The 57,671-nt window shown below is 51.9% G+C and carries 59 protein-coding genes and 2 pseudogenes (1 of these 61 running past the window's edge); 26 read left to right on the plus strand and 35 right to left on the minus strand.

What is annotated here, in order from left to right; translation table 11 throughout:
• Window positions 1-286: 286 nt before the first annotated feature.
• The 17 genes and pseudogenes from B9P82_RS24475 to cmoB all read left to right on the plus strand — a co-directional run bounded on the left by B9P82_RS24475 (window position 287) and on the right by cmoB (window position 9,813).
• Window positions 287-658, plus strand: coding sequence for a hypothetical protein (locus B9P82_RS24475; protein ID WP_001515608.1), 372 nt, complete (start codon window positions 287-289; stop codon window positions 656-658).
• Between the two features lie 56 nt (window positions 659-714).
• Window positions 715-1,542 carry a YfdQ family protein gene (locus B9P82_RS24480; RefSeq protein WP_101701130.1) on the plus strand — a complete coding sequence of 276 codons (828 nt, stop codon included), beginning with the start codon at window positions 715-717 and terminating at the stop codon, window positions 1,540-1,542.
• A 128-nt stretch (window positions 1,543-1,670) separates the two neighbouring features.
• A complete protein-coding gene (locus B9P82_RS24485) occupies window positions 1,671-2,210 on the plus strand; it encodes a hypothetical protein (RefSeq protein ID WP_061381733.1) in 540 nt (179 codons plus the stop codon).
• On the plus strand, window positions 2,198-2,374 hold the full coding sequence (locus B9P82_RS28575; protein WP_164742462.1) for a hypothetical protein: 177 nt from the start codon (window positions 2,198-2,200) through the stop codon (window positions 2,372-2,374). The genes B9P82_RS24485 and B9P82_RS28575 overlap by 13 nt, the downstream gene beginning before the upstream one ends.
• Entirely contained in the window at window positions 2,371-2,625 is a 255-nt protein-coding gene (locus tag B9P82_RS24490) for a hypothetical protein (RefSeq protein WP_049015418.1), read from the plus strand. Before B9P82_RS28575 ends, B9P82_RS24490 begins: the two co-directional genes overlap by 4 nt.
• A complete protein-coding gene (locus B9P82_RS24495) occupies window positions 2,622-2,966 on the plus strand; it encodes a hypothetical protein (RefSeq protein WP_101701131.1) in 345 nt (114 codons plus the stop codon). The genes B9P82_RS24490 and B9P82_RS24495 overlap by 4 nt, the downstream gene beginning before the upstream one ends.
• Entirely contained in the window at window positions 2,959-3,702 is a 744-nt protein-coding gene (locus B9P82_RS24500) for an ead/Ea22-like family protein (protein ID WP_246842163.1), read from the plus strand. Before B9P82_RS24495 ends, B9P82_RS24500 begins: the two co-directional genes overlap by 8 nt.
• Window positions 3,703-3,704: 2 nt before the next feature.
• Window positions 3,705-3,893 (plus strand): hypothetical protein, encoded by a 189-nt coding sequence (locus B9P82_RS24505; protein WP_101701132.1) that lies wholly within the window; start codon window positions 3,705-3,707, stop codon window positions 3,891-3,893.
• 162 nt (window positions 3,894-4,055) lie between these two features.
• Window positions 4,056-4,346: pseudogene (locus B9P82_RS29145) on the plus strand (DUF550 domain-containing protein); the annotation flags it as partial.
• 23 nt (window positions 4,347-4,369) lie between these two features.
• A complete protein-coding gene (locus tag B9P82_RS24515; RefSeq protein ID WP_053390038.1) occupies window positions 4,370-4,624 on the plus strand; it encodes a DUF4222 domain-containing protein in 255 nt (84 codons plus the stop codon).
• A 21-nt stretch (window positions 4,625-4,645) separates the two neighbouring features.
• The gene (locus B9P82_RS24520) at window positions 4,646-5,218 is read left to right on the plus strand and encodes a 3'-5' exonuclease (RefSeq protein WP_065944759.1); all 573 of its coding nucleotides are present in this window, start codon (window positions 4,646-4,648) and stop codon (window positions 5,216-5,218) included.
• Window positions 5,219-5,255: 37 nt separating this feature from the next.
• Window positions 5,256-5,492 carry an excisionase family protein gene (locus B9P82_RS24525; protein ID WP_065944758.1) on the plus strand — a complete coding sequence of 79 codons (237 nt, stop codon included), beginning with the start codon at window positions 5,256-5,258 and terminating at the stop codon, window positions 5,490-5,492.
• 58 nt (window positions 5,493-5,550) lie between these two features.
• Window positions 5,551-6,864, plus strand: coding sequence for a tyrosine-type recombinase/integrase (locus B9P82_RS24530; protein ID WP_065944757.1), 1,314 nt, complete (start codon window positions 5,551-5,553; stop codon window positions 6,862-6,864).
• Window positions 6,843-7,616: a DUF72 domain-containing protein gene (locus B9P82_RS24535; RefSeq protein ID WP_101701134.1), complete on the plus strand. Its 774-nt coding sequence runs from the start codon at window positions 6,843-6,845 to the stop codon at window positions 7,614-7,616. Before B9P82_RS24530 ends, B9P82_RS24535 begins: the two co-directional genes overlap by 22 nt.
• Before the next feature lie 52 nt (window positions 7,617-7,668).
• A complete protein-coding gene (locus B9P82_RS24540) occupies window positions 7,669-8,064 on the plus strand; it encodes an MAPEG family protein (RefSeq protein ID WP_016153418.1) in 396 nt (131 codons plus the stop codon).
• A 40-nt stretch (window positions 8,065-8,104) separates the two neighbouring features.
• Window positions 8,105-8,848: a carboxy-S-adenosyl-L-methionine synthase CmoA gene (gene cmoA, locus B9P82_RS24545; RefSeq protein ID WP_016153419.1), complete on the plus strand. Its 744-nt coding sequence runs from the start codon at window positions 8,105-8,107 to the stop codon at window positions 8,846-8,848.
• Window positions 8,845-9,813, plus strand: a complete 969-nt coding sequence (gene cmoB / locus B9P82_RS24550) for a tRNA 5-methoxyuridine(34)/uridine 5-oxyacetic acid(34) synthase CmoB (RefSeq protein WP_016153420.1) — start codon at window positions 8,845-8,847, stop codon at window positions 9,811-9,813. The genes cmoA and cmoB overlap by 4 nt, the downstream gene beginning before the upstream one ends.
• Window positions 9,814-9,979: 166 nt before the next feature.
• Here the strand turns inward: cmoB and cutC are convergent, their stop codons facing one another.
• Window positions 9,980-10,726 (minus strand): copper homeostasis protein CutC, encoded by a 747-nt coding sequence (cutC, locus tag B9P82_RS24555; protein WP_101701135.1) that lies wholly within the window; start codon window positions 10,724-10,726, stop codon window positions 9,980-9,982.
• 2 nt (window positions 10,727-10,728) lie between these two features.
• Window positions 10,729-11,295, minus strand: coding sequence for a VOC family protein (locus tag B9P82_RS24560; protein WP_101701136.1), 567 nt, complete (start codon window positions 11,293-11,295; stop codon window positions 10,729-10,731).
• A 238-nt stretch (window positions 11,296-11,533) separates the two neighbouring features.
• On the opposite strand from B9P82_RS24560, the gene argS reads away from it, so the two are divergent.
• Window positions 11,534-13,267 carry an arginine--tRNA ligase gene (gene argS, locus B9P82_RS24565; protein WP_016153423.1) on the plus strand — a complete coding sequence of 578 codons (1,734 nt, stop codon included), beginning with the start codon at window positions 11,534-11,536 and terminating at the stop codon, window positions 13,265-13,267.
• Between the two features lie 183 nt (window positions 13,268-13,450).
• Entirely contained in the window at window positions 13,451-15,370 is a 1,920-nt protein-coding gene (mrdA, locus tag B9P82_RS24570) for a penicillin-binding protein 2 (protein ID WP_080858821.1), read from the plus strand.
• Here mrdA and B9P82_RS24575 read toward each other — a convergent pair.
• The 14 genes and pseudogenes from B9P82_RS24575 to tar form a co-directional block, all read right to left on the minus strand.
• A complete protein-coding gene (locus tag B9P82_RS24575) occupies window positions 15,342-16,481 on the minus strand; it encodes a beta-galactosidase BglB (protein ID WP_049283059.1) in 1,140 nt (379 codons plus the stop codon). The genes mrdA and B9P82_RS24575 overlap by 29 nt on opposite strands.
• Complete coding sequence (locus B9P82_RS24580) at window positions 16,482-18,068, minus strand: MFS transporter (protein ID WP_016153426.1); 1,587 nt, start codon at window positions 18,066-18,068, stop codon at window positions 16,482-16,484. It lies immediately after the preceding gene.
• A gap of 262 nt (window positions 18,069-18,330) precedes the next feature.
• Window positions 18,331-18,723: a flagellar protein FlhE gene (flhe, locus tag B9P82_RS24585; RefSeq protein WP_016153427.1), complete on the minus strand. Its 393-nt coding sequence runs from the start codon at window positions 18,721-18,723 to the stop codon at window positions 18,331-18,333.
• Window positions 18,723-20,801, minus strand: coding sequence for a flagellar biosynthesis protein FlhA (gene flhA, locus B9P82_RS24590; RefSeq protein ID WP_016153428.1), 2,079 nt, complete (start codon window positions 20,799-20,801; stop codon window positions 18,723-18,725). Before flhA ends, flhe begins: the two co-directional genes overlap by 1 nt.
• Window positions 20,794-21,945 carry a flagellar biosynthesis protein FlhB gene (flhB, locus tag B9P82_RS24595; protein ID WP_016153429.1) on the minus strand — a complete coding sequence of 384 codons (1,152 nt, stop codon included), beginning with the start codon at window positions 21,943-21,945 and terminating at the stop codon, window positions 20,794-20,796. The genes flhA and flhB overlap by 8 nt, the downstream gene beginning before the upstream one ends.
• Window positions 21,946-22,085: 140 nt before the next feature.
• The gene (locus tag B9P82_RS24600) at window positions 22,086-24,752 is read right to left on the minus strand and encodes an alpha-L-rhamnosidase (protein WP_101701137.1); all 2,667 of its coding nucleotides are present in this window, start codon (window positions 24,750-24,752) and stop codon (window positions 22,086-22,088) included.
• A gap of 24 nt (window positions 24,753-24,776) precedes the next feature.
• Window positions 24,777-26,078, minus strand: a complete 1,302-nt coding sequence (locus tag B9P82_RS24605; protein ID WP_101701138.1) for an MFS transporter — start codon at window positions 26,076-26,078, stop codon at window positions 24,777-24,779.
• Between the two features lie 106 nt (window positions 26,079-26,184).
• Window positions 26,185-27,036: a helix-turn-helix domain-containing protein gene (locus B9P82_RS24610; protein ID WP_016153432.1), complete on the minus strand. Its 852-nt coding sequence runs from the start codon at window positions 27,034-27,036 to the stop codon at window positions 26,185-26,187.
• A 487-nt stretch (window positions 27,037-27,523) separates the two neighbouring features.
• Window positions 27,524-28,168: a protein phosphatase CheZ gene (gene cheZ, locus B9P82_RS24615; protein WP_029139578.1), complete on the minus strand. Its 645-nt coding sequence runs from the start codon at window positions 28,166-28,168 to the stop codon at window positions 27,524-27,526.
• Window positions 28,169-28,181: 13 nt separating this feature from the next.
• Complete coding sequence (gene cheY, locus B9P82_RS24620; protein WP_016153434.1) at window positions 28,182-28,571, minus strand: chemotaxis response regulator CheY; 390 nt, start codon at window positions 28,569-28,571, stop codon at window positions 28,182-28,184.
• A gap of 18 nt (window positions 28,572-28,589) precedes the next feature.
• The gene (locus B9P82_RS24625) at window positions 28,590-29,639 is read right to left on the minus strand and encodes a protein-glutamate methylesterase/protein-glutamine glutaminase (RefSeq protein WP_016153435.1); all 1,050 of its coding nucleotides are present in this window, start codon (window positions 29,637-29,639) and stop codon (window positions 28,590-28,592) included.
• The gene (gene cheR, locus B9P82_RS24630) at window positions 29,636-30,508 is read right to left on the minus strand and encodes a protein-glutamate O-methyltransferase CheR (RefSeq protein ID WP_016153436.1); all 873 of its coding nucleotides are present in this window, start codon (window positions 30,506-30,508) and stop codon (window positions 29,636-29,638) included. The genes B9P82_RS24625 and cheR overlap by 4 nt, the downstream gene beginning before the upstream one ends.
• 19 nt (window positions 30,509-30,527) lie before the next feature.
• Entirely contained in the window at window positions 30,528-32,129 is a 1,602-nt protein-coding gene (gene tap, locus B9P82_RS24635; RefSeq protein ID WP_101701139.1) for a methyl-accepting chemotaxis protein IV, read from the minus strand.
• Between the two features lie 43 nt (window positions 32,130-32,172).
• Window positions 32,173-33,827, minus strand: a pseudogene (gene tar / locus B9P82_RS24640) (methyl-accepting chemotaxis protein II).
• Between the two features lie 406 nt (window positions 33,828-34,233).
• Here tar and B9P82_RS24645 point away from each other — a divergent pair.
• Entirely contained in the window at window positions 34,234-35,493 is a 1,260-nt protein-coding gene (locus tag B9P82_RS24645) for a dicarboxylate/amino acid:cation symporter (protein ID WP_016153439.1), read from the plus strand.
• Between the two features lie 75 nt (window positions 35,494-35,568).
• Here the strand turns inward: B9P82_RS24645 and cheW are convergent, their stop codons facing one another.
• The 6 genes from cheW to flhD form a co-directional block, all read right to left on the minus strand.
• The gene (cheW, locus tag B9P82_RS24650; protein WP_003034638.1) at window positions 35,569-36,072 is read right to left on the minus strand and encodes a chemotaxis protein CheW; all 504 of its coding nucleotides are present in this window, start codon (window positions 36,070-36,072) and stop codon (window positions 35,569-35,571) included.
• Window positions 36,073-36,092: 20 nt separating this feature from the next.
• Window positions 36,093-38,153, minus strand: a complete 2,061-nt coding sequence (gene cheA / locus B9P82_RS24655; RefSeq protein ID WP_101701140.1) for a chemotaxis protein CheA — start codon at window positions 38,151-38,153, stop codon at window positions 36,093-36,095.
• Window positions 38,154-38,157: 4 nt separating this feature from the next.
• Entirely contained in the window at window positions 38,158-39,087 is a 930-nt protein-coding gene (gene motB / locus B9P82_RS24660) for a flagellar motor protein MotB (protein ID WP_016153441.1), read from the minus strand.
• Complete coding sequence (motA, locus tag B9P82_RS24665) at window positions 39,084-39,971, minus strand: flagellar motor stator protein MotA (protein WP_016153442.1); 888 nt, start codon at window positions 39,969-39,971, stop codon at window positions 39,084-39,086. Before motA ends, motB begins: the two co-directional genes overlap by 4 nt.
• Before the next feature lie 124 nt (window positions 39,972-40,095).
• Complete coding sequence (gene flhC / locus B9P82_RS24670; RefSeq protein ID WP_085951062.1) at window positions 40,096-40,680, minus strand: flagellar transcriptional regulator FlhC; 585 nt, start codon at window positions 40,678-40,680, stop codon at window positions 40,096-40,098.
• The gene (gene flhD / locus B9P82_RS24675) at window positions 40,677-41,018 is read right to left on the minus strand and encodes a flagellar transcriptional regulator FlhD (protein WP_016153444.1); all 342 of its coding nucleotides are present in this window, start codon (window positions 41,016-41,018) and stop codon (window positions 40,677-40,679) included. Before flhD ends, flhC begins: the two co-directional genes overlap by 4 nt.
• A gap of 792 nt (window positions 41,019-41,810) precedes the next feature.
• Between flhD and uspC the strand changes: the two genes are divergently transcribed.
• A complete protein-coding gene (uspC, locus tag B9P82_RS24685) occupies window positions 41,811-42,239 on the plus strand; it encodes a universal stress protein UspC (RefSeq protein ID WP_016153445.1) in 429 nt (142 codons plus the stop codon).
• Window positions 42,240-42,256: 17 nt separating this feature from the next.
• Here the strand turns inward: uspC and otsA are convergent, their stop codons facing one another.
• The 6 genes from otsA to B9P82_RS24720 all read right to left on the minus strand — a co-directional run bounded on the left by otsA (window position 42,257) and on the right by B9P82_RS24720 (window position 49,125).
• Entirely contained in the window at window positions 42,257-43,678 is a 1,422-nt protein-coding gene (otsA, locus tag B9P82_RS24690) for an alpha,alpha-trehalose-phosphate synthase (RefSeq protein ID WP_101701141.1), read from the minus strand.
• Window positions 43,653-44,456, minus strand: a complete 804-nt coding sequence (gene otsB, locus B9P82_RS24695) for a trehalose-phosphatase (protein ID WP_101701142.1) — start codon at window positions 44,454-44,456, stop codon at window positions 43,653-43,655. Before otsB ends, otsA begins: the two co-directional genes overlap by 26 nt.
• A gap of 175 nt (window positions 44,457-44,631) precedes the next feature.
• Complete coding sequence (araH, locus tag B9P82_RS24700) at window positions 44,632-45,618, minus strand: L-arabinose ABC transporter permease AraH (protein ID WP_016153448.1); 987 nt, start codon at window positions 45,616-45,618, stop codon at window positions 44,632-44,634.
• 14 nt (window positions 45,619-45,632) lie between these two features.
• Window positions 45,633-47,147, minus strand: a complete 1,515-nt coding sequence (gene araG / locus B9P82_RS24705) for an arabinose ABC transporter ATP-binding protein AraG (protein ID WP_016156817.1) — start codon at window positions 47,145-47,147, stop codon at window positions 45,633-45,635.
• A 115-nt stretch (window positions 47,148-47,262) separates the two neighbouring features.
• The gene (locus B9P82_RS24710) at window positions 47,263-48,252 is read right to left on the minus strand and encodes an arabinose ABC transporter substrate-binding protein (RefSeq protein WP_003034602.1); all 990 of its coding nucleotides are present in this window, start codon (window positions 48,250-48,252) and stop codon (window positions 47,263-47,265) included.
• Between the two features lie 315 nt (window positions 48,253-48,567).
• Entirely contained in the window at window positions 48,568-49,125 is a 558-nt protein-coding gene (locus B9P82_RS24720) for a DJ-1/PfpI family protein (protein WP_019077051.1), read from the minus strand.
• A 553-nt stretch (window positions 49,126-49,678) separates the two neighbouring features.
• On the opposite strand from B9P82_RS24720, the gene B9P82_RS24725 reads away from it, so the two are divergent.
• Window positions 49,679-50,182: a non-heme ferritin-like protein gene (locus B9P82_RS24725; protein ID WP_016153451.1), complete on the plus strand. Its 504-nt coding sequence runs from the start codon at window positions 49,679-49,681 to the stop codon at window positions 50,180-50,182.
• 138 nt (window positions 50,183-50,320) lie between these two features.
• Here B9P82_RS24725 and B9P82_RS24730 read toward each other — a convergent pair whose 3' ends face one another.
• A complete protein-coding gene (locus B9P82_RS24730; protein ID WP_016153452.1) occupies window positions 50,321-50,572 on the minus strand; it encodes a DUF2766 family protein in 252 nt (83 codons plus the stop codon).
• Between the two features lie 128 nt (window positions 50,573-50,700).
• Between B9P82_RS24730 and B9P82_RS24735 the strand changes: the two genes are divergently transcribed.
• Window positions 50,701-52,122 (plus strand): MFS transporter, encoded by a 1,422-nt coding sequence (locus B9P82_RS24735; protein WP_049269077.1) that lies wholly within the window; start codon window positions 50,701-50,703, stop codon window positions 52,120-52,122.
• A gap of 33 nt (window positions 52,123-52,155) precedes the next feature.
• On the opposite strand, the gene B9P82_RS24740 is transcribed toward B9P82_RS24735, so the two are convergent.
• The gene (locus B9P82_RS24740; RefSeq protein WP_016153454.1) at window positions 52,156-52,794 is read right to left on the minus strand and encodes an RpiB/LacA/LacB family sugar-phosphate isomerase; all 639 of its coding nucleotides are present in this window, start codon (window positions 52,792-52,794) and stop codon (window positions 52,156-52,158) included.
• Between the two features lie 269 nt (window positions 52,795-53,063).
• Here B9P82_RS24740 and B9P82_RS24745 point away from each other — a divergent pair, with 269 nt between their 5' ends.
• Window positions 53,064-53,399, plus strand: a complete 336-nt coding sequence (locus B9P82_RS24745) for a YecR-like family lipoprotein (protein ID WP_016153455.1) — start codon at window positions 53,064-53,066, stop codon at window positions 53,397-53,399.
• 194 nt (window positions 53,400-53,593) lie between these two features.
• Complete coding sequence (gene ftnA / locus B9P82_RS24750; protein WP_016153456.1) at window positions 53,594-54,091, plus strand: non-heme ferritin; 498 nt, start codon at window positions 53,594-53,596, stop codon at window positions 54,089-54,091.
• Between the two features lie 45 nt (window positions 54,092-54,136).
• Here the strand turns inward: ftnA and B9P82_RS24755 are convergent, their stop codons facing one another.
• The gene (locus B9P82_RS24755) at window positions 54,137-54,376 is read right to left on the minus strand and encodes a YecH family metal-binding protein (RefSeq protein ID WP_016153457.1); all 240 of its coding nucleotides are present in this window, start codon (window positions 54,374-54,376) and stop codon (window positions 54,137-54,139) included.
• 225 nt (window positions 54,377-54,601) lie between these two features.
• On the opposite strand from B9P82_RS24755, the gene tyrP reads away from it, so the two are divergent.
• A complete protein-coding gene (gene tyrP, locus B9P82_RS24760; protein ID WP_016153458.1) occupies window positions 54,602-55,813 on the plus strand; it encodes a tyrosine transporter TyrP in 1,212 nt (403 codons plus the stop codon).
• Window positions 55,814-55,841: 28 nt separating this feature from the next.
• On the opposite strand, the gene B9P82_RS24765 is transcribed toward tyrP, so the two are convergent.
• The 4 genes from B9P82_RS24765 to B9P82_RS24780 form a co-directional block, all read right to left on the minus strand.
• Complete coding sequence (locus tag B9P82_RS24765) at window positions 55,842-56,507, minus strand: YecA/YgfB family protein (RefSeq protein WP_019077057.1); 666 nt, start codon at window positions 56,505-56,507, stop codon at window positions 55,842-55,844.
• A 209-nt stretch (window positions 56,508-56,716) separates the two neighbouring features.
• Window positions 56,717-56,998, minus strand: coding sequence for a heavy-metal-associated domain-containing protein (locus tag B9P82_RS24770; RefSeq protein WP_016153460.1), 282 nt, complete (start codon window positions 56,996-56,998; stop codon window positions 56,717-56,719).
• Entirely contained in the window at window positions 56,995-57,351 is a 357-nt protein-coding gene (locus tag B9P82_RS24775) for a mercuric transporter MerT family protein (protein WP_047416569.1), read from the minus strand. Before B9P82_RS24775 ends, B9P82_RS24770 begins: the two co-directional genes overlap by 4 nt.
• Window positions 57,329-57,671, minus strand: the 3' end of a protein-coding gene (locus B9P82_RS24780; protein ID WP_029139580.1) for a transglutaminase-like domain-containing protein. The gene runs 800 nt beyond the window's last position; the window shows 343 of its 1,143 coding nt (coding positions 801-1,143); its start codon lies beyond the right edge, outside the window — the gene reads right to left on this strand; it ends in the stop codon at window positions 57,329-57,331. Before B9P82_RS24780 ends, B9P82_RS24775 begins: the two co-directional genes overlap by 23 nt.

The following is a 57,671-nucleotide window of genomic DNA, read 5'->3' on the forward strand; positions in this document are numbered from 1 at the left end:
AGCGACTTAGAAGGATACCACCGCGCCTGATGTGGTTAAAAGCAGGCCAAAGCAATAACAAGTAACTCCCTGTTCTGGCGGCCCGGTGTTTTCCCGTTTGTCCGGTAACCGCCAGCCTTTTTCAGGGCACAACAGAAAAGGGCATCACCGGGCGACGGGCTCATAACCCAATCCACCCGGGCAAAAAGAAAGCGGTCTCTGCAAACCGCCGACCAATGCAGGTGCCCTTCTCTGTTGTGTATGGAGAAAGTTCGGCGGTTGCAGCCGCCTTAACGAGGGTAAAACCATGAGTAATGACCGCATGACCGTAGTGCCAGATTTTCTTGGCGAACTGGATGCCGGCGTGTTCATGAACAAAATCGCGGCAGCACTTAATACCACCGCGCTTGGGGTTCTGAACAACGGCAACAAAGGCAAAGTAGTCCTCACATTTGATTTTGAGCGTATGGGTAATTCCGTTGAAGAGAAGCGCGTGAAGATCAAGCACAAGCTGAACTACAGCACCCCAACACCGCGTGGTAAAGCCTCCGAAGAGGACACAACCGAAACACCGATGTGGGTCAACAAAGGCGGGAAGCTCACCATCCTGCAGGAAGATCAGGGTCAGCTGTTCGGGATCACTGGCGCGGTGGATGGAAAGCTTAAAGCGGCTCAGTGATCCGCAACAACAAACTCACTGATACCACTTTGATCATCAGTTAATAAGGAATTTTTATGTCTCAGTTAGACAGCGGTACCTTCAAGCAGGTCAAAGACCTGGTTCTTTCCGGTTATCACCTGAATGATATTCATGGCCTGGCTTGCCCGACCGCATTACTGCCAGAGGGTACTGGCGTTGAAAGCCTCGAGCGCTTTTCTCTGGAGCGTTTCCGCTTTCGTGGCACCATGGCCACAACCAGTATTGACGACTTCGCACGTTATTCTAAAGGTTACGCTAGCGACAGTGAGCCAGCTCGTTGCTTTATTGACGCTGACAACATGACCGCCCGTTCAGTGTTCAACATCGGCACCCTGGATAATCCCGGTCACGCCGATAACGTTGCTTCAATCACCCTGAAGAAAACCGCCCCGTTCCGCGCGCTACTGCAAATCGACGGTCAACGTCTGAAGCAAAAGCAAATCGCCGAATGGCTGGAAGACTGGAGCGATTACCTTCTGGCGTTTGATGCTGATGGCAATACGATGCAGATTTCCCAGGCAGCTCAGGCTGTGCGTCGTATCACTATTCAGCAAGCAACACAGCAGGACCATGAAACTGGTGATTTCGCTGGTAAAAAATCGCTGATGCAAAGCGTTGAAGCAAGCAGCAAAGACGTAATGCCTGTGGCGTTCGAGTTCAAATGTGTGCCGTATGAAGGTCTGGGCGAACGCCGCTTTAACTTGCGTAACAGCCTGCTGACCAGCGATGAACCCTGCTTTGTTCTGCGCATCGTCCAACTTGAAGCCCAGGAAGAAGAGATCGCCAACGAATTCCGCGATTTGCTGATCAGCAAGTTCGAAGGTGAATCAGTGGAAACTTTCATCGGTAACTTTAAAGCCTAATTGCTCTGCATTAAATCCCCGGCGCCGCGGGGATTTATTGAAGCGTAATTCCATTAATTATCGCCACCCGGCGAGGGATTCGTGCAACCAAAATCTGCGCGGTGCAGCGCGCCAATATGGAGAAAACCATGAGCTACATTCAGACATTATCCGGCAAACACTTTAATTACCTCGATATCCAACAGGACGATATCGTGATCGAAGATATCGCTACCGCGTTGTCTCATATCTGCCGCTTTGCAGGGCATCTTCCTGAGTTTTACAGCGTCGGCCAACATAGCGTTTTAACCAGCCACCTCGTTCCGCAGGAGTTTGCATTAGAAGCCCTGCTTCATGATGCCGCCGAAGCCTACCTGCAGGATATACCCTCACCGCTTAAGCGCCTGTTACCTGATTACCAGGTGATCGAAGCTCGCGTAGACGCAGCTATTCGCCAGAAATTTGGCCTACCGACGGGGCAACACCCAACCGTGAAATATGCCGATCTGGTGATGCTTGCCAGCGAACGCCGCGATTTTGAGATTGACGAAGGTTCCGTGTGGCCTTGCCTCGAGGGAGTTGTCCCAACGGATCTATTCATCATCAACCCAGTTCGTCCAGGCCAGTCATATGGCATGTTCATTAATCGCTTCAACGAATTGATGGAGCAGCGCCAATGCGCCGCATGAAGGTAAAAGAACTCGTAGCGGAGGCTTTTGCCTCCGTTGCTGAGTTGCCACCAAAGCATGCACTGCTTATGCGCGAAGTCGCCACCAGACTGGACGCTACGTTCGCAGCATTAAAAGAGTCTCTGGTGCAACTGGAACAGGAACGTAAAGGTAAAACGCCATGACCGTATTTGAATATCTCCAGGCTCATCCGAATACCACCAGCGGTGAAATCGCCAAAGGTATGAACAAAAAGACACCCGCGGTCGCTGGCGCATTATCGCAACTCTATGGCACCGGCCGGATCGTGAAGTCTGGTGTTCGCAAGGGAATTCCTACTTACCGTGTTAACGATATGCCGTTTGGGTGCAGTAACAGCTTAACCATGATGTTTAACCAGCTATTAAACACAGCCAGAAAGGGAGCTGCACAATGAGTAAATCTCTGAACGCACGTTGCATCCGTCGCTGGACCGTCGAATTTAAAGGCCGCTGCGACTCGAAACACAGTCCGTACTGGCGTAAGCACTACCTTCGCAGTTACATCCGGGAATGTGCCCTGACTACCGCTGATTGCATGGTAGAGCGTATGGCAGAGGATAATGCGATGGTAGATTTTCAGGAGACTAATCGAGGGTGGTCGCCGGAGTTCTCTGCCTGGTACCACGAACGCCGTGAACAGTATCTCAAAGAAGCTCGTGACTATCTGAACGAAGACGCCACCAATGACGAGATCGACGAGGAAATCCAGAACGAGCTGGAGGCCTGGAATGACTAACAGCCCAATGACAGCACTCAACAAACAGGCGCTGCGTGAGCGCTATTCAGAAAAACCAGCGCCGAAATGCCATATCTGCGGGTCTGTCATGACAATCCAGCGTGCCGGTGGTGGAAGTGTCGTATACGGATGCACTGGCCGAATCGATAAGGATGGCGAAGGATACAAATTTGCTGAGGGTCGAGACTTCGCAGACGACCATTATGCTCGTTCTCGCGTAACCGATTATGGCCCTGGCGGCGATCCTGAGGTTCTGGCGCTGCTGGATGAGCTGGAAGCCGCAGAGAAGCGCATAGCAGAACTGTTAAGCGAGAACGCTGGGCTAAATAACAGCGTTGAAAATGCGGCAGGATGCATCAATGCCGCGTATGCAGAGGGGCTTATTGATGTGCTCAGTGAAAGCAATGACGAGCGCTTGGTTTACCTGGTTAAGCGTCGTTTGCTGTTTGCCTACCTTCCGGTAGAAACCCCGGCAACAAATGAAGAGCTTATTGCTATGGGTGATTGGGTTCTGCGTGAGCAACTGGAGGATGGTACCCGTGCCATCAAAACCCTTAACCGGCGCATAGCAGAACTGGAGGCGCGGGATGAGACTAAATTTGTGAAGTGCTGTTCATGCAAACATGACATCGAGGTATTGGCGATAGTTGATTGTGATGGATATTGCCCTCGCTGCGCTTCTCCAATTGACCTCGATGACGAACCATACGCTGGCATTGGCGTGAAGGGGGAGTGAGCATGGCTGACAAATCACCTTTAGAGCGTTTGCAGTCTGCAAACAAAGAGAATCAGAGAATGGTCATGGTGAGCGTCGGAACGCTCAAAGCAGCGCGAAGTGAAATTATGGCCCACGTCTCCGTAAACGGGAAAGGAGTGATGACAGATATCGTTCTTAATCAAATTAACGCAGTTATCGGGAAGGACTAACCCATGACAACTAACCACCAGGCGCACGGTCCTGTATCACTCGATCGCCTGCACCAGATACGCGAAATACTCAGCAAAGCAGCAGCACAAAGCGACGGCGGTAATCTAGGCTACGCAATGGCTGATGCTGTGAAGGTGATTGATATTGATGGGGCTATTGCCCGCGAGCTGGTACGCCGTGAGCATGCAGCGTGGTCACAGGCTACTTTCGGCGATGTCGGTCCAGTTGGTCCGCTGAAGCACCTTTCCAAAGAAGCGCTCGAGGCTGCTGCTGAACCAGGCGACCTTAGCGAATGGGCTGACATGCAATTCCTGTTATGGGATGCGCAACGTCGTGCCGGTATCAGTGATGAGCAGATTACCCAGGCAATGATAAAAAAGCTGGCTATAAATAAGGTTCGCCAATGGCCTGAGCCGAAAGACGGGGAACCTCGATTGCATATCAAAGAACAGTCAGAGCAGGAGAAAAAATAAGAATGTTTAGCCTGATTCGGCGCGGTCAAATCTACACGGACAGTAGCAACTGGCCCGTAATTATCCATAGCTGTAGTGATCACTCGGTCCGAATTAAACGCAATGATGGCGGGCTGAGAACGATTAGCATCAAACGCTTTAACGAAGATTTTGAACGAGTGGAGCATGATGAGTATCGCAAAATATGTGCCGAAATAGAGCAGGAAACAAACCTGAAAAACCTACGTGCGATGCGTCGCGGCAAGATTACTGAATAGCCAAACAGGAGAATATTTAACGTGAACAACTTAATGATCGACCTTGAGTCCATGGGCAAAAAACCGAATGCCCCTATCGTCTCCATTGGTGCCGTATTCTTCGATCCGCAAAGCGGTGAATTGGGTCAGGAGTTTTACACCGCCGTTAACCTTGAAAGCGCTATGGAGCAGGGAGCGGTGCCGGATGGTGACACTATTCTATGGTGGTTAAGACAAAGCTCAGAAGCGCGATCAGCAATCTGTGTTGATGATGCGATGCCGATATCGTCTGCCCTATCTGAACTGAGCCATTTCATTAATCGGCATTCTGATAACCCAAAATATTTAAAAGTTTGGGGCAATGGAGCTACTTTCGACAACGTTATATTGCGCGGCGCATATGAGCGCGCCGGCCAGGTTTGTCCGTGGCAATTTTGGAACGATCACGACGTCAGAACCATCGTCACATTAGGCAGAGTTGTGGGTTTCGATCCAAAGCGAGATATGCCATTCGATGGGGTTGCACATAACGCACTGGCCGATGCGCGACATCAGGCAAAATACGTGTCCGCGATCTGGAATAAGTTGATTCCGGCCACCAGCAGCGATCTGTAATTCCCCTGGGTGCAGCCAGGGTAATGGATAAATAACCATGAGCAATATTCTCCAGTTAGCCCCCAACGAGTGGGTCTGTGAAAGCGTTCTTATCGCGGTTACCGGGCTCAAACCCGGTACCATCCTCCGAGCCAGAAAAGAATGCTGGATGGTTGGGAGGGAGTATATCCACGTATCGCCTGACGGGAATCCTAAACCTTCCAGTGAGTGCATGTATAACAGAAAGGCTGTAGATGCCTGGGTCGCTTCAATGAAAAGCAAGCAGCCAGGGTGATTTGATGCCATGAAAAAGGTAAGCTCGTATCGCTCTTGGGCGTCTGGAGGTAACACCAATGGATAAAGTCACATATCCAACAGGCGTCGAAAACCACGGTGGCACTTTACGCATCTGGTTTAATTTTAAAGGTAAGCGTGTCAGGGAAAGTCTCGGTGTCCCTGACACCGCTAAGAACAGGAAGATAGCCGGGGAACTGCGGACATCAGTATGTTTTGCCATCCGCACAGGAACATTTGATTATGCAACCCAGTTTCCTGACTCCCCTAACCTCAAGGCTTTTGGTGTAAGTAAAAAAGACATTACAGTGAAAGAACTTGAAGAAAAATGGCTGGATCTGAAACGGATGGAAATCTGCGCGAACGCATTCAATCGCTATGAGTCTGTCGCAAGGAATATGGTGCCGAGGATCGGAGGTAATCGCCTGGCGTCAGCAGTAACCAAAGAGGAATTGCTGTATCTCAGGAAAGATTTGCTAACTGGTTACCAGAATCCGACGAAGAACAAATCCCCGGCAAAAGGGCGAAGCGTTGTTACTGTGAACTATTACATGACGACAATGGCCGGAATGTTTCAGTTTGCTGCGGATCACGGTTACTTAGAGGTGAACCCATTCGAGGGAATTAAGCCTCTGAAAAAAGCCAGGGCAGAACCAGATCCTCTTTCTCGTGATGAATTTATTCGCCTGATAGATGCATGCCGGCATCAGCAGACGAAAAACCTGTGGTCATTAGCAGTGTACACAGGAATGCGTCACGGGGAACTGGTCTCCCTGGCCTGGGAAGATATCGACCTGAAGGCGGGAACAATTACCGTCAGGCGTAATTATACGAAACTTGGTGAGTTCACTCTACCGAAAACCGAGGCAAGCACAGATCGAGTGGTGCATCTTATCCAGCCCGCAATCAGTATCCTGAAAAATCAGGCTGAAATGACAAGGCTGGGCAGGCAACATCACATTGAAGTTCAGTTACGTGAGTATGGCCGTGTGGTGAACCATGAGTGTACATTCGTCTTTAACCCGCATGTGGTAAGACGCAGTAAGCAGGTCGGATTTATCTACCGGGTCGATTCTGTAGGCGACTCATGGGAAGCGGCACTAAAGCGCGCAGGAATCAGACACAGAAAGGCGTACCAGTCACGACATACCTATGCGTGCTGGTCATTATCTGCTGGTGCAAACCCGAGTTTTATTGCCAGTCAGATGGGGCATGCGAGCGCCCAGATGGTGTTCAATGTGTATGGTGCATGGATGGCTGACAGCAGCGCAGAGCAGATCGCAATGCTGAATCAGAAGCTGGCAGATTTTGCCCCATTGATGCCCCATAGCCACGAGAACAGTGCGGGAGGATTATTAAAATCAGTAAGTTAACCTCTAACGCCCGTCATGTTAACTGCGTGGAGGGTAATACCACGCTGTACGCGCTGCCAAAAGCCGACATTGTGGCCCGCTGGCATGCGCAGACTACCGATGTGTTTCGATTTTGTTTTAAGTTTCCGGCCACCATTTCGCATCAGGCCGCGCTGCGTAATTGCGATGACCTGGTACACGAGTTTTTCACGCGCATGTCGCCACTTGAATCACGCATTGGGCAATACTGGCTGCAATTACCCGCAACTTTTGGCCCGCACGACCTGCCAGCCTTGTGGCAGTTTCTCGATGCGCTCCCCAAATCCTTTACCTACGGTGTGGAAGTTCGCCATCCGGACTTCTTTGCCAAAGGCGAAACAGAGCAACGATTCAATCGAGGCCTACATGAGCGCAGGGTAAATCGGGTGATTCTGGACAGTCGACCGGTACATGCCGCAATACCACATACTGAAGCGATACGCGACGCCCAGCGCAAGAAGCCAAAGGTTCCGGTGCATGCGGTGGTGACGGCAAACCATCCGATGGTACGCTTTATCGGCAGCGATAATATGGCACAAAACAGCGCGCTTTTTGCCGTCTGGCTGACCAAGCTGTCGCAATGGCAACAAACCACAACGCCGTATCTGTTTTTACATACCCCGGATATCGCGCAGGCCCCGGAGCTTGTCGATACGCTATGGGCAAATTTACGCAGCGCCCTGCCAGAGATCGGATCAGCTCCGTCTATTCCACAGCAATCTTCTCTTTTCTGAAAATGCCACCTATCATAGTCAATGCCATCAGCCATTTTAAAAGGGAGTTTGTATGGTAAGCGCGCTTTATGCCGTATTGGGTGCGTTATTGTTAATTAAGTTCTCCTTTGACGTCGTTCGCCTGCGCATGCAATACCGCGTTGCATATGGTGACGGAGGTTTTAGCGAACTACAAAGCGCTATCCGCATTCACGGTAATGCGGTGGAATATATTCCCGTCGCATTGGTGCTGCTGTTATTTATGGAAATGAACGGCGCAGAAACGTGGATGGTGCATATTTGCGGGCTGATTTTGATTGCCGGACGACTGATGCATTATTACGGATTCCATCACCGGCTTTTCCGCTGGCGCCGTTCAGGCATGAGTGCGACCTGGTGTTCGCTGTTGCTAATGGTGCTGGCGAATCTTTGGTATATGCCCTGGGAGTTGGTTTTCTCCCTGCATTAGCGCACAATACGCCACTTTATTTTTCCCGGATTTTTACGTTATGTCTCACCGCGACACGCTTTTTTCTGCGCCTATCGCCAGTCTGGGTGACTGGACCTTTGATGAACGGGTAGCTGAAGTCTTCCCGGATATGATCCAGCGATCCGTTCCTGGCTATTCCAATATCATTTCTATGATTGGGATGTTGGCCGAACGTTTCGTACAACCCAACACACAGGTCTACGATCTGGGCTGTTCTCTGGGCGCTGCGACGCTCTCGGTGCGTCGCAATATTCATCACGAGAATTGCAAAATTATTGCCGTTGATAACTCCCCGGCTATGGTTGAGCGTTGCCGCCGTCATATTGACGCCTATAAAGCGCCGACACCGGTTGACGTTGTCGAAGGCGATATTCGCAACATTACTATCGAAAACGCCTCGATGGTGGTGCTGAATTTTACCCTGCAATTCCTTGAGCCACCTGAGCGCCAGGCATTGTTGGATAAGATTTATCAGGGGCTGAACCCCGGCGGCGCGCTGGTGCTGTCTGAGAAATTCAGTTTCGAAGACGCTAACGTTGGCGAGCTGCTGTTCAACATGCACCACGATTTCAAACGAGCAAATGGCTATAGCGAGCTGGAAATCAGCCAAAAGCGCAGCATGCTGGAGAACGTGATGCTGACCGACTCGGTCGAAACGCACAAAGCGAGACTGCATCAGGCGGGCTTTGAACACAGCGAATTGTGGTTCCAGTGCTTTAACTTTGGTTCTCTGGTGGCACTGAAAGCTGAGGTTAGCGCATGATCGACTTTGGTAACTTTTATCAACTGATTGCCAAAAATCACCTTTCCCATTGGCTGGAAACGCTCCCGGCGCAAATCGCGACCTGGCAGCGCGATCAGCACGGCTTGTTTAAGCAGTGGTCAAATGCGGTCGAGTTTCTGCCCGAGCTGACGCCGCATCGCCTGGACTTACTGCATAGCGTTACCGCCGAAAGCGATGAGCCGCTCAGCGACGGTCAGCTCAAACGTATCGACACCCTGATGCGTAACCTGATGCCATGGCGTAAAGGGCCGTACTCGTTGTACGGCGTCAATATAGATACCGAGTGGCGCTCGGACTGGAAATGGGATCGCGTTCTGCCGCACTTGTCTGACCTCACCGGGCGCACCATTCTTGATGTCGGCTGCGGGAGTGGATATCACATGTGGCGCATGATTGGCGCGGGGGCGCATCTGGCGGTTGGCATCGATCCTACCCAGCTGTTTCTGTGCCAGTTTGAGGCAGTACGTAAACTGCTGGGCAATGACCAGCGCGCTCACCTGCTGCCGCTGGGTATTGAGCAGCTTCCGGCGCTCAACGCCTTTGATACCGTATTCTCCATGGGAGTGCTTTATCACCGCCGTTCACCGCTGGAACACCTGTGGCAGTTGAAGGATCAGTTGGTGAAAGATGGCGAACTGGTACTGGAAACGCTGGTCGTCGAAGGTGATGAAAATACCGTACTGGTACCGGGCGATCGCTACGCGCAGATGCGTAACGTTTACTTTATTCCTTCTGCGTTGGCGTTAAAAAACTGGCTGGAAAAATGTGGGTTTGTTGATGTGCGCATCGCTGATGTCTGCGTCACCACCACCGAAGAGCAGCGCCGCACCGAGTGGATGATAACCGAATCCCTGGCCGACTTCCTCGACCCGAACGATCACAGCAAAACGGTGGAAGGCTACCCGGCCCCATTACGCGCGGTATTGATTGCACGTAAGCCGTAGTTATTTTTGCCAGATAGCACTCTTTCTGCAAAATAGTTCAAGTTGCAGAAAGGCAGCCAACTCCGCTGCGGCTTGAAATATGCAGGATAAAAAAAGGCCCCTGTTGAAATTGCAGGGGCCTGGTACGAGCAAGCATCATATTGGGCGACATGATGCAACGGTAAAATCAGCTGGCCTGGTGGTGTGCAATGATTGCTTTCATTTCCGCAACCGCCGCCCCGTCTACCGCATAGCGTGAATACTCATCCGCCTGTGCATCCGAAGACATCGACAACCTCGAATTGCGATAACGCATGGGGGAAGCCAACCATACTCCGGCAGAACTGTGGACTTCCTGCACTCCAGCATCAAGGAACAGGGACAAATTCGAGGCGCGAACCCCCGCTCCGGCCATAATGATTGGAGCATCCCCCTGCGCAATAAGTTCCATAATTTTTGTTAAACCTTGCACCGCATCTGATTTTTGCCCGGAAGTCAGCACTCTGGCGACGCCCAAATCAGCTAATTTTTTTAGCGCATTGAGTGGGTTAGCGCACATGTCAAAGGCCCGATGAAAAGTGACGTGCAGCGTTCCCGCCGCAATCATTATTTTCTCCATGCGCGGCATATCGACATCACCCTCTGCATCTAAAATGCCGGTTACCAACCCTGAGAACCCCAGTTCTCTTACTATCGCAATATCATCCAGCATTGCAGCGAATTCACCGTCGGTGTAACAAAAGTCGCCCCCGCGCGGGCGAATAATGGGATTGACCGGAATCGAGATATGCTGGCGAACCGAACGCAAGACGCCCAGGGACGGCGTTAAGCCCCCCTCTTTGGGCGCCGAGCAAAGCTCAATGCGATCCGCGCCGTTTTGCTGCGCCGTGCGCGCGCACTCCATGCTGTAACAGCAGATTTCCAGTAATGCCATACTCACTCCTGACGTTCGCTTGCCACAATGGCTTCAATCGACCACGGATGGAATTTTATCGTCACGCTGCCATCGCTGACCGCCAGCGTTGGATTCGGTAAACGTTCGCGCTCGCCTTTTGGCGAACTGGTTTTTACAAATATACCCGGCTGGCTCAGCCCGTGATCTGAAAGCAGCGCCAGCGCTCGTGCATTCAGCGTCTCCACCTCACCCGGCAGAACAATTTCAACATGCTCCCAGCCTTCATGCGGATAACGCTTTTCGCCCGGCCACGGCAGTTCTACGATAGAAAATTGCCAGTGTTGCACACAAACTGGCTCATCGAGTTTGAACAAGCAAATCGGTCGGCCATTGATGATATTTTCTGACATCAATTCGCCGCACTGTTCAAACCCACGACGCCAGCGCTCTGCGGTGGTATTTTGATGACAACGCAGAGAAATGTGATCGGCTTCAAGCGATGAGATATCCAGCCCAAGGCGAGTGGAAAGATCCGTTAACGCCTGAATGAAATGCGGTAAATCTGCGGAAATATCATGCAGTTCTGCAACTGTTTGCCAGTTCGCCATAATGAAAGCTCATATCCATATTCAAAGCCGCTAATTTACCCTGTTGCGCAGCCCCAACCAACTGCTGATTTTCTTAAGCGCAATATGAATAATTATACGTAATGACAATGTTTATATTTCAGGCTGCTGGCGATACTCGCAATGCTGACGGCAACGGGCATTTGCAGTATACTCCCGCCCTTAATTCTTAAACTGGTGCGGTGCATTTTAAGCCGCTTCATAAATGTAAGGTATTCCGGTGAATATTCAGGCTCTTCTCTCAGAAAAAGTCAGTCAGGCCATGATTGCTGCAGGCGCGCCTGCAGATTGCGAACCGCAGGTTCGTCAGTCAGCAAAAGTACAGTTCGGCGACTATCAGGCTAACGGCATGATGGCTGTCGCTAAAAAACTGGGTATGGCGCCGCGACAACTGGCTGAGCAGGTGCTGACTCATTTGGATCTCAACGGGATCGCCAGCAAAGTTGAAATTGCAGGCCCGGGCTTTATCAATATTTTTCTCGATCCGGCATTTCTGGCGCAGCACGTTCAGCAGGCGCTGGCTTCCGATCGTCTGGGCGTCACCCAACCGGCTAAACAAACCGTTGTGGTTGATTACTCCGCACCTAACGTAGCGAAAGAGATGCACGTTGGTCACCTGCGTTCCACCATCATCGGTGACGCTGCGGTGCGTACGCTGGAGTTCCTCGGTCACAATGTTATCCGCGCCAACCACGTCGGCGACTGGGGTACTCAGTTCGGTATGCTCATCGCATGGCTGGAAAAACAGCAGCAGGAAAATGCTGGCGAGATGGCGCTGGCTGACCTTGAAGGTTTCTACCGTGATGCGAAAAAACATTACGACGAAGATGAAGCCTTCGCGGAACGTGCCCGGAGTTATGTCGTGAAGCTGCAAGGCGGCGACGAGTACTTCCGTGAGATGTGGCGCAAACTGGTCGACATCACCATGTCGCAAAACCAGTTAACCTACGATCGCCTGAACGTCACCCTGACCCGTGACGACGTCATGGGTGAAAGCCTGTACAACCCGATGCTGCCTGGCATCGTGGCCGATCTCAAAGCTAAAGGCCTGGCTGTTGAAAGCGAAGGCGCTACCGTCGTATTCCTTGATGAGTATAAGAACAAGGAAGGTGAACCGATGGGCGTAATCATTCAGAAGAAAGATGGCGGCTATCTCTACACCACGACCGACATCGCCTGCGCCAAGTACCGTTATGAAACGCTGCATGCCGACCGCGTACTTTATTACATCGACTCCCGTCAGCATCAGCACTTAATGCAGGCCTGGACCATCGTGCGTAAAGCCGGTTATGTGCCGGACTCTGTGCCGCTGGAACACCACATGTTCGGTATGATGCTGGGTAAAGACGGCAAGCCGTTCAAAACCCGTGCGGGTGGCACGGTTAAACTGGCCGATCTGCTGGATGAAGCGCTGGAACGCGCACGCCGTCTGGTAGCGGAGAAGAACCCGGACATGCCTGCCGACGAGCTGGAAAAACTGGCGAATGCGGTCGGTATCGGCGCGGTGAAATATGCCGATCTGTCCAAAAACCGTACCACCGACTACATCTTCGACTGGGACAATATGCTGGCGTTCGAAGGGAACACTGCGCCGTATATGCAGTACGCCTACACCCGCGTACTGTCCGTGTTCCGTAAAGCGGATATCGACGAAAGCGCGCTGGCAAATGCGCAGGTGATTATCAGTGAAGATCGCGAGGCTCAGTTGGCTGCGCGTCTGCTGCAGTTTGAAGAAACGTTGACCGTTGTTGCACGTGAAGGTACGCCGCACGTGATGTGTGCTTACCTGTACGACGTTGCCGGTCTGTTCTCCGGCTTCTACGAGCACTGCCCTATCCTCAGCGCTGAAAACGAAGAGATTCGTAACAGCCGCCTGAAACTGGCACAGTTGACGGCGAAAACCCTGAAGCTGGGTCTGGATACGCTGGGTATCGAAACCGTAGAACGTATGTAAATCAGCTTACCTATCAGGCCTGACTCCGAAATTCGGACTCAGGCCTTTTTTATTTCTGTAACAGGCCATCTGTAACAACTCACAAGGAATGACACATTTCCGTAGAGATATGGAACATTTTTTGCCTGTCATCCCGTTTAAGCCTCCGTATCATGAGGCGGCGAATTAATCGGGTACGGGTCAATGACATTCAGAGATTTTGAGGCGGAGGAAAAACTCTTCCAGCGGCGTGTATTGGTGGCCTTTGGCCTGGTGGTCATCTGCTTTGGCATCCTGATTTACAATCTCTACAACTTACAAATCTGTCAGCACCAGTATTACACCACCCGCTCAAATGCAAACGACATCAAAATGCTGCCCGTGGCCCCGACGCGTGGCATGATTTACGATCGCAACGGCATCCCGCTGGTGCGCAACGTAACCTGGTACGACATTTCCGTTACGCCTTATAAAATCAGTGATATGAATGCCCTGATCAGGCAGCTCACGCCTATCATTGACCTCACTCCTGATGACATTGACCAGTTTCGCCATGCGCTGAAAGCCAGCAGCCGCTATCGCCCGGTCGTGCTAAAAAATGCGCTGACCGATGTGGAAATCGCCCGCTTCTCGGTTAACCAGTTTCATTTCAGCGGCGTCAATATCAATAGCTATGAAGACCGCCAGTACCCTTATGGCGCAGCGCTGGCGCATGTCCTTGGCTATGTGTCAAAAATCAATGACAACGACCTGAAAGCGCTGGATCAAAAAGGCCTGACAGAGAACTACGCCGCCGATCACAACATCGGTAAGCAGGGTATTGAGCACTACTATGAAAATGAACTGCATGGGAAAACCGGTTATCAGGAGGTCGAAGTTGATAACCACGGACGCATCGTACGTCTGATCAAAGATGTGCCGCCCGTTGCCGGAAAAGATATCCACCTGACGCTGGACCTCCATTTACAGCAATATATTGAGAGTCTGTTGGTGGGCCAGCGGGCCGCCGTTTTGGTTGAGGATCCGCATGACGGTTCCGTGCTGGCAATGGTTTCGAACCCCAGCTATGACCCCAACCCGTTTGTTAAAGGTATCAGCTATCAGGACTATAACAAGCTGCTTCAGGATAAGGACCTGCCGTTAATCAACCGCGTCACGCAGGGGTTGTATCCTCCCGCCTCCACGGTCAAACCGTATATGGCGATGTCAGCATTACTGGACGGCGTGATCACGCCGCAGACCCGTTTCTTCGGCGCCCCCACCTGGACGCTCCCCGGCACTGAGCGACATTACCGTGACTGGAAAAAAACGGGCCACGGTATGCTGGATGTCACCAAAGCAATTGAAGAATCTGCCGACACGTTCTTTTATCAGGTGGCATATATGATGGGGATTGACCGTATTAACAGCATGCTCAGCCAGTTTGGCTATGGCAAGCCGACCGGCATCGATCTTGGTGAGGAGTATAACGGCCTGCTCCCGAGCCGCGAATGGAAGCAGAAAGTGCATAAAAAAGCCTGGTATCAGGGAGATACCATTTCGGTTGGCATCGGCCAGGGCTACTGGATTGCCACGCCGATCCAGATGGTTAAAGCCATGGTCGCGCTGATTAACAACGGCAAGGTTATCGCCCCTCACCTGCTACGTGATGAAGAGAGCGGAAAAGTCATCACGCCGTACCAGGCTCCCGAAGCACCGTCACAAATTGCCTCTGCTTCGTCCCCCTACTGGGGGCTGGTGCGTCAAGCGATGTTCGGCATGGCGAATGAGCCAAACGGTACCGGTTATAAGTTCTTTCACACCGCGCCTTACGGCATTGCAGCGAAAAGTGGCACATCACAGGTCTTTAGCCTGAAAGAAAATCAGACCTACGATGCGAAAATGATCCCCGTGCGTCTGCGCGACCACGTGTTCTATACCGCATTTGCGCCATATAAGAACCCGAAAGTCGCCATAGCGTTAATTCTGGAAAACGGCGGCAGCGATGGCGTCACCGCCGCACCAGTCATGCGTCAAATCATGGATCATCTGTTTGCTGCGCAGGGCGACGATGCTCAAGCGGGTCCGATAGCCGCAACGCCATCGGACACCGATATCAAAAATACTTACGCAAGTATTCGGTAAGGCACAGCATCGCCATCGCCTGACCGTAAGGCATGGAGGTCCGGGGGATGTTGCGGTAGAAATCGAGATTGTGGCCCATCCCGGTACCAAACGAGGTATGCAGCAATTCACCTTCCGGCGAAATATGTTGCACAATGCCTCTGATGGCTTTTTCGGCTACAGCCGCATAGTCTTGTCCGACATAGCGTTTACGTACCGCTTTGAGGATCCCATAGGCAAATCCGGCGGTTGCCGAGGCTTCAAGATACGACTGCGGGTCGTCCAGCAAGGTGTGCCACAGTCCGCTTTCATCCTGGCACTTCGCCAGCGCCGCGATTTGCGCGTTCAAAACCTGCACCAGATAGCGGTGCACTGCATTGTTTTCCGGCAAATCAAGTAATTCGAGGAAATCCGGGATGACTATAGTTAACCAGCTGTTGCCACGCGCCCAGCGAGCGTTGGCGAAGTTATGCTGTCCTTCATAGCTCCAGCCGTGGAACCACAGCCCCGTTTCTTTATCCATCAGGTTTTGCACGTGCAGCAGGAACTGATAGGTTGCCTCTTCAATATACTCGGGACGGTTGAGCAACTTGCCAATCTTCGCCAGCGGTAAGACCGTCATCATCAACGTGTCATCCCACATCTGCTGGTGATTTTCTTCCGCCAGCGTAATATGCTGCATACCGCCGAATTGGGTACGCGGCATGTCATGCATTGCCCACTCAGCCCAGCTGTCAAGCCACGGCAGATACGCGGGATTACGCGTCTCTTCATAGCGATATGCCAGCGTTAAAAACGGCGCCATGGTGTTAACGTTTTTGGTCGTTGCACCTTCCGCAAAGCGATCGGCAAACCAGTTGTCGATAATATCGCGCATCGTGGCATCGCCGGTTTGCTGATAATACTGATACATCCCGTACAAGCCGATGCCGTGCGTCCACTCCCATCCCGCCCAGCCTTTGGTATCAATAACGCGTCCGTCATCCAGACGTAGCAAGAACTCGCCGGTCTCATCATGAATATTGACCAGGTTATGCGTCACCTTTTTGATCAACGCTTTTAATTCATCCCTGGCAATAAAATGTTCTGGCTGGCGCAACAATGGACTGTGTTTAACCGGATAAACAATCATTTACTTAACCTCTGTCAATGTCGAATTCAATACAGCACCCTTTTCCAGTTTCGGTGCCGCTGGTTTATTACGATTCAGGTAACCAATATTGTTGTTACCCCAAAGTGATTCATAAGGCATGCCCGATAGCATCTCTACGGTCGCGCGTCCTTTAGCGGAAAGTCCTTCCAGCACGGGTTGCCCGGACTCACGCATTTTTGCTGTCTCTTCGCGCAGGGTGCTGTGCGTTTGCAGGTTCAGTTTGAAGCGCAAGGAAACCAGGAAACCCAGCGCCAGAACAATCAGCGTTCCGCAGCTCAGAATTAACAGGATGGTATGGCTGACCGCCGCGGGTTGTGCGCTCTGACCGGAGACAAAACCAGACAACTGCATCACAATCCCCACCAGCATCACCGCTCCCGCCTGCGACGCTTTACGCGTTAACGTCATAATGCCGGCGAAGATCCCTTCCCGACGCTGACCGGTGATCACTTCGTCAACGTCGGCAATATAGGTGTAGATATTCCAGGGAACGTAGTTGATACCACCGCGTCCTAAACCCGCAACGGCGGAAACCAATAGCAACAGAGAATAAACATCGCTTAATCCGGCGTAATACAGCCCCGCATAGGAGAGTGAACTGAGGCCAAACAGGACGACCACCATGCGATAAGACGGCGCAGGTCCGAAACGGATGCACAATGGGATCATGGCGATAACGGCAATAAACTGGAAGATAGCCATCGTACCCAGCAGGTTTGACGCCATTGATGCTTCCTGCATCAGCACAAACACCACATAGTAAGTAAAGACGGCGTTAAAGACGTCCTGGGCAATATAGCCGCCAAGATACATTCCTAAATGCTGGCGAAAGATACGGATGCGCAGTGTTGAACTCAGTTCCACAAATAAACGGTTCATACTCTGACTCAAGGTCAGGCTTTTCTTCTCTTCTTCGGCTCGCAGCGCCGCCTCAGTCCACTCTTCCCGTGGGCGTTCCCAGGTAAAGAACCAGACGAAGGTCAGCATCAGTGCACACAGCACAGAAAACACCAGGCTGGCGTAGAAAAAAGAGACGGGGTTGTCCTTGCCAAACAGCGTCAGCAGAACGCCAGGTAAGAATGAGGCCAGAATGGCAGACATTTGCGCCATCGAAATGCGCGCGCCGGAGAATTTGGTTTTCTGTTTAAAGTCATCGGTCATTTCGGGTACCAGCGTTTCGTAAGGCACCAGAATCATGGTGTAGACCACGTCAAAAATCAGATAGGTGAGCAGGTAGTACCAGAACCCCATATCACCCACCCACATTAGTGAGTAGCTAAAGACACAGGGTATCCCCAACAGAATAAAAAACTTGCGTCGCCCAAAGCGTTTGCCGAGCCAGGTGGAGCCAAAGTTATCGGTTAAAAAACCCATTAATGGGCTAACAACGGCATCCAACACCCTGGCGGTAGCGAAGATAAAGGTTGCTTCGATTGGCGTCAGGCCACAGAACGTCGTGTAAAAATAGAGTAGCCAGGCCGCGGTTAACGCCGTGGTGCCTGCGCCTAAAAAATCCCCCGAACCGTAGGCAAAATAGTTAACCAACCCAATTTTACGTGTATTCATTGCCGTTACCCCTGCACATTATTGGGAGGCCCCGCAATCCTCGCTTTGACATTGGGCCTCCTTACAGGGCCACAGTAAAAGCTAACAGCAAGTGAAACCTTTCTATTTTTGCCAGGGGTATTCGTGAAATGGCAACAGCACAAAGAGTCCGGCAACGTATGTCACCTATTTTATAAAACAGCGTTTCTATTTAATCAAAGAGGCGGACTGGAATTGCGAAGCAGCCAGCAGTTTCTGCTGCTGGCCGGAATGAAGGGAGGCGTTAACGATAGTTCACAATCACCTGATTGCTCTGAACCTGTAAGGCGGGGATCAGGCGACCGCCACCGGGTACTTCCCAGACAAAATGCATCGGTTCGATGGCGGGAACATTATTGAATCCGTTGGTGGTCCCGCTTTGCCCGTCCAGCTCAACACAGCGGGACTGAGAACATAAACGCACCCGTAAACCCGCGGGCGTTGGGCCATTGAGCTCATAGCGCCAGGCCACCAGCGTCATCAACCCCGAGACCGGCTGGCTGGGCGTCAGAGGTGAAGACGAGGCTGACTGGCCGCGGTGATTTAAAGTAATCCCCATACCGCTGGCCTGCCAGGCGCCTTCTCCGGCAGCCTGCGCTACCAGAGGAAAAAACAACAACCACAGTAATTTACGCATTACTTACCTCCAATAGTCGCCGTCATACGGATATGGCGGTTGTCAGACAGCTCCATGTTCGATAACACCACCAGTTGCGGAATGCTGCGACGTAAAAAGCGAGCCAGTAACGGACGCAACGCGTGGTTAACCAGCAAGACCGGCGGTGCACCCAACATTTCCTGACGGGACAGCGCTTCCTGAGTCTGGGCCAGCAGTCGGTCTGCAAGACCCGGCTCCAGACCGCCGCCGCCCTGCAGCGCCTGCAGAAGCAAACGTTCGAGCGGGGTATCAAGGCCGATAACCTGAACCTCTTCATTACCCGGGAACCACTGCTGAGTGATGGCGCGTCCCAACGCAACACGTACCACCGCGGTAAGCTCATGCGGATCGTTTTGCAGCGGTGCATGTTCAGCCAGCGTTTCGAGAATGGTGCGCATATCGCGAATCGGTACTTTCTCATCCAGTAAGTTCTGCAGCACTTTATGCAGCGTAGTGAGCGTCACGACGCCCGGAACCAGGTCTTCTGTCAGTTTTGGCATCTCCTGCGAAACGCGGTCCAGTAGCTGTTGCGCCTCCTGACGGCCAAACAGCTCAGCAGCGAACTGCCCAATCAGGTGATTAAGGTGCGTGGCGACAACAGTACTGGCTTCAACAACCGTAAAGCCCTGAATCTGCGCCTGTTCCTTCAATGCGCTTTCAATCCAGATAGCGTCCAGACCAAAAGCCGGATCGACCGTTTTCTCGCCCGGCAGTGACCCGGCGGCAGTACCAGGGTTAATGGCCAGCCAGCGTCCCGGGTAGGCGTCACCGCTGCCAATTTCCACCCCTTTCATCAAAATACGATAGCGGGCTGGCTGCAGATCCATATTGTCGCGGATATGTACCACCGGCGGCAGAAAGCCCATATCCTGGGCAAATTTCTTACGAATACTGCGAATTCGCCCCAGCAACTCGCCATCTTGCTGAAAGTCCACCATTGGGATCAGGCGGTAGCCTACCTCCATCCCCAGGGAATCCTCCAGCTGTACGTCATTCCATGTTGCTTCCACCACGGAGTTGTTTTCCGGCATTTTCACCGGCTGCGGCTCATCGGGAGCTTTTTGCTCACGACCACGCATCCACCAGGCCAGACCCAGTAACGCGGCGGTAAACATCAAAAACACCAGGTTCGGCATCCCCGGAACCAGACCCAAAAGACCAAGCACCGCCGCACTAAGCAGCATGACACTAGGATTACTGAACAGTTGGGTCACCATCTGTTCGCCTACATCCTGGTCGGTACTCACGCGGGTCACGATAACCCCCGCCGCGGTGGAAATTACCAGCGCAGGAATTTGCGCCACCAGCCCGTCACCGATGGTCAGCAGGGTATAACTTTCCGCTGCGCTACCCATGCTCATACCATGCTGCAACACCCCGACTAACAGACCGCCGACCACGTTGATCACCATGATCAAAATACCGGCGATGGCATCTCCACGTACGAATTTACTCGCACCGTCCATAGAGCCGTAGAAATCCGCTTCCTGCGTCACCTCCGAGCGCCGTTTTTTGGCTTCATCTTCGCCAATCAGACCCGCATTCAAATCCGCATCAATCGCCATTTGCTTGCCGGGCATACCATCCAGCACGAAGCGCGCGCCAACCTCGGCGATACGCCCGGCACCTTTGGTGATAACCATAAAGTTGATAATGACGAGAATAACGAAGACCACGATACCGATCGCAAAGTTACCGCCCACCAGGAAGTGACCAAAAGCTTCAACCACCTTTCCCGCCGCCGCCGCGCCGGTATGCCCTTCCATTAAAATGATACGCGTCGACGCAACGTTCAGGGCGAGGCGTAATAATGTGGTAAACAGCAAAATCGTCGGGAATGCGGCAAACTCCAGCGTACGCTGGGTGAACATCGCCACCAGCAGCACCATGATCGACAGCGCAATGTTAAACGTGAACAGCAAATCGAGGACGAAAGCCGGCAACGGCAACACCATCATCGACAGGATCAGCAGGATAAGGATCGGTCCGGCAAGGATTTGCAGTTGCGTGGATTTCAGGTTGCTGGGCAAACGCAACATCGCGACCAGATTAGCCATCAGTATTCTTCTCGTTCATGAAATCCAGTGCTTCAGGCACCGGAAGGTTTTCAGGTTGTGGTGGACGCTTGCCGCCGGCGAGACGCCAGCGTTTTAGCTGCCATACCCATGCAAGCACTTCGGCAACGGCGGCATATAATTGACCCGGTATTTGTTGACCAATTTCAGCATGACGGTATAGCGCACGCGCCAGCGGCGGCGCTTCTAACGTAGGGACTCGATGTTCAGCGCCAATCTCACGAATGCGCAACGCCACCAGCCCCGCACCTTTGGCAACAACTTTCGGCGCGCTCATTTTGTTCTCGTCATACTTCAACGCCACCGAATAGTGCGTGGGGTTGGTAACAATCACGTCCGCTTTCGGCACATCCGCCATCATGCGACGCTGCGCGGCCGCGCGCTGCATTTGGCGTATTTTGCCCTTAACGTGCGGGTCGCCTTCGCTTTGCTTAAATTCGTCACGAATATCCTGACGCGACATGCGCAGCTTTTTCAGATGGCTGTAAATCTGGAAAAAAACGTCGAACCCCACCATCGGAATAACGCCAAGCACCACCAACAGCGCGCACATACCAACTAAATCCAGGGCGTTGCCCATCGCCGTAATCGGCGATTCCGCCATCAGACGCATCATCGCCGGCCAGTTATGCCAGAGATAAAATCCGGCCACGCTCCCCACCAGCGTGGACTTCAGTATCGCTTTGAGCAGTTCCGCCCCGGTTTGCGCTGAAAACATGCGTTTAATGCCCGGCAACGGATTCAGCTTAGAGAACTTGGGCTGCAGAGATTTACCGCTGAAAATCAAGCCGCCAAGCATCACCGGGGAGATTAATGCCACCAGAACGACGCCGGTAATCAACGGTAACAGCGCAATCATCGCGTCTTTAATCAGCAGGATGATTTGGCTGAGGATCAGGTTAGGGTCATTGACCATACTGTGGTCAAAACGTAATCCGGCCGACAGCATACCGGCCAGTCTGCGGGCAAGCGACTCCCCGCCAATCCAGATAATGCACACGCCCACCAGCAAAATAAGCAGTGAGGTCAGCTCTTTGGATCGGGGGACTTGCCCTTCTTCCCGTGCTTTTTCAAGTCGGTGGGGTGTGGGGGCTTCTGTTTTGTCGTCGTCGCTTTCTTCTGCCACGGCATTACTCTCGTCGTCACGGTCACGAGTATTATCGCGACCGCAACCATTGCCAATGCGTCGAATAGCGAAACGAAAACAGAGGAATTCGAGCGTTCGTTTGCCACGACAGCGCGAACGCTGCCGTGACAACCACGCGGTTAGCGCTGCCAGATAACGCGATAATGGCCCGATCCCACCTGCGCGCCATAGCCGCCGTCTACTGGCGCGAAGTCGAGGCCATCGGTATCGAGCAGCGTTTGTGCGCCATCGAGGATCACCATTGAGTGAGTATTCGGTGGAATATCTACCTCAAGAGTGATGGACTGTAAGCCATCGCGCGCCGGTTCCTGCGTCCAGTGGACGGCAATATCACCATATACCGAGCCGTATCGCGCTTTCAGCCATGTCAGGCCACCGCCCGGAATAGGCCGCAGTACCGAAGATTTAAATCCCGGCGCGTGTTCTTCGGTATTTATTCCCGCCGCCACGCGATACAGCCATTCACCGATCGCCCCGTAGGCATAATGGTTGAAGGAGTTCATGTCCGGGCTCCACATTGTGCCGTCCGGTTTCACGCCATCCCAGTGTTCCCAAATCGTCGTTGCCCCGGCTTTTACCTGATACAACCAGCTTGGGAAGTCCTCTTTCATCAGCAATTGCCACGCCGCGTCGGCCTGTCCGTTTTCGCTCAATGCGTGACAGAAATAGGGTGTGCCGACAAACCCCGTCACCAGATGACCGTCATTTTCCGCCAGCAGTTCCAGCAGCGTTTGCACGGTGCGCTCGCGGTGCGCGTCCGGCACTAACTGGAAGTAAAGCGCCAGAATATGCGCCGTTTGCGTGCGTGCCGCCAGCCGCCCGGTGGCGGTAAAAAACTCATTGCGGAAGCTTTCGACAATCGCGGTATGCAGCGCCTGATAATGGGTGTGATCAACGTCATTTCCCAGTGCTTTGGCTGATTTCGCCAGCAGCAGCGTGGACAACGCATAGTAGGCCATGCAGGTCAGTTCATTCGGCGTTGCGCCAAAATAGCTGCCCTCTTTGGCATCCAGCGCAACCCAATCGCCAAACTGCAGTTTCCACGACCACTGGTTCTCAACAGCGTTGTCATGCATAAACTCCACCCAGGCTTTCATGCTGTCGTACTGGCGGGCCAGCGTCTGTTTATCGCCATACATCAGGTACAGCGTCCATGGGTTAATCACCGCCGCATCGGCCCAGGCGGCGGCAGAATGGGTGCGCCCGTGGGATAAAAAGCGGTCGTTGTCGCATTTGCCGGTGAGGATATCGGGGATGACGTGCGGCACACCGCCCTCCGGCGTTTGGTCATGCTGAAGATCAGTCAGCCATTTGGCAAAAAAAGTGCGCGTCTGCATCAGATAACTCGCAGTGCGACAGAAAATTTGCGCATCGCCCGTCCATCCCAGACGTTCATCGCGCTGCGGGCAGTCGGTTGGGATATCGACGAAATTGCCCTTAAGCCCCCACATGATGTTGTGATGTAGTTGGTTGAGATCCGCATTTGAGGTTTCAATGTGACCCGTCGGCGTCATCGCGGAATGCAGCACGACCGCGACAAAATCATCCCGCGTCGGCGTGCCAGGCCAACGTTCAATCAGCACATAACGGAAACCCTGAAAGGTAAAATGCGGGTGATAACATTCTTCACCCTCGCCGCGTAAGGTGTAATCAATGCACTGTTTGGCGGTGCGCAGGTTCGCCAGATAAACATTGCCTTCGGCATCCAGCACTTCAAAATGGCGCAGCACCACGCGCTCACCTGCCGCACCGCGCACCCGAAACTCCACCCAGCCGCTGAGGTTCTGGCCAAAATCAAGCACCGTCTCACTTTTTGGCGTCGTGATGATTGAGCACGGCGCAAGCCGTTCTATTTCTTGTACCGGGCAGGCCGTTTGCGGTTGCAGCACCGAAGTCTCTGCCGCAAGCGTCGTCACCGCACGCCAATGCCCGGCGCTAAACGCAGGCTCGCTCCAGCCGCGCTGCTCCCGACGTGCGTCATACACTTCGCCATCATAAATTTCAGCAAACAAAATCGCGTCATCGCAGCCCTGCCAGTGTGCATCCGTGGCGATTATCCGCTGGCTACCATCGCGGAGCGTCACCACCATATGGCAAATAAACCCCGTCTGCTGGCCGTAATAGTTGCGATAGCGGTTGAAGCTCATATCCCCTTTATACCAACCCGCCCCCACCATCGCGCCAATCACGTTTTCGCCTTCTCGCAGGTGCTCAGTCACATCCCAGGTTTGATACAACAGATGGTGGTGGTAGCTCGTCCAGCCGGGCGATAACTCATCACGCCCGACTTTTTCGCCGTTGATCCACAGTTGGTACAGCCCCAGCGCGCTGGCATGTACCACCGCCGAAACAATGTCATCACCGTCGGGCAAACTGAACGCATGGCGCAACAACGTGCCTTTTGAGTTGTCTTTATCCTGCGGCGTTTCAGCCGAGATAAACACCCCTTGCCACGCTTGCGCTGGCAGGCCGGTAATAAACGTTGCCGCCGGGCTCCAGCCGCTCTCTTCACCGTGGTTGTCGGTAATATGCACCCGCACAAAATAGCGCGTCGAGTGCTGGCAGGCGACGTCGGGCAATTCGATATTACTGGAGCGGTCATCGTGCATTTCGCCGCTGTCAAACAGGCATTGGGCAAAATCTTCTTGCGCCGACAGCTGCAAACGCCAGCTACGCTGCTGTACATCGCGCAAGGTACTGGTGATTATCCAGCCGAAAACCGGCAACGTTTCGCAGCCCGTCAGCGTGGTTTCATAGTTGAGCGTAATCTTTTCTACTGCCAACATAATTTTTCCCTCAGTGGCTCATATTCAGGCTTTGGCCCGCAAAGTATCGTGCGACGCCTGTCCGTTATCAGGCGTCGCCACCATTTCTGTTTCTGCATTAAATTCATTACGTTGCTTGCCGTGGAAGCACAGCCAGCCGATAACCATGCCTATCGCCACAATCGCCGTCAGCAGGCAATAAAGAACCACCGGCCCCGCGCTCAACAGCACAGGAGTGACGAACGCCAACAAGCCGCAGGTCAGACGGGCGACACCGACAATCACCCCTTGCGCGGTGGCGCGTAGCATGGTGGGGAATGACTCTTGCGCCCACACTTTCATGATGCCTTCGAAGGCAAATCCTGTGCCGATATTGGTAAACAGCAGGCAGCAGAACCAGGAGAGTGGCGAGAAATTAAACAGTACCGGCACGAAATAACCACCGAACATCATCACCGCGCCAAAAATAAAGAATGGAACCCGTTTTGAGGTATCAACGACGCGCATAAACATCAACCCAGACGCCACGCTCACTGGCAGAATCAACAGCCCCCACAGCGAGTGCGTGCTGACCGAAATGCCCACCACATTTACCGCTACATAAGCCCCAAACTGCCCGCCGGTATTGGCCGCCAGATTGGTGAAGGTATAAAAGATACACAGCGAGATAAACGGCCACAGGTATTTGCCTTCGAGCAGATCGCGCCAGCCGGTTTTCTGCGCCCGCACGGTGGCGATGCCACGACGCAGTTCATCCTTTGCCGCCAACCACAGCGGCGACTCTGGGATAGACCAACGCAGGATCATCAGCACAACCGCCACCAGCCCAACGTGCATATACATGATTTGCGCGCCAATCAGCCCCCAGTCGCCGACGATAGCGGAGATCCCCATCGTGGCGCCAATTCCCACCAGCCAGAGTAAATTGGACAAGCCGATAATCTTGCCGCGGTTTTCATCGTTCGCCGCTTCGGAGATAGTCGCCAGAGAGACGGGTAAATCAGCCCCTGTCGCCAGCCCCACCAAGAGTGTGCCCAGCACCAGGAACGGGAAGTTCAAACCAAAGGCCAGCGCCAGCGTGCCGATAAAAATCATCGCCATCGTAATAATAAAAACATTACGACGACCAATACGGTCTCCAAGACGACCGCCACCAAAAGCCCCAGCGGCAATACTCAGCGTTAATAATCCAGATAAAATGCCAATTTGTAGTGCAGTAATACCCATTGTTTTTTGATAAATGACTAAGGCTGTACCACTGGAAACAATAGCCGCCGAATCAATATATGATGCCATTCCAGACACCACCCCAATATACCAGGGGTTAGGTGTTTTATTTTTTGACATAACGATTCCCTTAAATTTACAGATAGTAAGGCGAGAAATAAGCGTATGGCCTACCCCCGTCACGATGGATGGTAGTAATAATTTTTTATTGTTATTAACCTAACAATTAAATCGCTATTAAAACTCGTGAATGAAGTTCACGTTCATGACTTGGAGGATAATGAAAATACCGTCGATACGATTCAGTCAACCTGATCGCATTCATAAAACCACAACGTGCCGCAATTTCACTGATGGTTTTATCCGTAGTGCGCAGTAATTCTTGAGCTTTTAATACACGATACAACATCTGGAATTTAACCGGAGTATAACCGGTCACTCGCTTAATTAAGCGATACATCGTGCGCCTGGCGACACCGTTATCATCACTCAACACATTCCAGTCCAAATGACGCAAGCTACTGGTCTTGAGCATACGGATCAGGTTGGCTCGCCCTCGCTCATCAGGGCTAAGCGCCTCGGTCTGGCGGTCGCACTGGCAAAGCGTGTTGATGATGTTCAGCAAAGCGACTTCACACAATGAAAAATAGAGCACATCATAGTTACTCTCGTTACGTGAGATTATCTCCTGGCTCAATACCTCAATACGCGCCAGCGCTCCCTGAGTTAACGCCAGCGCGGTAGGCTGTAGAAGTTTTTCTTTTATACAATCGAGCAAATTATCAATGTGCTGTAAAAAATGAAAACTGCGCGGGCGACGAATTAATATATTAATAACCGACAGATTATTAGTTGAAACATAACTATGGGTATCGTTAGCGGTCACTAAAAAAAAGTCACCCTGGCAGATAAAACGAACCAAGTCATTAATAATATGAAACCCGCTACCGCTACGGACAATCACCAGTTCATCAAAATCATGCCCGTGCACACCTTCCATTAATTGGTTATTCATCGAAAAAAGACAAAACGCATGTTGCTCTGAATGAAAAAAATCATTCTCACGTAAAATTCGCATATCTCCCCCGCCGCTATTCGAGTAAAAACACTCGGGATATCGATAAATAACCTACTGACATAATATATTGCCTTGCACTGATAACCATTTAACTGCAATTATTATGACAAGTCTATATATCGCACTGTCACTCAGGCGTAACCTGCTGTGACCTCAGCATCATTTCGGTAAATAACCGCCAAGTTATGGCATAAAAAAGAGGATATACGCCGTGCAGATGAACCCACTTCATCCTGGCATTCAACCGGGTACGAATCATAGTGCAGGGCACATTGTCCCGACTGGCGGCCCAATAACCCTGCGGGATCCACAAAAGCGCAGCGCTCGGTATGCAGCGTTCGAACCCGTTCTGGCAACGTCACCGTAAAAATGGATAGTAAGTAAAGAGAACGATAGGTATCTGTAGGCCGGATAACGCGCAAGCCGTTATCGGTTAGAATGCCCGGCGGCGAGCGCCTGCCGGGCCAGCAAATAAAAACGCTACGGATCAGAACCCGAGGCTATCCAGCAGGTCGTCAACCTGATCCTGACTTGCCACCACGCCGGCTTTTGAGGTGTCAACCTGCGGGCCGTTAAGCAAGCTTTCGTTTTCACGTTTTGGACGAGCGCCCTGCTCTGGAATGTTTTCCAGCAGAACCATCAGCAACTGACGTTCAATCTCCTGGATAACATCCATCATGCGCTTGATGACCTGACCGGTGAGGTCCTGGAAATCCTGCGCCATCATGATGTCCAGCAGTTGAGCGTTAGTAAAGCTGGTATGCCCTGGCACATCACCCAGGAACTGGCGGGTATCGGTGACCAGTTCACGGGCGTCAGACAGCTCGATCGGATTTTCGAACCATTCATCCCAGCGTTTAGTCAGGTCTTTGGCCCCTTTTTCCATCGCGTCCTGGTGCGGCTGCGAAGCTTCCACACTGTTCAACGCGCGCTCTGCCGCCTGTGCGGTCATCTGCACAACGTAATCAAGACGATCGCGGGCATCGGGAATCGCTTCTGCCGCTTCGGCAATAGCCTGATCCAGCCCCAGTTCACGCAGGCTGTCGCGCAGCATTCGGGTCAAACTGCCGATGCGCGCGATGATGTCCCCGGCTGAATGTTCGTCAGCAGGTTTAATTTGTGGTTGCATCATCATTATCACACCCTCACATGCCCAGTTTCTCAAAGATTTTATTGAGTTTCTCTTCTAGCGTCGCCGCCGTGAACGGTTTCACGACATAGCCACTGGCGCCAGCCTGTGCCGCCGCAATGATATTCTCTTTTTTCGCTTCCGCCGTAACCATCAGCACCGGCAGGGCGGACATTCCGCCATCAGCACGAATGGTTTTCAGCAGTTCCAGGCCATCCATGTTCGGCATATTCCAGTCGGAAATGACAAAACCAAATCCCCCAGCCTGCAGCTTATTCAGCGCGTCCACGCCGTCTTCGGCCTCTTCAACATTGTTGAAACCCAGTTCTTTGAGCAGGTTACGCACGATGCGACGCATGGTGGAAAAGTCATCCACAACCAAAAACTTAAGCTCTTTATCCGCCATAAAAAATAAACTCCTGATTCAAATACGTATTGCCTGTCCGGCACTGATTTTCGCCAGCATTTGCTGGCTTACCTGGCTAAGATCGACCACTTCGCTTACGCCACCCATATTGATGGCCTCGCGCGGCATGCCGAACACCACACAACTTGCTTCGTTTTGCGCGATGGTCCAGGCACCCGCCTGGTTCATCGCTAACATTCCGGCGGCGCCATCGTTGCCCATACCCGTCAGGATCACTCCCACGGCATTACGCCCCGCATGTTTTGCCACCGAATGGAACAGCACATCCACTGAAGGCCGATGCCGGTTAACCGGTGGACCATCATGAATTTTGATCTGGTAGTTCGCCCCGCTGCGCGCCAGTTCCATATGCTTGTCACCAGGGGCGATATACGCATGCCCTGGGAGCACGCGCTCCCCGTCTTCAGCCTCTTTCACGGTGATCTGACACAGTTTGTTCAGACGCTCGGCGAATGAGCGGGTAAATCCTGGCGGCATATGCTGGGTAATAAGAATACCGGGACTTGAAAGCGGCAATGGCTGGAGTACATGGCGAATTGCCTCTGTTCCTCCGGTTGAGGCGCCAATCGCCAGCAGTTTTTCAGAACTGAGTAACGGCCCCGCTTTCAAGGTCACCTGTGCCGTCATGGGTTTGTGGGCCGCCAGTTTTGCCCGCGACGCGGTGCGGATCTTCTCAGCGATCATTTCGCTGTAGGCCAACATCCCTTCACGGATCCCCAACTGTGGTTTGGTGACAAAATCAATCGCCCCCAACTCCAGCGCCCGCAGCGTGACCTCAGAACCTTTACCGGTCAGCGAAGAGACCATAACCACTGGCATCGGACGCAGACGCATCAGCTTCTCAAGAAAGTCGAGGCCGTCCATGCGCGGCATTTCCACATCCAGCGTCAGGACGTCGGGATTGAATTTTTTGATTAAATCCCGGGCAACCAACGGATCCGGCGCCGTCGCCACCATTTCCATATCACTGTGGCTGTTAATAATTTCGGTCATGATTTGACGCATCAGTGCAGAATCATCAACCGATAAGACCCTGATTTTACTCATGCTTTATCCTTACCTGGCGCATGCGCATACACCGTCTGTCCACGCAAGCTAAACTCGCGCACGAGGTTGCTAAAGTTTTCTGAATGACCTGCAAACAGCAGCCCATCTGGTTTAAGAAGTGGAACAAAACGGTGCAAAATGTCCTGCTGCGTCGTTTTATCAAAATAGATCATCACGTTACGGCAAAATATGGCATCGAAGGGGCCTGGCACGTTGTACTGCTTATCCAGTAAATTCACGCTGGAAAATTCAACATGCCCCGCCAGTTCCTGCCGAACGCGTACCAGTCCTTCATGCGGTCCGGTGCCACGCATGAAATAACGCTGTAGCTGCTGCGGTGACAGCGTCTTTAGCTCATCAAGGCGGTAGATGCCGCTTCTGGCTTTTTCCAGCACTTCGGTATCAATGTCGCTGGCAAAAACACGCCAGCGGCCCGGAGCCATACCTAAGGTATCGGCGAGCGTAATCGCAATGCTGTACGGCTCTTCTCCGGTTGACGCCGCCGCGCTCCAGACACGGTATTCACCGCTGCGCCGACGAGCATGATCTGACAGCACTGGAAAATGATGCCCTTCGCGAAAAAACGCGGTCAGATTGGTAGTCAGGGAGTTAATAAAAGCCTGCCACTCAGCACTGTTCTGGTTAGCTTCCAGCATGCTGAGATAGCGACCAAAGTCATCCAGTCCCAGGGTTCGCAAACGGCGGACCAGGCGGTTATAAACCATGTCCCGCTTATGGTCGGCCAGTACGATCCCCGCACGCTGGTAGATTAATTGACATATCCGACGAAAATGCGCGTCAGACAGCGCGAGGCGCTGTGTCATCTGTAACAATAATGACGTTTGCCCAGGGGGCAGAGATGATGTCATAGCGCCTTCTCAATCACATTCAGGATACAACGGGCACAACCTGCGGCTGCGCCAATTCTTGTTTTGCTACGGTTTGCTCTTCAAGCTTAAAAAATGCGACACAGGCAGAAAGATTATCGGCCTGCATGGCAAGTTGTCCGGTGGCGGATGCGGCTTCTTCCACCAGCCCGGCGTTTTGCTGCGTCACGGAGTCCATCTGGCTGACGGCCTGCGCCACCTGCTCGATGCCTTTGCGCTGTTCATCAGACGCAGAGGCAATCTCGCCCATGATGTCGTTAACCCGGGTAACCGAGCTGACAATTTCCGTCATGGTGCGCGCTGCCATATCAACCAACTGCGAGCCCTGATGCACCCGGGTGACAGACTCCTCAATGAGCCCCTTAATTTCTTTCGCCGCCTGTGCGCTACGGCTTGCCAGATTGCGTACTTCGCCAGCAACCACGGCAAAACCACGCCCCTGCTCACCCGCGCGAGCGGCCTCAACCGCAGCATTCAGCGCGAGGATGTTGGTCTGAAAGGCAATGCTGTCAATCACGCCGATGATGTCGCCAATTTTCTGCGAGCTCGCGGAAATCTCATGCATGGTGCTGGCGACCCGGGACGTCTGTTCGCCGCCTTTATGCGCTGTATCTGCCGCACTTTTGGCAATTCCTGACGCCTGGCGCGCGTTATCCGCATTCTGTCCTACGGTTGCGGTCAGTTGTTCCATGCTGGCTGCCGTTTGCGCCAGCGCGGCCGCCTGCTGTTCAGTGCGCGAAGACAAATCGTTATTGCCCATCGCGATTTCTGAAATACCGCTATGCATGGCTGAGCTGCCCTGGCGTACTTCGCTTACCGTTTCACGCAGTGCCTGCTGCATCTTCTTCAGACTGGCAAAAATGGCTGAGATCTCATTGCGCCCATAAACCGCTACCGGCCGGGCCAGATTACCCGCGGCAATGCTGTCGAAATGACTGCCCACGATAGCCAGCGGCTGGACAATCATCTTGCGCGACCAGTACAGCGCACCGCTGGTGAGCAGTGCCGCCAGTACCACCATGGTGGCGAAAATCACCCCCGACATATGGTAATTTCGCTGGCTCTGCTCTCCTGCCGTTTGCAACACGCGATCGATGTTGCTCTGCCACGCATTCACATTTGCATCAAAAGCATCCTGAGCAGCCTGCACCGGCGCGGTCAGAAAATCTGACAACTGATTGTTTTCAAGCCAGGTGGCCTGATGCGCAAGAGCGCTGTGCCACTGGCTGAAACTTTTCTCCGTTGCGCCAAACAGCGCCTTTCCTTGTGCCGTCGTATCCGATGTCACCATAAAGCGTTTAAACATCAATTCAGACTGCGCCAGGCTATCACGTGCGAGGGTCATCAGCGTGTTGATATCCTCTGGCGGATAGCTCAGGGCGGTCAGCGTCCCTGCCTTATTAAGGGCCGTACTGGCCTGTAATAACACAGCGCGGGTTTGGGCCAGCGCAGCGCGTTGCTGATTACTTCGTTCGACCTGATTCAGGTTCTGAAAACCGTCCCGAAATGCCCAGAAGGACAAGCCATTACTGCCAATCTGCAAAACACCGCAGAGGATTAAAATCAAAAACAGCGTGGTCGAAATTCGAATACGATTAAACATCAACGCTCCCATTGGGCGGCACTGGCCGCGGTTTAACTATCAGTCAAAATGTTTCCCAATTCGTATCTTGTTCATTGTTCTGGCGCGGATAGGATGCGGCCGCCGTTGCAGGTAATCGTGTATCGCGTGGCTTAGCCGACGCCGGACGTGACGCAAGGCGGAAAGTCGACACCGACTGCGTCAGGCGGCTGGCCTGTTCTTCAAGAGCAGCGGCAGCGGCAGCCGATTCCTGTACCAACGAGGCGTTCTGCTGCGTAACGCGATCCATCTCGGATACCGCGAGCGCCACCTGATCAATCCCCCGGCTTTGCTCGTCGGAGGCCGAGGCAATCTCGCCCATAATGTCGGTCACCCGCGTTACGGCATTTACGATGTCGTTCATCGTTTCGCCTGCGCTTTCTACCAATACGGACCCGGTATCCACTCGGGAAACCGAATCCTCAATCAACGCTTTGATCTCTTTCGCTGCCTGCGCACTGCGACTTGCCAGATTACGCACTTCGCCCGCAACCACAGCAAAGCCACGGCCTTGTTCACCGGCACGCGCCGCTTCAACCGCCGCGTTCAGTGCGAGAATGTTGGTCTGAAAAGCAATACCATCAATAACGCTGATGATGTCGGCGATTTTCTCGAGCTATCGGCGATTTCGTGCATGGTGTTCACCACGCTATCAACCACTTTGCCGCCATGCTGTGCGGTATCGGAGGCGCTTTTCGCCAGTTGCGAGGCCTGACGCGCGTTGTCCGCATTTTGCTTCACGGTTGCGGTCAACTGTTCCATGCTGGCTGCGGTCTCTTCCAGCGCAGAGGCCTGCTGTTCAGTACGAGATGAAAGGTCGGTGTTCCCGCTGGCAATTTCGCTGGTCCCGGAATAAATCGCATCAGAACCTTCACGCACCAGGGTGACGGTTTCCGTCAGCGAGCGCTGCATATGATCAACCGTACTGGCCAGCTCGCCGATTTCATTACGACCGCTGACGGCCAGGGTCGCGGTCAGGTTACCGCTGGCGATTTCCCGAATATGGGCAATGACGCGAGACAGAGGATTAAGCAGGGTATGGCGGATGCCGTACCACACCACCACCAGAATCAGCACCAGCACTACGGCCAGCACGCCAAGCTGCCATTGGGCGAAGTGGTAATCCCGCGCACTTTTATCGAATGCCTGAGCGTAAAGTTTTTCGCTAACGCTGGCGTACTTGCCCAGCGCCTCACCGAGCGCGTTTTGCATTCCCTGAGTCGGTTGCGCGAAATAGGCGTCCATATTGCCGTTCTCCAGAAACTGAACCAGTTCGGTTAAGGCCGCATGGTACTGCTGATATTTCTCCTCAACGTTGCCGCTGGCTTCTGCCATCTCGGGTAACGGTGTGATGTTTTTAAATTTTGCGTAATGTGTTTCGGCCTGCGCCAACGATGCTTTCGCATTCTTCAGCAGATCGTTTTTCGCGCTGCTTTGCTGGTTGGACGCGTCCATCATCATGCGTGCAGAAGAACGGCTTAAATTGATACGTGTTTGCAGCATCAGATCCCATGTTGAGGTGAGTTCACTTTGCTGCTGTCGAAGATCGTTAGAAATAACAAAACTTTGCTGATTCTGCTGCAATGAAGAAAACAACAGACCACCGGAAACAAGCTGTAGCAGTGCGAAAACCCCCAGCACCATCATCAGCATTGTGACAACGCGGATACGGTTAAACATAAGGCACCTTCCTGAAAACGAGTTATCAACGTTATCGGCAGTCGCTGAGATAACTTTACGTTTGCGAAAAGGAAATCCTGAAGGGACGTGAAGCCTCGCGGAAGGAGGGGAAGACGGGTGTACGGCAACCACAAATCATTCACATAAAAACGTCACAATTATCATGTGAATAACATTCAAATTTATCTGTGGGCGCGGTCATATTGGATGAAATAGTCATTATTTCGTGACCAGGATCACAAATACATATCCTCTGCACCACAACAAAATGGATAAAAAATTAAAAAAAGTTGTATCAGCTGGCGCTTTAATTCAATTTATATGATGAATACTTAGTTACCAATTAATAAATATAAAAAATGAGTAACCGAACAATAAATGTTAAATCCTTACTGAGGGCTTTTTAGTGGCAAATGCAAACAAACTCACGTTGTTTATCGTGATCTTCATGTTGGCGGGGATCCTGTCAGGGGCGGTGATCCACTCTTATGCCGCCCCCGGCGTAGTGACCGCCTGGGCCGATAATATTACGCTTCTCACCGACATCTTTTTGCGCCTGATTAAAATGGTGATCGCACCTTTAGTATTCAGCACCCTGACCGTCGGTATTATGCGCCTGGGAGAAACGTCCACCATCGGGCGCGTAGGCGGCAAAGCGATGATCTGGTTTATCAGCTCTTCCATACTGTCTATTCTGGTCGGTCTGTTTGTGGTTTCTCTTGAGCAACCCGGCAGCGGCCTGAACCTGGCGATCCCGCTGGAAGCCACTGATACCGGCCTGGCCGTGAGCGGCATGAGCCTGAAAGGTTTCCTGACTCACACCATCCCAACCAGCATAGCCGAGGCGATGGCCAACAATGAGATCCTGCAAATTGTGGTGTTCTCGATGTTCTTCGGTATTGGTGGCGCATCCCTTGGTGAGAAATTCAATGCCCCGCTGGTTGCCGCGCTGGATGTGGTCTCCCACATTATGCTGAAGGTGACTGGCTACGTGATGTACGTTGCGCCGCTGGCCATTTTCGCCGCCATTTCCTCCGTTATCTCCACCCAGGGTTTGGGGATCCTGCTTAACTATGCGTCGTTCATCGGCGGCTACTATGTGGCTATTTTGCTGACCTGCCTGGTTCTGCTGGCAGTCGGTTATGTCATGCTGAAAAAAGAGGTTTTTCGTCTGGTAAGCATGCTGAAAGATCCGGTTCTGGTCGCATTTACTACCAGCAGCTCGGAAGCCGCCTATCCGAAAACGCTGGAGCAATTAACCAAATTTGGTTGCTCGCCCAACATCGTGTCATTTGTATTGCCTATCGGTTATTCATTTAACCTGGTCGGCTCGATGGTTTACTGTTCATTTGCCTCGATGTTTATCGCGCAGGCCTATAACATTCACCTCTCCTTTGCAGAAATCACCGTCCTGATGCTGACGCTGATGCTGGCGTCAAAAGGGATTGCCGGCGTGCCGCGTTCTGCGCTGGTGGTGCTGGCAGCAACCATTCCGAGCTTTAATATTCCGGTTGCCGGGATTCTGTTACTGATGGGTATTGACCACTTCCTGGATATGGGACGTTCAGCAATCAACGTATTAGGTAACGGGATTGCAACGGCGATGCTGGCACAAGATGAAGGTTTACTGGAAGAAGAACCGGAGCTGGTTGAGCGGGAAGCGTAAGGGGAAATCTGCCGGATGCGCTACGCGTATCCGGCCTACAACCGCAATCATTGTAGGCCGGATACGGTATAGCGGTTACGCGACGTGACTGGCGGCAATATCCAGCAGCGCCATTTCTTCGCTATTGAGCAGCTTCTCAATATTAACCAGAATCAGCATCCGGTCACCCAGCGCCCCCAGTCCCGTCAGGTATTCCGTCGACAGCGTTACGGCAAATTCCGGTGCCGGACGGATTTGATCCGTTGTCAGCGACAGCACATCCGAGACGCCATCCACTACAATCCCGACCACCCGCTGGCCCAGATTCAACACAATCACCACGGTGTTTTCGTTGTAGTCCACATCGCTCTGGCTAAACTTCACGCGCAGGTCAACAATCGGCACAATCACACCGCGCAGATTGGTGACACCTTTGATAAACGCAGGCGTGTTAGCAATACGCGTCACCTGATCGTACCCACGGATTTCCTGCACTTTCAGGATATCGATACCGTACTCTTCATCCCCCAGTGTGAACACGAGGAATTCCTGACCTGACGGTTCGCCGGCCAGTTTAGTTACATTACTCATACCGGTCATATTATTCCCTTCTCACTCAATCAGGCGGCTGTGATCGCCACACGTTGTTCGCGGTTTAATCCCTGCAATGCAGAGACATCGACAATCAGCGCGACGCTGCCGTCGCCGAGGATCGTTGCTGCAGAAATACCTGGCACTTTGCGGTAGTTGCTTTCCAGGTTTTTGACGACCACCTGGTGTTGACCAATTAACTGATCGACCAGCAGCGCGTAACGACGCCCTGCACTTTGCAAAATCACCACAATACCTTGAGTCGCTTCGGTTTTTGCGCCTTCAACCTCAAAGACTTTCCACAGCTCAACCAGCGGTAAATATTCGCCACGCACTTCCAGCACGCGCTCTCCTCCGGCCAGCGGATGGAGATCTTCTTCGCGCGGTTGCAGTGATTCCATAACGGCATTCAGCGGCAGAATAAAGACTTCGTCGGCCACGCGCACGGACATGCCGTCGAGGATCGCCAGCGTCAGCGGCAGCAGAATTCGGATAGTCGTCCCCTGTCCCTGTTTGGACTGGATCTCAACATGGCCCCCCATCTCCTGGATATTTCGCTTCACCACATCCATACCCACGCCGCGGCCAGAGACATCCGTCACCTGTTCAGCAGTCGAGAAGCCCGGAGCGAAGATCAGCATACCGACTTCGTCATCGCTCATGTTTTCGTGGATCGGCATCCCCTGGGAGATAGCTTTGGCGAGGATTCGTTCACGGTTCAGACCGGCGCCATCATCGGTGACTTCAATACAGATATTCCCGCCCTGGTGCTCCGCGGAAAGCGTCAGATTACCGATTGGGCTTTTCCCGGCTTCAAGGCGTTTTTCCGGCAGTTCAATACCGTGATCGAGGCTGTTACGCACCAGGTGCGTCAACGGATCGATGATGCGTTCAATCAGGCTCTTGTCGAGTTCGGTTGAGCTTCCCACCTGTGTCAGTTCGACCTGTTTACCCAGCTTACCGGCCAGGTCGCGCACCAGACGCGGAAAACGGCTGAACACGTACTCCATGGGCATCATACGAATCGACATCACCGACTCTTGCAAGTCGCGGGCGTTACGTTGTAACTGACCCATACTGGTGATGAGATCGCCATGATTGACGGGATCCAGTTCGTTAGAACGTTGTGCCAACATAGACTGGGTGATGACCAACTCACCGACCAGGTTAATGAGCTGATCGACCTTCTCAACCGCTACGCGGATGCTGGTCGACTCGCTGGCGCGGGCGGGTTTGTCGCGTTCCGCGCGTCCGTTTGGCGCTTCACTGGCGGCGGCTTTTGCCGCTGGCGCAACGGCAACCGGCTGCGGCTTCGCGACAACGGCTACCGTTTCTGCTTCAGCTTCAGCTTCAGCTTCAGCTTCAACGGCTGCGGGCGCTGCGCTGACGGTTTCGAATTCAATCTGATCAGCTTCAATCACAAAGCACAGCACCGCGATGATGTCATCTTCTGCGAGGTTGCCATCAAGCGTTGCTGACAACGTGTCGCTCCCTTTCACCACATCGGTTAAGGTCGCCAGGTTCCCCAGCTCCTCTTCCAGTAAATCCACTTCATTGGCTTTCAGGCGCGTGAGAATAATGCGTTTCTTGCTCTCTTCGCTTGCGGACTCAGGCTGTGCAACCGCCTCTTCCTGCATTGCAGCGCTGTCAACAACGCTCAGTTTTGCGGTGTTGACGACTGCCGGTGCGGTTTCACCTTTCGCTTCGAGCGCTAACTGTCGTAACGCATTACAAATGTACTCAAAGCTGGCGGCATCCGGCTCCTCTGAGTTTTTATAGGCGTCGAGCTGTTCCTGCATAATATCTTTCGTTTCCAAAAACAGGTTGATAATGTCGGCATTGAGCTGCATCTCGCCACGCCGCGCTTCATCCAGCAGGTTTTCCATCAGATGGGTCGTTTCCTGCAAAATGGTAAAGCCGAAAGTGCCCGCCCCGCCTTTTATCGAGTGCGCAGCACGAAAAATTGCATTCAGCTGTTCGGAATCCGGGGCTTCAGGAACCAAATCAAGCAGGTGTTGCTCCATGTCAGCCAACAGTTCGTCAGCTTCATCAAAAAATGTTTGATAAAAATCGCTTATATCCATGCTCACGCTATCACCTCGGATTGGCTGGTGGCGATGTGGGAACGCTTGCCGGCGGGAGTTCCGCTGGCTGTTGTAAGACACTTACCGGCTCATTCTGGCTTTCAGCGTTTTCATGCAAAATGGCCTCTTCCGCCTGCTTATTGAGAACCAGCAGGCTAATACGGCGGTTGATAGCGTCTTCAGGACCGCGATCGCTCAGACGCATCGTGGCGGCCATACCTACCACACGTAATACTTTTCCATCATCCAGACCGCCGCTAACCAGTTCGCGACGCGACGCGTTAGCGCGATCGGCGGACAACTCCCAGTTGCTATACCCTTTTTCACCATTGGCGTAAGGGTAATCATCCGTATGGCCGGAGAGGCTGATTCGATTAGGAATGCCGTTAAGCACTGGCGCTATGGCTCGCAGGATATCGCGCATATACGGTTCCACCTCAGCGCTACCGGTTTTAAACATCGGGCGATTCTGACTGTCGATAATCTGTATCCGCAGCCCTTCCTGAACTAAATCAATTTTCAAATGCGGGCGCAGCGCACGCAGTTTGGGGTCAGATTCAATCAACTGATCGAGATCGCCGCGAAGTTTGCTCAAGCGGCTTTGTTCCATGCGTTTTCTCAGATCATCGATATTCGGCTGCTTGTTCACCTCTCCCTGCTGCTGGGTGTAATCATCCCCGCCGCCTGGAATGGGACTTTGGCTATTCGAAATACGATTTCCCCCGGTTACCGCAGTAGCCAGCGGCGTACGGAAATATTCGGCAATCTGGATCAATTCTTTAGGGCTAGAGATGGAAATGAGCCACATCACCAGAAAGAAGGCCATCATCGCGGTCATAAAATCGGCGTAGGCGATTTTCCACGAACCATGCGCCCCACCACCGTGACCTTTATGCTTGCGTCGCTTTACAACGATAATGGGATGGGCCTGATTTTTCATGCGTCCTCGGTCGTCTGCTGCGCAGTTGGATTTCTCACCGCACGAACATGCTCTTCCAGTTCGATAAACGATGGACGTTCGCTGGAATACAGAGTCTTACGACCAAATTCGACGGCAATTGGCGGCGCGTAACCATTCAGATTGGAGAGCAGAGTTATCTTCACACACTGCATCATTTTGGTGGTTTCAGCGCTTTTCTGGCGCAGAACGCTGGCAAGCGGAGAAATAAATCCATAGGCCAGTAAAATACCGAGGAATGTCCCTACCATGGCATGTGCAATCAGCGAACCCAGTTCAGCCGCCGGACGATCGGCAGAAGCCAGCGCATGGACAACCCCCATGACCGCCGCCACGATCCCGAACGCCGGTAATGAATCCCCCACCATCGCCAGACTGTTGGCCGGGACTTCGGCCTCACTTTCGTGCGTCTCAATCTCTTCATCCATCAGCGCTTCAATTTCAAACGTGTTCATGTTGCCGCTGATGATCAGACGCAGATAATCGACAATGAAATCAAGCATCACGGCATCAGCAAGAATGCGCGGATAGCTGGCGAAAATTTCACTCTCTTTGGGGTTTTCGATATCGCGTTCAAGCGAGAACATGCCCTGCTGACGTGACTTGGCCATCAGGCGATACAACAGCGCCAGCAGATCCATATACATCGCTTTGGTGTATTTTGAACGACGAAAAAGCATCGGGATGGCTTTCATCGTCCCCTTAATGGCTTTCCCGTTATTGCCGACGATGAATGCCCCAATACCCGCGCCACCGATAATCACCAGCTCAGCCGGTTGATAGAGTGCCCCAAGGTGTCCGCCGGTCATCATGTAACCGCCGAAAACTGTACCAATAACAACCAGGTAACCTAATAAGATAAGCACGACATCATCCTTTCGCAATTGACTATGACAGGATGCGCAGTCGGGCAGTTAACTCAAGGTCAGGACAAAAAAAAGCAGCGGTAATTGCTTACCGCTGCTGGAGTGTTTGTCCACACCGTATCAGTTAAACAGCCTGTTCGATCTGTTCATCCAGCAGTTGTGGAATAATATCGGCAGCATTCTGGGAAAGTTTACGTCTTTTTACGGCGCGTGATGGCGGTTGGCATAAACTGCAGGCAAAGCTGCCTGCAGGTTGGTGAGCGTGGGTAATAAAATTCCCACCGCAGCAATTGCATCGGGACAACTCCAGCAATCCGCTGTCGACAAAACGCACCAACGTCCATGCGCGAGTTAACGCCAGCAGTGGCCCTTCTTCTGGCTGCGGGCACTGCTCAAGGTATAAACGATACGCTTTGATCACGGCATCCACGCCGCTGCACAAACCAGTTTTGAGCAGGAATTGCCATGCGTTGCAAAACATCGAAGCATGAATGTTTTGTTCCCACGTCATAAACCAGTCGGTGGAGAAAGGCAGCATCCCTTTTGGCGGAGGGCTGCCGCGTAATTCTTTATACAGCTTGATAAGTCGGCCACGGCTTAATTGCGTTTCGCTTTCCAGCATTTGCAAACGGGCGCCCAATGTGATTAATTCCATCGCTAGCTGGATATCACGCGCTTCCTGAACAATGCTTTTTTCGCTCATCATCAAGCCCTTTTCTTGCGCGCTGCTTCATCGATGTCGCTTAACAGTCGCGTTGAAAGCATGATACCGGTATGAATTTGCTGAAGATCGTCAACGCGGGAGTCTTGCGTCAGGCGAGTAACGGTCTGGTGATCGTCGAAACGGAAATGACAGACCAGTTGGTTTGTTTCAGCCAGTTTGACCATTTGTGGAAGTGTTAATGTTGCCAACGTGTCCGCCATTTCTTCGCTGATACCAAGGCGAAACATCGCAGATGCTTTGTCCTGAACGATCAAACGCTGTGCAAGCAATAAATATGACAAATTGATGTCATAGATGTGTTTCAGCAACTCGGATGTATGCATTATTTGCATCCATAATAACCAACATTGTTTTCATGCGGTGAAACCGCACCCCGTGATGTCGCCGGGAAGGCCCGGTAAAAAAAAGCAAAAGGTCAAATACATAGCAGCGTGACGGCACTTACGCGTTGTCTAAACATTCCCTTTTCAGAAAGCCGCGCCCCTTACAAGCTCACATCAATTCTTACAAATGTCTAAGATTTTTCCTAATTCGACGCAACTCTACCCGCCGCCCGTTACACATACAACGTAGCTATGCTGCGAATTTGAAGAATATGTGACATAGATCACATAAACCAGCTAAACACTTAACATAAATCCATCAGCACAGCTTTTACTTTGCTTATTTTTTAATCTCAAGTTCGCCATTTCAATTCCTGACATACGAATATTCTTGCAATAAAAGCGAATAGTATTTTGTTCATAAACGTTAATATCACCTTGTGAAATAGCGAGCTTGATCACATATTTAATGTAAAACACTATTTTGATTAAATCCTTTATAAACAATGACTTAAACATTAAGGGTGATTAATTAATACCGGGTAGTGATAACCCGTTAAATGTTAACTTATGTTAATTTTTAATTAACACATTGTTTTCATTAGCGGTGAGTTTTACTTAAGTAAGCTGAACGTATTTACAAGTTATATGACGCAATTATTCTATTTATAAGAATAATTAATGAATAAGCATGATGACATTCACACTATCCAGGAAGGAAACGTTGCAGTATGGAGTAAGCCGAGCAATGCTGAGAAACCCTCTCATAATTCTTGAAAAAAGGAGCGAGTTATGAGCTATACACACATTCTTGTGGCCGTTGCCGCCACCCCTGAAAGCCAGCAGTTGTTAGCCAAGGCGGTTTCAATCGCTCGCCCTGTCAACGCTCGTATTAGCCTGATAACCCTGGTCTCAGACCCTGAACTGTATAATCAGTTTGCAGCACCTATGCTGGAGGACCTGCGTGAAGTGATGCAAGAGGAGACTCAGGATTTTATCGACAAGCTCAGCAAAGAAGCACAGTACCCCATTGAGCATACCTTTATTACCTATGGGGCACTGAATGAACATATTCTGGATGTATGCCGTAAACACGCGGTCGATCTGGTCATTTATGGCAACCATAACCACAGCTTCTTTTCGCGCGCGTCCTGCTCAGCAAAAAGCGTGATCGGTGCCAGCCACGTGGATGTTCTGCTGGTTCCACTGGCTGGAGATTGACCTGCGTTTACTGAGCGTTACGCCAGTTTAGTGCAGGGAGAAACGTTGTCTGGCAATGGCTGTTTACTCTGACGTGGGATGACTTTTTCCAGATCGCAAATGAACCTCGCCTGCCAGTTATCGATATCGTTTTTAATGATAGTTTCGAGCATCTCAGCGTGGCGGGAGATACGCTCAGAAAGCGGCATCGTCAGAGCCTGGTTTAATGCGCCAGCCACTTCGTCGCGGTCATAAGGATTAACAATAAGCGCGGCAGTTAGCTCATTCGCGGCCCCGGCAAATTGCGATAACACCAGCACGCCGGGGTTGGCAGGATCCTGCGCGGCCACGAATTCTTTCGCGACCAGGTTCATACCATCTCGCAGCGGCGTCACCAGCCCTACATCAGAGTAGCGGAAGATTTTCATCAGCAATTTACGATCAAAGTACTGGTTCAGATAATAGAGCGGCGTCCAGCCCAACTGCCCATATTTACCGTTAATCCTCCCCGCTTCAGTCTCCAGTTGGTGCCGAATATCCTGGTAGGCCTGCACCTCTTCACGCGAAGTTGGCGCTATCTGGGTGTAGCGAATTTTACCGTGGTGCTGCGGATAGTGTTCCAGCAGAGCCTCATAGGCCTGAAAGCGCTCCGGCAAACCTTTAGAATAATCCAGACGCTCAACGGAGAAGATATTCTGCACATTTTTAAGTTCTGCTTTCAGTTGCGCCAGCTTCGGCGGCAAAGGTCCGGAAGCCTGACGGGCGATCTCATCCGGCTCAATACCGATGGGATAGACCTGGGTACGAAACGCTTTTCCCCATGCACGGTGGTGCTGCTCGCTCTGAGTGGTTACCTGAGTCTGGGCTGCCAGACAATCCAGAAAAGCCTGACGATCGTTCTCGGTCTGGAAACCGAGTAAATCAAAATCACACATCTGCTCAAGTAGCATCTGATGTGGGGGTAAGGCATTAAAAATTTCCGGCGTCGGAAAAGGGATGTGCAGGAAAAAACCGATACGGTTATTCACGCCGCGTTTACGCAGTTCGCTGGCAAACGGCAACAGATGGTAATCATGAACCCAGATTATGTCGTCATCGTTGAGCAGCGGCAGCAGTTTATCTACCAGCAAGGCATTCACCCGCTGATAGCCCTCCCATGCAGGACGCTGAAACTGCACCAAATCGAGGCGATAATGAAATGCAGGCCATAAAACCGCATTGGAAAACTGGCAGTAATACTCTTCGTAATCCTGTTCACTCAAATTAAACGAAGCCCAGGTAATGTTGCCACGCGTGACTTTTTTTAATGGTTTGTCCTCATTACCCGTGTCGCCACTCCAGCCAAACCACAGGCCACCAGCAGCCTTCAACGCGCCAAGCACACCGACGGCAAGCCCACCTGCGCTCCCTTTGTCATCGGGTGAGGCGATACGATTAGATACTACGACTAAACGACTCATAGCCACCTCTTCTGTTATTCGTTGCTTTCGATTCTTTCTGCGAAGAGTTAATTTGTTCCAGCCAGTGCCAGACATCACTCACGCCATCCAGACGCCATGTCGCCTGCGTCGCTCCATTCCCCACCTTCACGGAAATGCCCCCAGCGCGATTAACCACGCCAAATCCTGTTTCGTCCGTCAAATCGTCACCAAAAAAAACGGGGATCCGTCCGGCAAAAGGTGCTTCCTGCATAAATGCGGCAATTGCGTCGCCTTTGTTCGTACCCTTTGGTTTTATCTCCACAACGCATTTTCCGTGCTGTAAAGCCAACTGCGGCCATCTGTGCGTAATACGCTCAGCCAGATTAATTAGCGCCGCTTCATGTTCCGGGGCCTGGCGATAGTGCAGTGCGAACGCCATCCCTTTTGCTTCAAGCGTTGTACCCGGCATCGTCGCCAAGGCGGTACTTAATAACTCTCCTGCTTCGCGTTCTATTGCCGCAGCCAGGCGCACTATATGAGTTTGACCATTGATGTCACGGCGCTCTGCCCCATGCACTCCGGCGAGCGGAAAACGAAAGGGAGTGGTAAGCGCGTCAAGCTCGACCATCGAGCGCCCTGAAATCAATGCCAGCGCACCCGCATTATGCGTCGCCAACTGATGTAATAACTGCAGGATTGTCTGGGGGACAACGACCTGGTCTGGATAAGGTTTGATCTCAGCCAGTGTTCCATCGAGATCAAAAAAATAAGCACAGCTTGCAGATTGTTCAGGGGGTAAGATCAGTGATGCTGTCACCCGGTTATCCTCCTCATCATGGTCTGTACGCCGCGCGGATCGCGCCGTATATATGATGTATGACGGATATAAGTATAGACAGTGTGACCATGCTCGCCATTTGGAAAAACAATCGCCAGCCGGGTAGCGGCTGGCGATGAGCTAAAGCTAGACTAAAAAGTTGGGGTTAAAATCATCAAACAGTACGCTTCGCTTTTTGCTTGTAACGGTCGAAGATCACCGCCGCCAGCAGGATCAGACCACGTACGACATACTGTGCGAACGGAGAGATGTTCAGCAGGTTCATTGCATTCTCAACCGTTCCCAGAATCAACACCCCGGCTACCACATATGAGATTTTTCCGATGCCGCCTTTAAGCGAAACGCCCCCTAACACGCACGCGGAAATCACGATCAGCTCATAGCCGATTGAGGTCATTGGCTGGCCGCTGGTCATACGAGATGCGAGGATAATCCCGGCGATGGCGGATACCAGCCCGGACAGAATAAAGATAATAATTTTGGTACGAACGACCGGAACCCCAGCCAGACGTGCCGCCTCTTCATTCCCCCCAATGGCCAGCGTGTTACGACCAAACGTGGTTTTATTGAGCAGTAAGCCAAAAACGATGAAACAGACGACCGTGATCCAGATAGGTGCCGGCAGACCAAACCAGTTGGCGTAGCCGAGAGTGAAGAAGCGCTCGTCTTCAATCCCTACCGCCTTACCGTCGGAAATAATGTAGGCCAGACCACGCACAATCTGCATCGTCGCAAGGGTCGTGATCAGGGCGTTAATTTTCAGCCGCGCAATCACGAACCCATTCACCAGACCACATAGAATACCGAGCAGTAGCCCGGCAGCCACGCCAATCCACAGGCTTTCGGTCATATTAATGACCACGGCTGTAGTAACCCCGGCGCAGGCAATCACGGAGGCAACGGACAGGTCGAAGTCACCGGATGCCAGGCAAAACAGCATCCCACACGCGACCATACCCGACATCGATACCGCCAGCCCCAGCCCCTTCATGTTGATGAAAGTGGCAAAGTTAGGCACAAAGAGGGAACAAACCAGGAACAGCGCGGCGAACACGACCAGCATCCCGTATTGATCCCAAATACGACCAAGATTTAGCGCCGACTTTGCAGCACCTGAACCCGATGTTGAAACGGAAGACATCATTCTCTCCTTATTCAGGCTACAGCCTGGCTAACTTTTGGCATAGCAAGGCTTAACGCCTGGCGCTCATCCGCCTGTTCATGAAGTAACTCACCGGCAATTTCGCCTTCTCTCATCACCACGATACGGTCGGCGACACCGAGCACTTCTGGCAGATCGCTGGAAGCAAACAGCACGGCCACGCCGCGCGCCGCGAGGGCATAAATCACGTTATAAATTTCATGCTTGGCGCCCACATCAATACCGCGTGTAGGTTCGTCCAGCAAAATCACTTTCATCTCTTCCGATAACCAACGGCCGAGAATAGCCTTCTGTTGATTACCGCCGGAGAGGTTCATAATCAGTTGCTCCGCGCCCGGCGTTTTAATATTGAGTGAGCGAATATGGTGATCGGCATTGGTCTCTTCCCAGCCGTTATTGATCACGCATCCGCCCAGAACATGTTTACGACGGGCACTGATGTTGATGTTGTTACGTACCGAATGGACCGGAATGATCCCTTCAGCCTTGCGATCTTCCGGGCACAGCATCATCCCCGCTTCAATGGCGTGGCTCGGTTTACGGATATCAATAGGCTGTTCATCGATAAACACCTGGCCTGCCGTGATACGCGTGCCGCCAAACAGACCTTTCATTAATTCGCTACGTCCGGCGCCCACCAGTCCAAACAATCCAACAATTTCACCACTGCGCACTGATAAACTGATCGGGGTACGCACGCCTGGGGCTTTAACGTCATGCAAACGCAGGCGCTCTGCACCATAAGGTCTGGATTTCCAGCCATAAATATCACCGAGGTCGCGCCCGACCATCGCCTGTACCAGCGCGTCGTGATCGACCTGCTGCATATCCGTGAACGTTTTGACGTAATGACCATCTTTAAACACGGTGATGGCATCGCTAAGGGCAAAGATCTCCTCCATACGGTGCGAAACGTACAGGATGATGCGCCCTTCGTTGCGTAGCTCACGGATGACGCGAAACAGATTCTCAATCTCGCGCGCTGAAAGGGAGCTGGTGGGTTCATCAAACGCGATAATTTTGGCGTTGCGCGCCAGCGCTTTCGCAATCTCCACCATCTGCCATTGCCCAATGGAGAGGTATTTCAACGGCGTATCGGGATCGATATCCATGCCCAGATGCTTAAGCTGAAGCCCCGCTTCATAGTTCAGCAGCGAGCGGTTCACAATCCCGCCTTTGTGCGGCATCTGCCCTAAATAAATATTCTCGGCAACGGTCATTTCCGGGACGAGATGCAGCTCCTGGTAAATAATGGCAACACCGGCGTTCAGCGCGGCATTGGTGTCCGCAAACGAAACCTCTTGTCCGCGGATCGCCAAAGATCCCGTCGTTGGCGCATAGTTGCCGCTGAGAATTTTTAATAGTGTTGATTTCCCGGCGCCATTTTCGCCCATCAGCGCATGCACCTGACCGGCATAGCAGTCGAAACTGATATCCGTGAGCGCTTTAACGCCGGGGAACGTTTTGCCAATGCCGCGAAATGAGAGATACGGGGTAGACTGTTGCATAACGTCTCCGTGAGTCAGATCTTTATGCCGGATAGCGGCTTTGCCTTATCCGGCCTACTGAGTACGCAATTCGTAGGCCGGATAAGACGCGTTGGCGTCGCATCCGGCATTTGTGTTATTTACCGCCTAAGCCTTTCTTCGCCAGTTCTTCTTTAAAGTTATCGCGGGTAATCAGCACCACATCCGTCACTTCCGTAAACGCCGGTGGCTCTGCACCTTTCGTTACCCAGTTGTAGAGCATCTCACTTGATTTGTAGCCGTGAACGTCCGGGCTTGGCAGGAGTGAACCGTAGAACCCGGTCGCTTCGCCTTTGGAAAGTTCGCTCACGGCATCAACGCCGTTGATGCCGATACCAATCACATTCGGCGCTTTGAAGCCCTGCCCTTCGGTCGCACGTACGCCGCCCAGCACGGTGTTGTCGTTCATGCCAACAATCAGCCAGTGTTTGACTTCAGGGTGCTGAACCAGCATGGAGTTAGCGGCATCGAATGCCCCGGGGATGTCATTCGATTTAGTGGGGACCTGGTAGATCTGTTTTTCCGGGAAGCCTGCGGCTTTAAGCGCTTCCATTGAACCCGATGTACGGCGACGCGCGGTATCGAGTTCATTCGCGGTAATGGCCATTACGGCTGTGGATTTCACATCCCAACCGCGCTTTTGCATCTCCTTATACAGCTCCTGGCCCTGGCGCTCACCAATTTTGGTTGCAGCCATCATCACCAGCGGCACGGTATCCATCGGCTTACCTTTGGCGTTAGCAAACTGGTCGTCGACGGCAATGACTTTCATATCGTAGCCACGCGCCTTGGCCATAATGGCAGGCCCGAGTTTGGGGTCCGGCGTACAAATCACAAAACCTTTTGCGCCACTTGCAGCCAGGCTGTCGATGGCGTTAAGGGTCTTCTCACCATCCGGGACGGCAATTTTAATCACCTCAAAGCCGAGGTCTTTACCGGCTTTATCGGCAAATTTCCATTCAGTCTGGAACCACGGTTCTTCCGGTTGTTTGACCAGGAAACCGAGCTTCATGGATTCAGCGATAGCGGATTGTGACATAATGGCAGCCAGACCGATGGCAGCCAGCGCTTTAGTGAATTTGTGCATGGTTAACTCCAGCTTTAACGTTCTTTTATGTAGGGTAAAATCAGACGATTTTTTGTAATTCGGACGTAAAACAAGGCATTACCTTTTAGTGATAAGATCAATGCCAGTGCTGAGAGTAGTTTTAGCGGGAAATTGATTCTCCATAAGAGAGCGGCATCACACCACAGAATTACAGTAATTGCGTACATAAATTCAGCGGGAAATGACATAAAAAAACGCGGTTTTGTCGACGGGAAAAAAGAGGGATAGCAGATTAATCCATAACATCAGCCAACGAATCCTTGTTCCCGAATACCGAAGCATTCGGGAACATGATTACCATCGGTAATAAATGTGGTCAGCGTGATCGCGAACCGGAATGTCATCTCCCAGCAGGCGCGCCGCAAGCGTCAACGCAAAATCGAAAATATGCCCTAACCCTTTGCCGCTGATCAGATTGCCATCTTCAACAACCGGCGCATCGATATATTCCCCGTCCGTGACGTTTTGCCACAGATCTCCTGAGCAAACATAGCGACGCCCCTTCAGCAGACCGTTGCCGCCCAACACGCGCGCGGCCGCAGAACATACCGGGCAAATGAGCTTTCCTGCCTGATCATGACGAGATACAAACTGGATGACCGCCTCACTGGCGGCAAGATTAACGCTGCCCTGCGGCCCGCCTGGCAATACGACGGCATCGTAGAGATACGTCTGGCGCGCGGCCAACGTGCTATCCATCACCATCGGTACGTCATGATAACTCACCACCGCACGTGACTCTGCGCAGGCCAGGGTTTCGACTTCGATATTCAGGCGACGCAGAATATCCAGGGTAACAATCGCCTCCGCCTCTTCAAAACCGGGTGCCAGCAGCACCGCAACCTTCTTCATATGTAACTCCTTGCTTAATCCACATAAACGAAACAATTAATGACGACCAGTGCAGACTGTTAAATTTCTCAATTTGATTAAAACTGATCTGGCGCAAAAAATTAGCCATCAGATAATTTGTACTAATCCATCCCGATCGTGAAATTGCCTTTCAACTTGGGCAGATAATCATCAGATGCCAGACAATACCTTATTGTGGAATTTAATTTTGTGATATGAAATACCATTTCATTATCGTGAAAATCATTTAATGACATAAATTTCAACCCCTTACATTCATGTCATCTATATGCCAAAAAAGCAGAAGCATGAATACTGTTATGACAATATGTAAAAAAACATAAATACGCAGATTTAAGGATTTTCTTATACCAGAGCAAGCGTTATGCTGAATCTCGATCGGAGCGAATATAATTCGTGATCACTAAAGGACCGGCGGAACGGATTTATTCTGCTAACAGTTTTAATTGTACGTAGAGGTGAAGTGCAGCGGCAGCCCGCTGTACTGGCGTGAGTAACGTACATCCCCCTTTCTGGAAATAAGGATATTGATATGGCTGCAGTTGGAATTGTTCATAAACTCAATACACAAATGAACCTCGAGTTCTACGCCTCGAATCTTTACCTGCATCTCAGCGAATGGTGCTACGAGCATAGCCTGACAGGTACAGCCACGTTTCTACGCACGCAGGCGCAAGGTAACGTGACTCAAATGATGCGTATGTTCAATTTTATGAAAAGTGCCGGGGCTAATCCCATCGTCAAGGCCATGGATGTGCCGGGTGATGAACTGAGTTCCCTTGAAGAATTGTTTCAGAAAACGTTGGATGAATATCAGCAGCGTTCGAGTAAGCTCTCGCGTTTAACCAATGAAGCTGAAGCATTAAACGATGCGCCAACCATTGATTTTCTTCACGATCTGGAAAAAGAGCAGCAGCAGGATGGCGTGCTGTTACAGACGATTCTTGATGAAGTCCGCAGCGCCAAACGCGCGGGGCTGTGCATGGCGCAAACCGATAAGCACTTGCTCAACGTCGTTAACTACCAGCATCACTAATCTTCAGTTTTCATCGCGTTAATGCCGGATAGCGATGCTGCGCACCTTATCCGGTCAACCTCTGATTTTCCCTGGCACGCGCCTCCCATTCTGCGAGGCGCAAAAAAACCTTTCTAAAACCTGAAACAACGGTTTATTTTAGTGGGATTCATTCTGCGGCGTGAATTTCAACTCGATCAAGGCAACCGCTTTTTGTATTGCGCGCATAGTGACCGGATCGGCCCCTGCAGGATGGCTGGAAAAATCGATGTTTTTCAGTTGGCTGGACATTTTTTCCCGAACTTCTACCGGGGCAATAACATCAAGAACATCCAGAATTTGCTTGATAACCAGCTGACAGGCAACAACGTCCGAGAGCAGTTCCTGATCGGCATTCAATGTTTGGGACATAGTGAGCTCCTTATAGAAAGGTCGTCATAGTACCTATTCAGCGATCGAAACGATAGCCGCGCACACATTACAAATGCGCTGAAAATAAAAAAGGTCCAGTCAGTTTCTTTTGAGATGGCAAGCACAACATGAGTGAACAGTTAGCGGTTGAGAACCAACGCGGTCTTTCCCCGGCAGCATTACTTGTTGCCGGGGCTTTCTTTATGGAATTTATTGACGGCACGGTGATTGCCACAGCCCTACCCGACATGGCCAAAAGCTTTGGCGTACAGGCGGTAGACCTGAACATTGGTATCAGCGCCTACTTGATCACCCTCGCGGTGCTTATCCCCGCCAGCGGCTGGATTGCGGATCGCTTCGGCGCCCGAAAAGTGTTTACCCTGGCGCTGGCGATTTTTACTCTCGCTTCGGTTTTATGCGGTTTGTCCGAAAGCCTTGAGAGCTTTGTAGCAATGCGAATTTTACAGGGTGTGGGTGGCGCGCTAATGGTTCCTGTTGGCCGTCTCGCGGTACTGCGCACCACGCCTAAACATCAGTTGATCACCGCCATAGCGACCCTGACCTGGCCCGCGTTAGTCGCGCCTATCATCGGACCACCGCTTGGAGGATTCATTACCAGCTATGCTAACTGGCGTTGGATCTTCTTTATTAACGTACCGCTGGGAATTTTGGCGATCGCGCTGGCGCTACGTTTCATCCCGGATATTCATGACGACGAGCACCGTCCATTTGATATAGCGGGTTTTATCGCGACCTCAGTTGCGATGGTTAGCCTGGTGTATGCCATGGAGTTACTGGGAACCCAGCAGCCGCAGGGCTGGCTAACCGCCGGGCTGCTGGCGCTAGGAACCGTGACCTTTCTGTTTGCCCTGCATCATTTTCGTCACACTACCTGGCCGATGATTCGTCTTGATGCCATGAGCGTCCCTACTTTTCGCGTCACCCTGTACGGCGGGTCACTATTTCGTGCCTCTATTAGCGCTGTACCATTTCTGCTGCCGTTAATGTTCCAGGTCGGTTTTGGCATGAACGCTTTTCACGCGGGTTCGCTGGTTCTGGCGGTGTTTGTGGGCAATCTGACGATAAAACCTGCCACCACGCCGTTGATACGCTGGCTGGGCTTTAAGAAACTGCTGTTAATCAACGGTGCGCTAAACGTCCTGGCGCTGTTGGCCTGTGCATTAATTACGCCGCAGACCCCGGTGTGGGTTATTTTGTTGGTGTTGTATCTGGGCGGCGTGTTCCGCTCAATTCAGTTTACCGGCATCAGCACGCTTGCCTTTGCGGACGTCCCCGGACCACAAATGAGCTACGCCAATACGCTGTTTAGTACGGCAACACAATTAGCGGTAGGCTTGGGCATTTCGTTGGCCGCTATCGGGATCCGTATCGGTGATGAGGTGAGTGAATGGCTGGCATTAGGCAATATTCCGGGGATCAGTTTCCGGCTGGCCTTTGTCGCTATTGCGATTATTTGTCTGGTAGGTATGGTTGATACGCTGCGGCTTGCCCATGATGCTGGAAGCGCGGTATCTAGCAAGAACAAATAGCCCGGCAAGCGAACACCGCCGGGCCAACAGGATTTAGCCAACTATCTCGCGTACAAACGCTTCGATCGCTTTGTCCTGGCAGTTTTCAAAGAAGCACTGCTGGAAGCGCGGACCAGATACGGCGGTTTTTACCAGTTCAGGATCGATAGCGCGCAGAGTGTCCAGATAGTTTTCTTTTACCACCGCCGCTTTCACCTGGTTCAAGATCCCCGCGTTACGCACCTGCGGCTCTTTACGCTCTGGTGGATACCCTTCGCCGTTACGACCAGTGAATGCTTTTTCAAACATATAGCGCACATTCAGCTCAGCACCCCAGCCAAAACCTTTGGCGAATGCCAGAGAAAGCGCATTCCCGTTGTTGATCTGAGAGAACAAGAATGCGTCTGCCGGATCGAGACAGTAACCGCACACCACGCCCGGATGTATATTCAGTGACATCATTGCCCCCTGACCCGTACCGCAACCCGTAACCACAAAATCCACGGCTTTGGAATTGAGCAGGATGCTGGCCATAATCCCTAAATGGATGTAGGTCAGATGATGGTCATTTTCGTCGCTCATCCCGACGTTATACACCGGAAAACCTTTCTCATCCGCAACGGCTTTAAGCTCGTTATGAATGATGGCATTTTTGCTTGCCTGGCTGTTTTCCATCATCAATGCAATTTTCATTCTGTAATCTCCTGAATGCGCTGCGGAGGCCCGCTGAAAGTCATAACATTCAGGCCACATTACTATTTTGCAAACTCACTTTCAAATTTAATGAAATTTTGTTTTATAAAATAATGAGGTGCTCACATTTTTTTCTGAGACAGCTCAGAATAGCCTCAATAAAATGACGTCGTTGCGATTAATCGCAGGTGATCTTCGGGCTATTCAAGCCATTGATGCGCCACCACATATGCCATGATAGCCTATCTCCGAACTTTCAGAGCGATCACATGAAGACCTTTATCCTTGCCCTTTTGCCGCTCGTGCTGACAGGATGCACTATTACTAAACAGGCGCAGGTCAGCGAAGCCAGTGCCATCACCGGCGTCGTTCGCCTGACCTACAACCAGGCCATGCTACAAACGGCGCGTACCGATGATTACGTGACCCAAGGCACAGCCACCAAAGAGTGTCAGCGCCTGGGTTATGCCAACGCCATGGCGTTTGGTCAGCCGGTATCAACCTGTAGCGTATATGCCGGTTCTCTGTGTTTAAATACCAAAATCACGCTCGCCTGGCAGTGTCACGGCGTTGCGGTATCCCAATCGCCTGCCTTCAATTATTAATATTTTCGACCAGCACATTATTGCTGGTCTTCTGCCTTTTCATTATTTATATTCTCCGCTTAATAGCGTTAATGCGTTTTATTCCCATTCGCATTTTTAATAAATAAATTTATTATTTTACCTTTTGCAAATAATTAAATAACAAATTATAGTGACGCCACGCTAATATATAATAACGTTTGTGGAGCACAACCATGCTGAAAACAGAAATGATCGACCAACTGAATGAGCAAATGAACCTTGAATTATATTCATCTCTGCTCTACCAACAGATGAGCGCGTGGTGCAGCTATCACAGCTTTGAAGGTGCCGCCGCGTTCCTGCGCCGTCACGCCCAGGAAGAGATGACGCATATGCAGCGTCTGTTTGACTACCTGACCGATACCGGCAGCTTGCCGTGTATTAACACCGTTCCTTCCCCCTTTGCTGAATATGCGTCTCTGGACGAACTGTTCCGTGTTACTTACGAACACGAGCAGTTGATCACCCAGAAAATTAATGAGCTGGCACACGCGGCAATGACCCACCAGGATTATCCGACGTTTAATTTCCTGCAATGGTATGTTGCCGAGCAGCATGAAGAAGAAAAATTATTTAAATCTGTCATTGATAAGTTATCGCTGGCAGGGAAAAGTGGCGAAGGTCTTTATTTCATCGATAAAGAACTGGCTACGCTTGATACACAGAATTAATGTTGTGGGGTAATGAAGGCAACCCGCCATCATTACCCGCTAAAATCAGTGACGGCAGATCTTGCTTTCGTGCGTAGAGAAGCCGTCTTCTTTTGCAATAAACTTTCCCTTCGCCGCTAAAAACGCCACCAGCTCAGCTGCCGACATATCCGCCGCAGAACAGGTGTGAAAACGAGCCTGCTCGCCAAACCGTGCCGTTATCGCCGCTTCAAGGCTGGCATTTGAATACTGCTCGCCAGATTCAATCATCATGTTGAGCACTTCGTGACCGTGAATAGATTCCATACTACCTCCTCAATAAAGTCCGTAGCCTAATGTGAACGGCACGGCCTTGCTTTGCGCTAACGCAGGTTTACCCGCAGATAAATATCATTTGTGATACATCTTAACGCGCCAAACATCGTAAAGATTAATGTACATTCATTGTAACGATGATTTGACGAAAATAGCGTTTTGCCTTAACCTGCGCCGCAGATATAACCGTTGATTATCTCTGGGACAGAGGAAAGCGTGAAAAACAGAACCCTGGGTAGTATTTTTATCGTGGCGGGAACCACGATTGGTGCCGGTATGTTGGCAATGCCGCTGGCCGCGGCAGGCGTGGGGTTTAGCGTCACGCTGGTATTGTTAGTGAGTCTTTGGGCGCTAATGTGCTACACCGCGCTGTTGCTGCTTGAAGTGTATCAACACGTACCGGCAGACACCGGGTTGGGTACGCTGGCAAAACGTTATCTTGGTCGTTACGGACAATGGGTAACGGGCTTTAGCATGATGTTTTTAATGTACGCGCTGACGGCGGCGTATATCAGTGGCGCTGGTGAGTTGCTGGCTTCCAGCATCAGCGACTGGACCGGGACAACGCTCTCCCCGACAACAGGCGTACTGCTGTTCACCTTTGTTGCCGGTGGCGTGGTTTGCGTTGGCACATCTTTGGTCGATCTGTTCAACCGTCTGTTGTTCAGTGCCAAGATAATCTTCCTGGTGGTGATGCTGGCCCTGTTAATGCCGCATATCCATAAAGTAAACCTGCTTACGTTACCGCTTCAGCAGGGGCTGGCACTGTCTGCAATCCCGGTTATCTTCACTTCGTTCGGTTTTCACGGCAGCGTCCCCAGTATCGTCAGCTATATGAACGGTAACATCCGTAAACTGCGTTGGGTGTTTATCACCGGTAGCGCCATTCCGCTAGTCGCCTATATCTTCTGGCAACTGGCCACGCTTGGCAGTATTAACTCCTCAACGTTCATGGGGCTGTTAGCCAACCACGCTGGTTTAAACGGTTTATTACAAGCATTACGTGAAGTCGTGGCTTCGCCGCACGTCGAACTGGCGGTGCATCTGTTTGCCGACCTTGCGCTGGCAACCTCTTTCCTCGGCGTCGCATTGGGATTATTTGACTACCTGGCCGACCTCTTCCAGCGCCGCAATACCGTAGCAGGAAGAATGCAAACCGGCGTGGTGACCTTCCTGCCGCCGCTGGCATTCGCGCTGTTCTATCCGCGTGGTTTCGTCATGGCCCTGGGGTATGCGGGCGTTGCCCTGGCGGTGCTGGCGCTGCTCATTCCCTCGATGCTGGCATGGCAGAGCAGAAAACAGAATCCACAGGCTAACTACCGCGTGGCAGGGGGTGCTCCGGCGCTGGCGCTGGTATTTTTGTGCGGCATTGTGGTGATAGCCGTACAGTTTTCTATTGCAGCAGGATTACTACCGGAAGTGGGTTAAAACAAAAGGGGCTTAACGCCCCTTTTTCTTAATGCAAACAGCACTGCTTATATTTTTTGCCGCTACCGCACGGACAAGGGTCATTGCGCCCTACCTTGGCATCCACTTTGACCGGTACTTTAACGGGCGTTTCCTGAGGATGCGCCATCCAGTAAGCATGCAGATCCAGCGCTGCCAGGCGGATGGCATCCACGCTCTCTTCGAACGCTTCTGGCGTCATTTTCTCAACGACCGCAAAGTTTTCTTCCGTACCGTGCAGCGCAATAGCCTCGAGCGCTGGTTTTAACGAGTCTGGTAACGCGGACCAGTCCGACAGCGCGACGCCGCGCATATAACCAAAACACCACTCTTCAACGATGGTCAGTTCATGCTCGTCAATTTCACGCAAACCAAACAGCGGCTCAAACTGCTCAGGATATTCATCCAGGCGATCGGCCGTATCCGCCATATGTTGAAACGCCAGGTTCATGAAACGCGTCATTTCTTTTTCGGAGGACCAGCGAGGAACATACTGCGCGCCGCCCCAAATAGCGACCAGCCACTGCTCCGGTTCAATTTCATACGGTGAACTCAGTACCGCCGTCAGTAAACCATCCAGTTCTGACACATCCAGAATAGCCTTATCCGTATTGTACTTAGTCAGTACATCATCCAGCCATTCCAGTTCGCTCTCGTTTAATGGTCCCGTTTTCATAACGCTTTTCCTTAGTCAAAAAATCTTGCCTGTGATCATCCTACATGGCTGGAGGGATAACAGATATAAATGGGCATATGCGGCTTACAGCAGCCGCCTGTTCAGGTTAACAGGAAAAGAGGGGAATTCCGGTAGTTAACGCACAAAAGAGAACACTAAGCCGCCGGGCATCATACCGGGAAAACACAATAAAACCACCCGCAGGTGGTTTACTGTTGTTCAATACGGTTGAGCGTTGCGGTATAGCCCGTTTTCGCTACTGCGTTAAGTAGAGTATCGGTTGGGAAACCTTCTGGCACGATGGCTTCTGCCTGCCTGGTTTTGAGAGAGGATTTTGCTTTAATCACACCGTCGGTTTCACGTAGCGCCTGATTGACCGAAATAACGCATAACGAGCAGGTCATATTTTGTATATCCAGCACCACTTTTTGATTGGCCGCCTGAGCCCACAGCGGCAACAGCAAGCATGCAACTAACGCGAAGATCTTCATTCAAATACCTCATAAAACCAGGCAACAAGCGTTGGGTAAAATAGCACCGGCAAAATCAATGCCAGCGCGCACCAGTAGAGAACGCGCGCTTGCTTCAGAGTTAACCACCCGGAGCACCACAACCGTTTGGAAAAATAGAGCCGCCAGAAGACACGCAGTAATAATCCCAGGGACAGCAGTACCAGAGGAGTTCGCAAAAACTCAAACCGGGTGAAAACGGCGAAGCTCGCCGCCGAAATACCAAACAGCAGGTAAAGTAGCGGTCCAACACAGCATAAGCCAGCGGTGACGGCGGCCGCAGCAGCCGTCAACAGGGTAATCCCCGCACCTTTAGCGTTGTTCTGTGGCGACATAGCTGTAGGAGAACGCTTTAGGATCATAAAAATTGATCGGGTCGCCATCGACTTCAGCGTAAGGATAACCAAAGTTATTCATGGCCCCCTGCTCCGTTGCCGGATACAACTCGAAATCACGTCCGTAGTTGAATCCAACCCAGTTCATTTCCCAGTTACCAAACAGGTAAGCGTTAACCGCCTGGACATCGGCATCCTGATGCGTTTTTTTCTCTGCCAGACGCATTTTGGTCACGTCAGCAGGATCGCACGGTAACCAACCGTAACCTGCCAGATAGAACTCAGCACGGCAGTGTTGACCGCCGCTCACATTGGCAACG

The sequence above is a fragment of the Citrobacter sp. L55 genome (genome assembly GCF_002850715.1).
GTDB lineage: Bacteria > Pseudomonadota > Gammaproteobacteria > Enterobacterales > Enterobacteriaceae > Citrobacter > Citrobacter braakii.

Bases quoted from the DNA above. Each gene is read 5' to 3' on its own strand.
- B9P82_RS24475 (WP_001515608.1), top strand. From the start codon at position 287: ATGAGTAATGACCGCATGACCGTAGTGCCAGATTTTCTTGGCGAACTG.
- B9P82_RS24480 (WP_101701130.1), top strand. From the start codon at position 715: ATGTCTCAGTTAGACAGCGGTACCTTCAAGCAGGTCAAAGACCTGGTT.
- B9P82_RS24485 (WP_061381733.1), top strand. From the start codon at position 1,671: ATGAGCTACATTCAGACATTATCCGGCAAACACTTTAATTACCTCGAT.
- B9P82_RS28575 (WP_164742462.1), top strand. From the start codon at position 2,198: ATGCGCCGCATGAAGGTAAAAGAACTCGTAGCGGAGGCTTTTGCCTCC.
- B9P82_RS24490 (WP_049015418.1), top strand. From the start codon at position 2,371: ATGACCGTATTTGAATATCTCCAGGCTCATCCGAATACCACCAGCGGT.
- B9P82_RS24495 (WP_101701131.1), top strand. From the start codon at position 2,622: ATGAGTAAATCTCTGAACGCACGTTGCATCCGTCGCTGGACCGTCGAA.
- B9P82_RS24500 (WP_246842163.1), top strand. From the start codon at position 2,959: ATGACTAACAGCCCAATGACAGCACTCAACAAACAGGCGCTGCGTGAG.
- B9P82_RS24505 (WP_101701132.1), top strand. From the start codon at position 3,705: ATGGCTGACAAATCACCTTTAGAGCGTTTGCAGTCTGCAAACAAAGAG.
- B9P82_RS24515 (WP_053390038.1), top strand. From the start codon at position 4,370: ATGTTTAGCCTGATTCGGCGCGGTCAAATCTACACGGACAGTAGCAAC.
- B9P82_RS24525 (WP_065944758.1), top strand. From the start codon at position 5,256: ATGAGCAATATTCTCCAGTTAGCCCCCAACGAGTGGGTCTGTGAAAGC.
- B9P82_RS24530 (WP_065944757.1), top strand. From the start codon at position 5,551: ATGGATAAAGTCACATATCCAACAGGCGTCGAAAACCACGGTGGCACT.
- B9P82_RS24540 (WP_016153418.1), top strand. From the start codon at position 7,669: ATGGTAAGCGCGCTTTATGCCGTATTGGGTGCGTTATTGTTAATTAAG.
- cmoA (WP_016153419.1), top strand. From the start codon at position 8,105: ATGTCTCACCGCGACACGCTTTTTTCTGCGCCTATCGCCAGTCTGGGT.
- cmoB (WP_016153420.1), top strand. From the start codon at position 8,845: ATGATCGACTTTGGTAACTTTTATCAACTGATTGCCAAAAATCACCTT.
- cutC (WP_101701135.1), bottom strand. From the start codon at position 10,726: ATGGCATTACTGGAAATCTGCTGTTACAGCATGGAGTGCGCGCGCACG.
- B9P82_RS24560 (WP_101701136.1), bottom strand. From the start codon at position 11,295: ATGGCGAACTGGCAAACAGTTGCAGAACTGCATGATATTTCCGCAGAT.
- mrdA (WP_080858821.1), top strand. From the start codon at position 13,451: ATGACATTCAGAGATTTTGAGGCGGAGGAAAAACTCTTCCAGCGGCGT.
- B9P82_RS24575 (WP_049283059.1), bottom strand. From the start codon at position 16,481: ATGATTGTTTATCCGGTTAAACACAGTCCATTGTTGCGCCAGCCAGAA.
- B9P82_RS24580 (WP_016153426.1), bottom strand. From the start codon at position 18,068: ATGAATACACGTAAAATTGGGTTGGTTAACTATTTTGCCTACGGTTCG.
- flhe (WP_016153427.1), bottom strand. From the start codon at position 18,723: ATGCGTAAATTACTGTGGTTGTTGTTTTTTCCTCTGGTAGCGCAGGCT.
- flhA (WP_016153428.1), bottom strand. From the start codon at position 20,801: ATGGCTAATCTGGTCGCGATGTTGCGTTTGCCCAGCAACCTGAAATCC.
- B9P82_RS24600 (WP_101701137.1), bottom strand. From the start codon at position 24,752: ATGTTGGCAGTAGAAAAGATTACGCTCAACTATGAAACCACGCTGACG.
- B9P82_RS24605 (WP_101701138.1), bottom strand. From the start codon at position 26,078: ATGTCAAAAAATAAAACACCTAACCCCTGGTATATTGGGGTGGTGTCT.
- B9P82_RS24610 (WP_016153432.1), bottom strand. From the start codon at position 27,036: ATGCGAATTTTACGTGAGAATGATTTTTTTCATTCAGAGCAACATGCG.
- cheZ (WP_029139578.1), bottom strand. From the start codon at position 28,168: ATGATGCAACCACAAATTAAACCTGCTGACGAACATTCAGCCGGGGAC.
- cheY (WP_016153434.1), bottom strand. From the start codon at position 28,571: ATGGCGGATAAAGAGCTTAAGTTTTTGGTTGTGGATGACTTTTCCACC.
- B9P82_RS24625 (WP_016153435.1), bottom strand. From the start codon at position 29,639: ATGAGTAAAATCAGGGTCTTATCGGTTGATGATTCTGCACTGATGCGT.
- cheR (WP_016153436.1), bottom strand. From the start codon at position 30,508: ATGACATCATCTCTGCCCCCTGGGCAAACGTCATTATTGTTACAGATG.
- tap (WP_101701139.1), bottom strand. From the start codon at position 32,129: ATGTTTAATCGTATTCGAATTTCGACCACGCTGTTTTTGATTTTAATC.
- cheW (WP_003034638.1), bottom strand. From the start codon at position 36,072: ATGACCGGTATGAGTAATGTAACTAAACTGGCCGGCGAACCGTCAGGT.
- motB (WP_016153441.1), bottom strand. From the start codon at position 39,087: ATGAAAAATCAGGCCCATCCCATTATCGTTGTAAAGCGACGCAAGCAT.
- flhD (WP_016153444.1), bottom strand. From the start codon at position 41,018: ATGCATACATCCGAGTTGCTGAAACACATCTATGACATCAATTTGTCA.
- uspC (WP_016153445.1), top strand. From the start codon at position 41,811: ATGAGCTATACACACATTCTTGTGGCCGTTGCCGCCACCCCTGAAAGC.
- otsA (WP_101701141.1), bottom strand. From the start codon at position 43,678: ATGAGTCGTTTAGTCGTAGTATCTAATCGTATCGCCTCACCCGATGAC.
- araH (WP_016153448.1), bottom strand. From the start codon at position 45,618: ATGTCTTCCGTTTCAACATCGGGTTCAGGTGCTGCAAAGTCGGCGCTA.
- araG (WP_016156817.1), bottom strand. From the start codon at position 47,147: ATGCAACAGTCTACCCCGTATCTCTCATTTCGCGGCATTGGCAAAACG.
- B9P82_RS24710 (WP_003034602.1), bottom strand. From the start codon at position 48,252: ATGCACAAATTCACTAAAGCGCTGGCTGCCATCGGTCTGGCTGCCATT.
- B9P82_RS24720 (WP_019077051.1), bottom strand. From the start codon at position 49,125: ATGAAGAAGGTTGCGGTGCTGCTGGCACCCGGTTTTGAAGAGGCGGAG.
- B9P82_RS24725 (WP_016153451.1), top strand. From the start codon at position 49,679: ATGGCTGCAGTTGGAATTGTTCATAAACTCAATACACAAATGAACCTC.
- B9P82_RS24730 (WP_016153452.1), bottom strand. From the start codon at position 50,572: ATGTCCCAAACATTGAATGCCGATCAGGAACTGCTCTCGGACGTTGTT.
- B9P82_RS24735 (WP_049269077.1), top strand. From the start codon at position 50,701: ATGAGTGAACAGTTAGCGGTTGAGAACCAACGCGGTCTTTCCCCGGCA.
- B9P82_RS24740 (WP_016153454.1), bottom strand. From the start codon at position 52,794: ATGAAAATTGCATTGATGATGGAAAACAGCCAGGCAAGCAAAAATGCC.
- B9P82_RS24745 (WP_016153455.1), top strand. From the start codon at position 53,064: ATGAAGACCTTTATCCTTGCCCTTTTGCCGCTCGTGCTGACAGGATGC.
- ftnA (WP_016153456.1), top strand. From the start codon at position 53,594: ATGCTGAAAACAGAAATGATCGACCAACTGAATGAGCAAATGAACCTT.
- B9P82_RS24755 (WP_016153457.1), bottom strand. From the start codon at position 54,376: ATGGAATCTATTCACGGTCACGAAGTGCTCAACATGATGATTGAATCT.
- B9P82_RS24765 (WP_019077057.1), bottom strand. From the start codon at position 56,507: ATGAAAACGGGACCATTAAACGAGAGCGAACTGGAATGGCTGGATGAT.
- B9P82_RS24770 (WP_016153460.1), bottom strand. From the start codon at position 56,998: ATGAAGATCTTCGCGTTAGTTGCATGCTTGCTGTTGCCGCTGTGGGCT.
- B9P82_RS24775 (WP_047416569.1), bottom strand. From the start codon at position 57,351: ATGTCGCCACAGAACAACGCTAAAGGTGCGGGGATTACCCTGTTGACG.